The following is a 50436-nucleotide window of genomic DNA, read 5'->3' as shown; positions in this document are numbered from 1 at the left end:
CCTGAATGTCGAGCACGTCCTTCTCGGTGGCGTACAGCAGCCGCGCCTGGATCTGCGCGGGACACTCGGCGTTCACGCAGTGGTGCGCGGCCTGCGCCCGGCCGCCCTCGCTCGCCTCCTGGCGGCGCAGCAGGGGCGTGTGACAGCTCGGGCAGGCGAACGGCACCGTCACCGGCGCGCTGCCCGGTTCCCGGAGGGCCGTGATCACGCCCGTGATTTCCGGAATCACACTCCCGGCCTTGCGCAGGGTCACGGTGTCCCCCTCGTGCAGGCCGAGGGCGGTGATGAAGTCCTCGTTGTTCAGCGTGGCGCGGCTGACGGTGCTGCCGTCCACGTCCACCGGTTCGAGTTCCGCGACGGGCGTGATCTTCCCGGTCCGTCCGGTGGTGAACGTGACGCTCCGCAGCCGCGTGCTGACTTCGGGCATGTCGAACTTGTACGCGGTCGCCCAGTGCGGCGTGAGGCTGCCCAGGCCCGCCTCCTGCTGCAGGTCGAAGCGGTTGAGTTTCAGCACGGTGCCGTCCGCGTCGAAGTCCAGCTCGGCCCGGCGGTCACTGAGCGCCTGGTGCGCCTGCTGCGCCTCGTCCATGCTGCTCACCACGGTGGTGCCCGGCGCGGTGGGGAAGCCCAGGGCCCGCAGCCGCTCCAGCATCTCCGCCTGCGTGGTGACCGTGTCCAGCGCCGCCGGCCGGCGGCCGACGCCGTACGCGGCGAACTTCAGCAGGGACACGCGCTCCGGCGTGCCTTTGCGCAGGCAGCCCACCGCGGCGTTGCGGGCGTTCTTGAACTCCCGTTCGCCCTTCTCGCGGGCCGCGGCGTTGTAATGCGCGAGGTGACTGCGCGGCATGTAGATCTCCCCCCGCACTTCCAGGTCGCCCTGCACCGGCACGCGCTCGGGCAGGCCCAGCATCCGGATCTGCGCGGTGATGTCGTCCCCCTCCACGCCGTTCCCGCGCGGCGCGGCCCAGAGCAGCGCCCCGTCGCGGTAGACGATGTTGCAGCTGAGCCCGTCGATCTTCAGCTCCATGGTGTACTGCCGCGCGCCGCTGCTGCCGAGGTGGTTGGACAGCTTCGCTTCGAACTTCTGCAGGTCCTCCAGCGCGTACGCGTTCCCCAGAGACAGCATGGGTGTCAGGTGCGTCCGGGACATGACCTGAATGTCCGCAGGGGCGCCGACGACATCCAGGCCGCTGTTTAGGGTCGGATGCGCGGCTTCGAGCGCGCGCAGTTCCTGCCTCAGCGTGTCGTACTCGTGGTCGCTCAGCTCACTTTCCCCGGTGTTGTGGTACGCGAGGTTGGCGGCGCTGAGGCGCTGGGTGAGGTGCTCGTGGCGTTCGGTGGGTGTGTTCACGTGGTCTCCTTGACGGCGAGGTGGCGCCGGAGTGCACCGCCACCCGGACTGAAAGGACGGGTGAGGCGCCCCGCGCGGATCCTGCAGTGGACTCTAGCGGCCGGCCGGGCCGGGCCAGCCCAGCTGCAGCGCCTCTCGGGCCGTGGCGGCCGCCTGCCTGGACGGCCGGGGCAGCCGGACGGCGCTGCGCGCCGCGGGCACCGGGTGGCGCCGCCAGCTGTCCGGGGCGGGGTCGAAGTGGACGGCCGCGGCGATCGGCGGTGTCCAGACGGGCAGGCCGGTCCCGGCCTCCACCGTCCAGCGGGCCGGCGGGCGCGGCGGAACCTGAACGTCCGGGTGCTGCTGCTGCCACGCCGCGGCCTGCGCCTGCTCGTCGAGCCCCGTGCGAATGGCCGCGCCCAGGCGCTGCCCCACGTCCAGGTGCACGAGCGCCGCCGCGCCGCGCGGGCGGCGGGACCCGGCCGGTGCGGCGCGGACCTGCACGTCCGGCGCGCTGGTCTGGAGGTAGAGCAGCAGCTTGAGCACCGGCACGCACATGCCCCGGACGATGCTCCGCGCCAGGCGCGCGGCGTCCTGCCCGTCCGGGGTGTCGGGCGGTTCCAGGGCGCTCAGCGTCTCCCCGAGCGTCGCTTTCAACGGCATGCGCAGCGGCAGGAGGTGACTGGGCGAGCCGCCGTCGAGCACGAAGTGCAGCGCCGGCGCCTCGTCCGCGCCCTGCTCGCCCAGCCACAGGTAGGCCCCGCACAGGGGCAGGCCCGGCACGGGCGGGACACTTCCTTCCGGCAGGTCGATGTACAGCGCCGACTGCGGCAGCGCCCACAACGCGTCCATGGGCAGGTCGTCCGGCAGCGCCGTGTCCTCCAGGGCGCCGTGCAGGTCCGCGTCGAAGTGGTACACCACCCGCTCTCCGCGCCAGAGGCCGACAGCCACGACGGTCTGCAGCATCAGGTTGTAGCGCTGTTCCAGGACGTCCTGCTCGGCGTAGCGGGCCACGACCGTCTCGCGGTCCCGGCGCTGAATGCCGGCCAGGGCGATGTCCGCGAGCGTCTCGGTGGAGGCCGCGAACGCCGGCGGGAGCGTGGCCGGTCGGCGGTGGCGGGCCTGCTCCATCAGGCGGAACTCCGGCAGGAACGCGCGCTCATACGCCTGGAGCGTGCGGGTCAGGCGCTCCGGGGTCGGCAGCGGCCCGGTCGGCAGGGGCCGGTCCTCGCGGTGAAGCCCCAGCAGGTACCCGGCCAGGTGCTCACTCAGGTGAGGGCGGGCATGCACCTGAACGAAGTCCTGGAGCTGCCGCTCGAAGTCGTACATGGTCGTGCCACGCACCCGCTGGTGGGCCTCCAGCGCCTTGCGGGTCGCGTGGTTCATCTCGATGGTGCACGAATCGGTCGCCCGGCGGCTGTCGAAGCGCAGGTACAGCGGCGGGTTCAGCGCCGTTTCTTCCAGGGGAAGGTGCAGGCCGAGCGGGTCAAGGCTGAGGCGAAGAATCATGAAACGCTCCAGGGGGCAGGGCGCCACACCAGGCGGGGAAAGTCAGCAGGCCGGCCCGCGCCGCGCGGGCCGCAGGTCAAGGGGGTGGTCATCCCCTCCACGGTAGGAAACAGGTGGGTGGTGGCCGTCGGCGCCGGCCTCCCGGCCCGGTGCGGGTCAGGTGGGGGTGGCCGCCGGACCGTCCACGGTCAGGAGGCGCGGCGGGGCGTGCCGCCGGGCGTTCTCCCACGCCGCCGCGCGCCACGCCCGGTGCGCATGAAAGGGGTCCGCGTCGTTCAGCACCCGCGTCCAGTGATCGCGGGTGGTTAGGCGCGGCGCCTGGTCCGCAGGCGGTTCAGGCCGCTGAGCGGCCCGGGCGGTAAGCAGCGCCTCGTTGTGGGCATTCATGGCGTCATCCCAGGCCTGCAGCTGCGCGCGTGCCTCCCCGGCAGCGGCGGCGTCCACCTCGGGCGGGAGGGGGCTGAGTCGGTCCAGCAGCGCTTCCGGGCAGTGCTGGTACGGAATGCCGTGCGCTTCACCCCAGGGGTCGCGCCAGCCGAAGTTGTGCGGGTCATGCGCGTACGCTGGACCGGTGGAGTACTCGCAGGCGTACACGGTCACGAAGCCCTGCGGGTTGCGCACGAGGAAGTACGCTTCCTGCCGTGCGCCGGTCTCGACCGTGGTCACGGTCAGGACCGTGGAGTCCGGGTGGAACTGCACGCGCTGGTGGAGAAACTGCGCGTCACTCAGGTCGTCGGGTTTGAAGGTGCTGTATCCGCCCATGGGGGCCTCCTAGAACAAGTGTGGGGAATGGAGCGCGGCGGCCTACTCCCAGCCGCCGCGGTGCCAGCCCTGCCGCTTGCCGATCAGGCCACGCTAGCGGCGTTGCGGCAGGACTGGCGGGTGGGCCCGTCCGGGTCCGTGCGGAACGTGAGGCCGCCCGGGCGGAAGATGACGCGCCCGCACAGGGTCTTGACGGTCTGCGTGCTCGACGTGACCCGCACCAGGTGCGTGCGGGTGGCGTGCGTCCGGGCTTCGGGCGTGAAGTACGCCCAGTCGCCGTCCAGGGCGTTGGCCTGCCCGGTCAGCGCGGAGGTGCGTTCCGGCGGGGGCAGGTCAGGGGCAGGGAGCAGCCGGTCGGTCGTCATGGCGCTCCTGGGGGAATGCGTCCGAGCCCGACCTGGGTGAGGTCGAGCGTCCAGGCCAGCTGACTGCGCCGCTCCCAGTCCGCGAAGGCCTGCTTGATGTGGGCGTTGGTGGCGTCCGGCGTCCAGCCGTTGACCTGCATCAGCCAGCGCGCCGCGTCCCGGCCCCGGCCGGTCTGAAGGGCGCGGCCGAGGTGCTTGACCTCGTGACAGCGCGGGCAGAGCGCGACCAGGGCAGTGAGGACCTGCAGCGCGCGGGCCTCGTCATACGCCCAGCGTTCGTGCGCTTCGAGCCGGTCCTGCCGGCCGCAGCACTCGCAGCGGCCCTGCGCCCGGGCGTAACACGCCCGCCGGAGGCTGTTCCAGCCGGCGCTGCTCAGGACGCTGCGGAGGTTGTGCCCCCAGCTGCTCGCCGGAACGAGTTCGCAACTGAGGCGCGGTGCCGGGCCGGGCGTGGGGTGGGCTGAGGTCATCCGGCCTCCATCGTCACGCGCGCAGGGGTGGACGGGGCTGCAAGGTCAAGCTCGCGATCGCCGCGGCGAGGCGGTGGCGTTCCTGCGGGTCCGTGACCGTGCGCGTGTCCAGCACGGCATCCAGGAACGCCGCGAGGTACGTCTGGGCGTGGCGGGTGAGGGCCTCGGCGTCGACGGCCCGAAGTTCCCGGTCCTGCTGCACCCCCTGCAGCGCCCGGACGAGCAGCGCGTCCCAGGCCGGCGTGCGCCAGCGGGTCAGCACCGGTTCCAGGTTGAAGTACAGCGGGACGGTCCCGTGCAGGGCCCAGCCGGGCAGGCCGTCATGCACGTGCCGCTGGTGGGCGACGTGTTCCAGGCGCTGCTCGGTAAGGTCGAAGCACAACCGCGTGAGCTGCGCGCCCAGCGTCTGCAGTTCAAGTTCCAGCCACGGATCGTGAGGAAAGTGTTTCAGGACGTGCCAGTCGGCGTCCTTCCAGTGGTGGACGCGCCGGGTCACGGCCGCGTCCCAGGCGCGGCCGTTCCCAGCCTGGAGGGGCGCTGAAGGCGCCGGAGGCGCCGGGCGGGATGGAGGAAGGGTCGGCAACAGTCTCCCTTGGAATGGAGGCCAGGGCGGGCCCGGCACAGGAGGAAGGGGCAGACGGCGTTCCCAGGTCCGGGAACGCCTCTCTGCACCCCGCGTGCGGGGTGAAACGGGGTCCTGGGGGCGGTGAACCGGCCCGCAGGTGAATGAAAAAAGCCCCGCCCGGCGGGTGGGCCGGGCGGGCGCGGGCTTCAGTGGGCGGCGTGCGCGGCCGCGGCGAGGTCGTCCTCGTCCATCCAGGCCGCCTGGATGAACTGCAGCAGCACCTGCTCCAGGTCCTGGGGTGCCTGGCCGCTCACGGCACGCAGCGCGGCCGGCGGTGGGCGGTGATTCAGGCTCACCACCTCACTCACGGCCTCCTCCGGCCCGCCCGGGCGCGGCCGGACTTCGATGCACAGTTCCAGCGCCCCGAGCACCGCCTCGTCCTTCACCGCCCGGCACCGCAGGCTCACGACGACCCGCAGGGGTCCGCTGCGGGCCCCGGTGACGCTGAGCGTCCCTTCAAGGCCCGCGCCCGGCAACTGGGCCTCCAGGTGCTGCGCGGCCGTCATCAGGGCTGGGTGCAGCGCTGCCCGCTCCTGCTGCCGGACCGTCCGGGAGTCGCGCAGGGTCTGAATGACGCTGGACAGCGTGAAGCAGGCCGGGCCGGCCTGGACGTCGGTGGGGTGGACGGGAGGCGCAGAGGTCATACCTCCAGCGTAGGGACGTTCGGCTGGCCGAGGCCCCCCTGGTCTCCCCGGTCAGGCGAAGGTGAGCGACACCGAGTTGGCGTAGTTGGCTTTCAGGCCGGCGTGGAAGAACAGCTTGGCCTCGCCCCGGGCGTCGAACACGAACTCCACGGTGGCCGTGCTGTCCTTGAACAGGATCGGCTTGCCGTGCTTGCCGTCGCTGGCCACGTCGACCATCGCCTTGACCGTCGCGATCACCTGCTCCAGCGACTCCTGGAGCGCTGGCTTCTTCAGCATCAGGTCCATCTCCCGCTCAGGGAGCGTGAACGACAGCCGGATCGTCTGCGTGGTGGTCTCGGTGGCGCCGGCGCTGAGCTCGACGTCACTGAGGAACGGCACTTTCAGGGCGAACCCCGCGCCGGCCTCCTTCTGGGTCTTGAGGGTCAGGTCCACCTGCGTGATGGTCACCCGGTCATTGTCCTGAACGGTCCAGAGGGCGCGCTTCACGGCGATGAGGACGTCTTTCGGGGCGTAGCCATTCTGCGGTTCTCCAGTCATCACGTTCCTCCTGGTGCCCGGTCCAGGGGCACGGTCGCAGCGTACAGGGCGGTCCCGGCGGCCGGCCATGCACAACAGTTGCGCCCGCCGGCGTGCGGACTCCGGCGGGCGGCGTAGCATTCAGGGCGGTTACATCGCGACGACTTCACCGTCAGGCTCGACGGCGACCACCATCGGCAGGCGCTCGACGTCGTGCAGGTGCTTGCGGTCGACGTGTCCGGTCAGCAGCGAGTACCGTTTCAGGAACTTCGTGTCGATCTCGCGCAGACCCGCCCGGTGCAGCGCTTCCAGCACCGACTCGCGCCGGGCGTCGACTTCGTCTTCCTTCAGGTTCAGGGTGATGTGCACCAGCATGGGCGGGCCTCCTGCCTGAAGTGTACGCATCCTGACCAGAAAGAAAGTAACGTCACCCTTAGGGGGCCTGCACGATGCCCGCGCCCGCGTCCGCCTGGCTGAGGCCCGCGACCGGCCGCGCGCGGTCCGTCAGCCGCCGCCACAGGGCCGCGCCCGTGCAGGTGGCGTCCACCTGCAGGTACAGCGCCGCCACGCCCGCCACGTGCGGCGTGGCCATGCTCGTTCCGCTCAGGCGCTGCACCCCGCCGCCCGGCCAGGCGCTCAGCACGCCCACGCCCGGCGCGGCGAGGTCCACCAGGCCGATCCCGTCCACGTCCGCGCCGCCGAAGGTGGAGATGCGGTCCCGATGGTCGACGGCCGTGACGGCCAGCACCGACGGGCACGCGGCAGGGTTGCCCACGGCGCTGATGTGGTCCGGCCGCGCGCTGTCGTTGCCGGTGGCCGCCACGAGCAGCACGCCGCGGTCGAGCAGGCGGCTGGCCAGCGCCTCGTACCGCGCGCTGAACGAACTGCCCTTGCTGCGCGGGGAGCCCAGGCTCAGGGAGATCACCTCGGCCCCCTGCGCCGCCGCCCAGTCGATGGCGTCGAGAATTCCGGAGTCGCGGCCCCGGCCTTCTTTGTTCAGGACCTTCGCGACGAACAGCGTCACGTCCGGGGCCACGCCATACCGCACGCCGCCCACCGGCGCGGCGCTCCCGGCGATGACCCCGGCGCAGTGCGTGCCGTGCCCGTGGTGGTCGTCGATCTCCGGTTCCTCGGCGATGAAACTCCGGGTGTTCTCCACCTGCACGTTCAGGTCCGGGTGGGTCAGGTCCACCCCAGTGTCAAGCACCGCCACCCGCACATTCCGGCCGGTGAGGGTCAGGTCCGCGGGGTCCAGGCCGATCTGCCGGAAGGTCCCCTCGGCCCGCGCGACCGGCACCACGTCCGACTGCGGGTCCGCGAGCAGCTCCGCCGGGTGCAGGGTGATCTGCAGGGCGGTGCTTTCCTCGTCCGTCACGGGCACCGGCCGCACCTCCGGCAGGCGGCGCTCCTCGTCCGGCGTGATGGTCAGAATGTCGCCGAGCTGGCGCAGTTCGTAGATCTGCTCAGGGGTCAGCGTGGCCACGGCGATGCCGAGCTGGTTGTACACGCGCGCATGCACGCCGTTGCGCAGACTCAGGACGGTGCGGGTGACGCTCTGCACGTCCGCGTCGGCCGGTTGCGGCGTGGCGTCCAGCACCCGGGCGAGCAGCTGGACGTTCTCCGGCGTGACCTTCCGGAAGACGATGATGTGGGCGGGAGCTTCCGACGAGAGAAAGGAAGTGTTCATGCGGCTCCTTGTGCGGGACTCATCCCGTTGACGCTCAGCGCTGGCGGGAGTCAGGGCAGTATTGCGCGTCATGGACACGCGGACACCCGCACGGCGCCTTGCCGTGCGGGTGAAAGGTGTGCTACTGCCGGACCTCCGGCTGGGTTCATACGGCCGCGACCACCCCTGAGGGACAGTGCGGCTCCGGGTTCCACGTGGCGCTCGGCGGGGCGAAGTGGTACCCCTGCAACAGGGTGACGCCGAGATCCCGCAGCAGCTGGTGCTCCTCGGCGTGCTCGACCCCCTCAGCGACGGTGTCCAGGCCCAGCGCCTCGCTGAGCTGCACGATCGCGCGGATCATCGCCTGCGCGCTCGCGTTCTCCCCGCGTTCGAGGGCGGTGACGAAGGACCGGTCGATCTTCAGGCCGCTGACGGGGATGTTCCGCAGCAGGCTGAGGTTCGAGTACCCGGTGCCGAAGTCGTCGAGCATGACCTGCACGCCCATCTGCCGCAGGCCCAGCAGGATCTCCTGCACGCGCTCGGGGGACTGGATCATCAGCGACTCGGTGATCTCCAGCTTGAGGCACTCCGGCGGCAGTCCACTGCCCTGCAGGGCTGAGCGGACGGTGCCGAGCAGGTCCCCCTGCTGGAACTGCCGGGCGGAGAGATTCACGGCGACCGGCACGCCGCCCCAGGTGCTCGCACGGCGGCAGGCTTCATGCAGCACCCACGCGCCGACCGGGACGATCAGGCCGGTGCGTTCCAGCACCGGGATGAACTCGGCCGGACTCCGGAAGCCCAGCTCGGGGTTGTGCCACCGCAGCAGCGCCTCCGCGCCCCGGACCAGTCCTGAAGCGGCGTCAGTGATCGGCTGGTAGTGCAGGTCGAACTCCCCCTGATTCAGCGCGTCCGCAAGTGCGGCCTCGAAATGCAAGGTCGCCTGGCGTTCCTCCCCACCGCCCTGGTACCGGGCGAGCGCGTGGCCCTGCTCGCGGGCGTCGTCCAGCGCGATGTGCGCCGCGCGGAGCAGCTCGTCCGGGTCGGTGCCGTCGTGCGGGTGGTGCGCGATTCCGAGGCTGCCCTGCACGCTGACCGGCAGGCCGTGCACCCGGAAGTTCTCCCGCAGGGCCGCCAGGAGCGTTGCGGCGCGCCTCTCGCGCATCTCCAGCGTCTCGCCGAGCAGCAGCACGACGAACTCGTTGCTCCCCGTCCGGGCCAGGACTTCCCCTTTGGTCAGGCCCGCCTTGAGCCGCCCGGCGACCGCGCGCAGCAGTTCATCCCCACCGGCCGGTCCGAGGGCGTCGTTGACCTGCTTGAAGCGGTGAATGTCGAGGATGGCGACGCTGACGCCCTGCCCGCCCCGGGTGGTCTGCTCGGCCACCTGAGACAGCAGCACCCGCATCAAGAGGCGGTTCGGCAGGCCCGTGAGGTCGTCGTAGAAGCGTTCCCGGTCCAGCGCGGCAATGGCGTCCGTGCGGGCCTGCTCGCTCGCCAGGCGCAGCTGCCGTTCATGCCACACCGCCCGCCTCGCGCTGCTCAGTTCCGCCTGCGTGGTCAGCTCCCGGGCCTGCTGCGCGAGCACCACGTCCCGCAACTGGTCGCTCAGGTGCGCCGCGCTCTTCAGGTGGGCGATCGCCTCCCGGGGGGCGTCGTCCTCGTACAACTGGGCGAGCAGCTCATGGGCCTGCAGCATCTCCCGCGTGCGTTCGGCCTGCTCCGCGAGCATCAATGCGCGTTTCAGCGGCGCCCCGGCGAGCGTCGGCTGCTGGTGGTCGAGGTGGTGCGTGGCGCGACCGAGCAGAATCTCCAGTTGCCGGTCCACGTCCCCACTGGCCTCCGCGAGCGACTCGGCCTCCTGGAACGCCTCTGCGGCCTCCGGTCCCCGCCCCTGCGCGGCCAGGATCATCCCGAGGGTCTGCAGGGCCGTGGACTGCTCGTTGGTGGAGCCCATCTCCCGCGCGCCTTCCAGCGCCACGGTCAGGAGCTCCGCAGCCTCGTCCAAATGCCCGAGTTTGTGCGCCATGCCCCCGGCCTTCAGCGCCATGGTGATGCTCTCCGGCTGGTTCCCGGCGCGCTGGGCGACGTCCAGCGCCTGCGTGAACTGCGCGTGGGCAGCCCCGTACTGCCCCGCCTGCTCGTGCAGCACCCCCAGGTTCGCATGCACGAGCAGCGCACTCTCCAGTGGGTCCGTGCAGTCCGGGAGGCGCCGCTGCGCGGCGTCCAGCAACTCCAGCGACTCCCGCAACCTTCCCTGACTGTTGAGGATGACCACCTGGTCACACAGGGCCCGGATCTCCGCGTCCACGTTCCCATCCGCCTGGCGCAGCGTCAGCACCCGGGCAAGCAGGTGCAGGGCCTCATTGCTCTTTCCCGCCCGGTGCTGCATCTGCGCGAGCAGGCTCAACGCGTCGCCTTCCTCCCCGCGCAGGCCGGCGTCCCGCGCGGCCTGCGCGGCCCGCTGCACGTACACGGCGGCCTGCGTGACCTGCCCGGACCCCTGCGCAAGCTGGGCGCGCAGCAGCAGGGACCGGACGTGCCCCCCGGCCGTGGTGGGCGTGACCTGTTCCAGGAAGGCGCTGCTGAGGTCCCGCTCCCCGCAGCGCAGCGCCGCGTCCGCGGCCAGCAGGCACAGGTCCGCCGCGCAGTCGGGTGCCCCGCACGGCAGGTCTTCGAGCAGCGCCTGGGTGAGGGCCAGACAGTCGGCCGGGTCGGTTTTGAGGATCTGCCCGGCGTGCTGCCGGGCGTCAGTGTGGGCACAGGTCATGGCAGGAACGTCCATCAGGGAGGACTCAGCGCGCATACAGCGGCCCGCCGAGGGAGAGGGCGGTCAGGGTCGGGTGAGGGCGGCATGACGGCGCCGCCAGGCCCCGCCTCACCCACGCACCTCCGGGAACAGGCAGGCCCGGTCCCGTCCGGCTTCTTTGGCGGCGTACAGGGCCTGATCGGCCTCGCCGACCAGGGTGTCCAGGTCGTGACTGGCCTGCCGGCTCACGCCGAAACTCGCGGTGACGGGCCGCCCGGTCGCCCACGCGAACGTCCGGAACCGGACCCGCAGCCGCTCACAGGTCCCCACGGCCTGCGCCGGGGTGGTGTGCGGCAGCAGGAGGATGAACTCCTCCCCGCCCCAGCGGCACAGCAGGTCCCCGTCGCGGATGCAGCCGGTGATGACCTGCACCACCTGCCGGAGCACCTCGTCCCCGGTCTGGTGACCGAACGTATCGTTGATCCCTTTGAAGTGGTCGATGTCGATCAGGACGACGCTGTGATGCCCGCGCTCGGCGAGGCGGGGGCGGCTGGCCTGAAGGAACGCGCGGCGGTTGAGGCTCCCGGTCAGGCTGTCGTGGTTGGCGGCGTGGGTGAGGTGCGCGTTCGCGGCGGTGAGCTCCTCGTTGCGCCGGCGGTGCTCGCGGATCTCGTGCGTGAGCAGCAGCGCCTGAGTACGCTGGTTGTGCCGGCGTTCCGTGGCCTTCCGGTCCAGCACGTGAAAGCGTTTGAAGGTCCGCAGGGCCAGCGCGTGGTCCCCGGCGCGTTCCTCCAGCCGGGCCCGGACGTCCAGCACCGCCTGCAGGCCCGCGTCGTCCTGGTGCTCCTGTGCAAACCGCTCCGCCTGCGCCAGCCAGTCCCGGGCGCGGCGCCACTCGCCCATGCGCACGTGCAGCGTCCCGAGCAGCGTGAGCACCTCGAGTTCCAGCGCCGGGTCAGGGCACCCCTCGGTCAGGCGCCGCGCGTCCAGTAGCGTCTGCGCGCTCGCCTGGTGCATGCCGAGCTCCATCTGCACCAGCCCGATCTGGGTGGTGGCGCACGCCACTCCGATGCCGTTCCCGAGTGACTGCTCGATCTCCAGACTCTCCTGCGCCGCTGCCAGCGCCGTCTGGTACCGCCCGTCCCTGTGCAGGGCGACACTCAGGTTGTTCAGGGTCGTCGCCAGCGTCGCCGGCCGCTGCAGGGCCCGGGCGGCCCGCACGCCGTCCTCGGCCGCCTGCCGCGCCGCGTCGATGTGCCCCACTTCGAGGTAGAGGTTCGCGCGGTTGATCAACGTCAGCGTGTACGTCTCCCAGTTGCCCTGCGCCTCAGCGAACGTCAGGCTCTGCAGGCTCCAGTCCAGCGCGGCGTCGAGATCCCCCATGCCCTGCGCGGCCAGGGACAGGTTGTTCAGGGCCTTGCCGTACATCTCGTTCAGGCCCGCCTCGCGGCTGCCGAGCAGCACGTGGTGGAAGTGCCCGTACGCCTGCCGGAACTGCGCGCGTTCCTGCGCGAGGATGCCGCGCAGGTTCTCCGCACTCAGCAGGCCGGGCCGGTCGTCCTGCGCCGTGAAGCGCTCCGTCGCCTCGCGGTTGAGGCGTTCTGCCAGGCCGTACCGTTGCAGCCGCGCGGCGCAGACACTCGCGTGCTGGCACGCCCAGGCCGCCAGCGCCTCCACGCCCTGCTGGAGCGCCTCCCGGCGCAGGTGCAGGCCACGCTGGAGGCCCTGGCGGGGGTTGCGGTACTGCAGGGCGCTGAGCGCGTCGATCTCAGTCTGAAGGGAAACACCGGGGGGTGGCGCGGCAGGAACAGTCATCGGCAGGGTCTTCCTTGAAAGGGGCGGGAGGCGTGCACCGGGAGTCACGGACAGAAGCAGGCAGGGCGCCTGCTTCTGAGCATCAGCGACAGGTGGGTGGTTGCGGCCTCCGCCGCACCCCCGGCGCGCTAGAACACCCCTGTGAGCGAAGTCGAGTGGGAACGCGGGTACCCGGACGCCCTGGCCCTCCTGGCGGAGGACGAGCGCGTGCGGGATGAAACCGTGTGGGTCAACTTCACCCACCCCGCCGAACCGCGGTACCTGCTGCACGCCGTGGCGTACCGGGACGCCGGGTCCTATGCCGCCGCACTCGAGCCCTACCGGAAGCGTGGCTTTGTGCCCGCCATGCCCTACGGCGAACTCGCCTATGACGCGAAGACCGTCCGGCCCGGCATGACCGCAGCTGAAGTGGACTCGGTCGTGCAGGCCTCCCTGGATTCCGATGCCTGGCCCGAATGACGCCCGAATCGCACGATGGCGGAGACCGCCTCTCGATTCAGGAAACCCATGACTGAACCGCCCCAGCCGATCATTTCCAGTGCCGAAGACGCCGCCGTGTACGACGTCCTGTGCCGCACCTTCGGGCTTCGCGCCCCGCCCTGGACGCCGTTCGAGTCGGACCTCATCCACTACGACCGCGCGGAGTACGACCAGTTGAAGGCCGAGCTGGCCGCCCTGGACCCGGGCGCGGTGCAGCTCGTCCTCGACACCTTCGGGCACGGCAAGGACGGGCTGGAATGGCAGCTGGACCTGAGCCTGCCGTCCGGGCCGCACCCGAGCGTGCTGCGCGTGCACGACCGGGGCGTGACCGCATGGTACGACCAGTACTGGAAGATCGACTGGGACGGGGAGGTGGACTGGCTCCTGGCGTGGGTCTGGGCCCCGGACGAACGCACGGCCCGTCAGACGCTGGAGGAGGCGCTGCGGCGCAGGGACCCGGGTGCCCTGCAGTACCTGGAGTCCGTGCAGGTGCACCTCGGGAACGTCCTGCCGGCCGCCCTGCACCCGCGCCGGGTGCCGTACCTGGACCGGCAGCTTTACGGCAAGTGGATCGCGATGCTCGAACGCGCGCAGTACGCCGGCCTGGACGGGGACGACACGGTGGTCGCCTTCCAGCTGCCCTGAGCGGCCCGGCCTCAGGCGTCGTTCAGCGGTTTTCAGGCGAGGTGCACTGGACCGGCGGCCACACTCCTGAGTTGCGCCAGGGCGTTCAGGCGGGTTGCGCAATCAGGCGGGCGAGGGCCTCGGCGGGCAATGGCCGTGCGGCCGTACGGGCCAGCAGGTGCTGACGCTGCTTCCCGGGGACGAACTCGGCCAGTTCCGGCCGGACGCGCAGCAGCACCTCCCAGGTCGAGGACGCCAGGGGCGGAATCCTGGTCCCGCCGAGCAGCGTCTGCATCAGGAGGTGGGCGCGGTGGCTCGCGGCGTGCTCCCGCGTCATCCACGGCGGCCGCTGCGTGCGCCCGTCATCGGCGCCGCTCACGCGGGAGTTGGGCTGCGCTGCACGGTCGGCCGGGTCACTCATGCCGCCAGTGTAGGGGCCGTGCACGAAAACCGATTTAGCGCGGCATGCGGGACCAGGAGCGCCTACCATGCAGCCATGCGCGCCGTCTTCCTGCTTCTTGCCCTCGCCACGTCGGCCAGCGCCGCCCCTCTGATCGGCAGCACGGCCGATCTGCGCAGCACGCCGCTGTGCCGGACGTACACCTGTACGCTCCTGAAAACGCACACCGTTAGCAGCGCCGCGGAGAACGTCATCGTCGCCCCGGGCGGCAGCGTCGTGCAGTACCGCCTCACGGCCGGCACAGTGGTCTTCGACGTGTGGGTGGGCCGCGGTAAGGCGAAGACGGTCACCGACGTCTGGGCCCGGCCGCGCGCGCCTATGAACCGCGCCGCCCTGCCTCCAGCCGCGGAACTCATCCGGGTCACGGCGGACATCTCCGCTTCAGGCGCCATGAAGGCCGCCGAGCACTGGCTGAAGGAGGCCACCAACCCCGGGACCGGGGCGGAGCGCCTGTACGTCACCCCGACCATCTACGTGAACGCGGCCGGGAAGGACGGGAACTTCCTGATCATCCTCAAGAACGACTGACTGAACGCGACCCCCGAGTCGTCCCGAGACGCTCCAGCCGTCCGGCCCTGACCCCAGCCGTGACCCCCCGCCTCACGCGGTGGTCTTCGTTAGGGTGCGGGGCGGGACCAGACCCTTGCCCGGAACGTACTCCCCGCCGAGCAGACTCGCGGCCACCTTCACCTTGCGGCTGAGCACGGCGTCGGCCGCGAACAGCACCACTCCGGCGAGTGCCAGAGTGACCACCCACTCCCACGCGGTGCCCGGCTGCGTCAGGACCGGCACGAGCAGCGTGAACGGGTAGGCCATCACGGGGAAGCCCGCGAACAGCTGCGGCCGGGCCTTCAGAGCGGTGAAGGCCTCCTGCTGCCACTGGGGCAACGCCTTGAGGTTCTCCTCCCATTCACTGGTGCGCAGGGGGACGGTGGTGAACAGGTACGCCCAGGCACGCTGGTAGGCGGGGGTGAGCTTGATGGTCATGGTCCGAGCGTAAGCGGCGCGTGGGTGACGCCAGGTTCTGCGCAGGATTCCGACTTGCACTCACCCGGGCGCTTCCTATCCTGAGGGGGATGACTGACTCCCCCAAGCCGCGGTCCCGTCCCCTGCGCCGTCTCTGGAAGGAGTGGCTCGAACCCGTCGCGCTCGCCGTGGTCCTCACGCAGTTCGGGGCGACCGCCGTCGGCGTGGACGGGGTGAGCATGATGCCGGGCCTGCGCGACCACGAGCGGCTGATCGTGCCGAAGTACGAGACGTGGCTGCATAGGGCCGGGATCGGGGAGTTCCAGCGGGGCGACATCCTGGTCTTCAAGCCGTCCCGCGCGGTGGCCGCGCAGGTGCCGCACCTGAACCGCGAGGTCCTGGGCGGCGCGTGGACGTACCGGCCGTTCCTGATCAAACGCCTGATCGGCCTCCCCGGGGACCGGGTACGCGTCACCGCCGGCGAGGTGTACGTGAACGGCGCCCACCTGGATTCCGCGTGGACGACCGGATACTGGCAGGAGCAGGGCTGCTGGGACACGGAAAGCGACCTCGCCAATCGGGCCGCATCTGCCCGGGACGGCGTGCTGACCGACGCCCCGGAGATCACCGTGCCCGAAGGTCACTACTTCGTGATGGGCGACAACCGCACCGCGCGCGGCAGCGAGGACTCCCGCGCGTTCGGGCCGGTCCCGCGGGCGGACGTCGCGGGGCGCGCGGCGGTCGTGATCTGGCCACCCCTGCGGTCTGAGAACGTCCGGTTCGACTGCGCGGGCCTGAAGGTCCAGGACTTCAGTGGGGCGAAAGTCCGCAACGTCCGCATGCTGGACCGCCCAACCGGCTTCTCGGCCGTGCCCGCGCCGCGCTGAGCCCGGTCGGGACGACTCAGAGCCAGACCCGCGCCACAAAGGGCTGCCAGGACAAAAAGGTCTGCCATGACAGCAGTGACAACACCAGGTCCGCGAACGGGACCAGATCCGGAAAGATGATGAGCACCCACGTCACGCCCGGCAGCGTCAGCAGCCGCCGGCCTTGCCTTGGGGGCGCGGCACCGCCTTTCAGTCCCGACCTGGGCGCCCGTGCCAGTCCATTCAGGTGATGGCGTCCAGGTGCACTGCCCACTGCGCCATCACGCCGGCAAGCACCTCCCGTGGAAGGACCCCACGGAACGCCCCGTATTTCGCGGTGATCACGATGTCGCCGTCTTGGGCGGACAGCCAGTACCCGGCTGTGTCGAAGACGTACCCGTGGGCCGTGGTGAGGGCGGCCGCGCGGAGATTCCTCGCATCGTCGCCGAGCGGCAGATCGCCGCACATGGCGGCCAGGTGCGCGAGCAGGTCGGGGTCGAGATCCCCGGTCTGCTCGAAGGCTGGTTCGTGCCGGTCGGTGATTCCCACGATGTTCATCCGCGGTCAGCGTACCCCCTGCCCGGTCAACCCACGTCCCACCCTGCTGAGCCCCGCCCGCTGGCCTTTCGCCGGGCCACATCCTTAGACTGGAGGGGTGACTGGCCTGCATCCGACCGATGAACGCGCGGTGACGGCATTGCGCGTGCTGCGTCACCCGGACCTGAGCGCCAGTGAGCAGCTCGACGCCCTGCTGCCGCTGCTCGACATTCCCGGCGTGCAGAAGGTGCTGCGCAGCAACCTCAAGCCGGTGTTCGAGGACGCCCGCACGGACGGCATCGACCTGAGCCGCCCGCCGGCGGACATGCACGTGTGGCTGCAAAAACCCCTGGGGCGCATCGGGGATGATCTCGGCGCCGCGAAACCCAACACGTACAACGCCCGCGCGACTGCCCTGTCGCGGATGTACGAGCGGCTGCGTGAACTCGGTGCCGTGACGGCCAATCCGGTGGCCGACCTGCCTCGGCACGCCCGGGAGCGCGCCACCGATCCCCTCCCGTCCCGCGTGGAACTGCAGCGGCTGCACGTGCACGCCACGGACCCGCACGTCCGCGCGGCACTGCACCTGATCGATGACCTGGCGTTTACCATGACGGACCTGCTGACCCTCCGCTGGGCGCAGGTGGATCTCAGCCGCGAACGGCTGCTGCGGCGCACCGAGTGCCGCCTGCCGCAGGCGAGCCTGCAGGCGCTGCACGCCCTGGCCCGCCTGGACGCGGCGCCCCTGAACCCGGACGCGGCGGATCAGCGAGTGTTTCCGTTCGACGATCAGCAATTGCGCGCCCGGTTGTGGCAGGCGTTCCAGGCGGCGGACGTGGCGTGGGTGCCGCCGAGCCAGCTGCGGATGGCGGCCTTGCGGGACCATGGGCTGGTGGTGACGGCGTCCCCGCACCTGGCGGCGCATCAGTTCGGGTTCACGGACGTGCGGGCCTACCAGCAGGCCGTGGACCTCGCCCGCGCCCTGAGCGTACGGGACCCGGACGACACGGCAGCCTCACGGGGGGACTGATGGCTGGCGCAGGTGTCACACCGACAGGCTTCTCTTCTGGCCGGTTCCTCTCGGGCACCGCTGACGGGCCTTACCCCTGGCGTCTTAGCCACCGCTACCGCTGATAGAGGAACAGAGGCAGGCCGCATGACGCGCCCACCAGGAAGCAGGCCAGGACGGGCAGACACGGGGGAGGCATGTGCAGGCGCCGGGACTCCGCCGTGGACCATACGAGGATCGTCACCACGCTGAGCACCACGTCCAGCCAGGCGAAGGTGGACAGGCGGGAAGCGGCGATCTCCTGCCACAGCCGGGCGAGGTTCAGGCCGTGTTCCCCCAGCCACGGCACGAACGCCAAATAAGGGACGACCGCGCCAAGAATCGCCAGTAGAAGGTAGACGCCGGGCATCGACATGCCCTGACTGTACCGGCGCGGAACGTGCCGGGCATGCCTGCCCTGCCACGCCAGCCGGCGCGTTCATCCGGGCGTGAAGGCGTACCGCCCGGTGACCTGCACACGCCGGTCATCCCAGACGACCAGGCTCCCATGCGCGCCGCACGTGTTGTCCCTGAGCAGGAGTCCCGGGTAATCGCGCTGGGCAGCCTGGCAGATCGCCGCCTGGTGCGTGAGGTACAGCGTGCCCCGCTCGTGGTCCCGCCTCACCTCACGGGGATCGAGGTCCGCCTTCTCGCACAGAAAGCGCAGCACGGCCGGGTCGCGCAGGGCCGGGAAGGGCCCGGTGGCCCGCACCCCGAGCAGTTCCCCGGTGCCACTGGCCGGATGCGTGGCGTACCAGAGCGCGGCCTGGACGCGGTCGGCCAGCCACAGCCCTTCCAGGCCGGGCGTCGGATCATGGAATGCGGCCGCCTGGGTGGGATTGCCGTGCCACCAGGCGGCCCCCTGCGCGCGCTGGTCACGCACGAAGCGCCGCAACTCAGGCGTGAACTCGGGTGGGGGATAGGGCGTGGAGACGAGCGTCATGGCCCGGCCCGGACCCAGCAGGGGTGAACGCCTCGAATCGGGAGCTCAAGGGGGGTCAGCGGGCCTGGGTCGCCACCACCAGCGTGGACGCCCGGTCGGCGGACACCAGGTCGTAGAAGCAGACTTCGGCCGCCTGCACGTAGCACGTGTACTGCGGCTGCACGTCGCCGTTGGCGCCGGTCAGCGTCCGTTCAACGCGTGACGCGCCGCGGTTCGTGAGCTCCCGGACGACGGCCCGCCTCTCGTCGGGGCTGAGGGCCGCCTCGCACCTGGGCCGGGCCCACAGGGTGGCGCTGCACCGGACGGCTGGCGCGCGCAGGCTGGTCAACTGCTGCTGGAGCGCCGCCCGGGTGGTGGTGGCCTGCCAGGCCCAGGCGCCCAGCCCGGTCAGGAAGAGGAGAACGGCAATGATCGGTGCGGTCTTCATGGGCGTGTCACGTCAGTATCGGGGGTCACGTCCGCCCTGAACGCTGGAGGTGCGCCTCGCCCAGGGCAGTGACCACGGACCGGGCCTCGAACCAGCCCTCAGTCCAGCTCTCCGGCGGGAAGTCCCGTGCGATGACCGGCTGGATGAGCGCGCACGCCTCGTACAGGCGTTCCCGGGCATCCTCCTGGAGAAGTGGCTGCTGGGCCCGCGCCGCACCCTTGACCTGCCCGTGGGTACGCATGGCGGCCGCGTATGCCGTCAGCACGGAATCGGCCAGGAGCCCAGACTGGCGAAGATCGGCCAGCGCCTGGTCCCGCGCTGCCCATGCACTGAATCCAGGCGGAAGGGACCGGCGGGGGAGAGGAACCGGGAACTGCTCGGCCCAGCGCCGCGCGAGGTCGGGAGAGGCCGCAGTCACGACTGAGCCTGACCGCCGCGCGACCGCTCCTGGTGCCGTTCGATGCGGGCGGCGCGCAGGACGTCCGTGGTCAGGGTGTCGAGCAGGCGGACGAGTGCGGTGACGTCCCCACCGAAGTGCGTGTCGGCGAGTGCCGTCAGGGTTGGGCGGGCGGTGGTGTCAGGCGTGGTGTTCATGGGGACTCCTGAAGGTCGGGATGCAGGCGAAGCGCCGCCTGGCGAGGGCGGCGCGGTGGAGGGTGGAGAGGCTCAGCTTCTGGTCGGTGGTCAGACCTGCGGAGTCAGGAGCATGACCCGGACGGTCTGTACCTGCCACGTGGTTCCTTCACCAGGTCCGGGTCACGAAGATGAGCAGGCTGGTCAGCAGCAGCAGGCCGAGCGGGAGGGTCAGGGGCCAGTATCCCCGGTCGGTTCTGCTCTGCCAGGCGCTGAGCAGCGTGGACACACCGAGCAGGACGAGGCTCACCAGATGGGAGGTTCCGGTCCACTCCGGCATCCAGAACCGGACGGTGACACTGACGAGGAAGAGGACCAGGAGGACGATCTGCGCGCCTTTGATGACCCGGCGGGCGGTCGGGGACATGCCCCCAGTGTGGCAGGGCCGCGCCGCAGCCGTGCCCGCAGTTCGCGCCCGCACGCTACTTGAGGATGAACGTCTGGGCCGGGACGCTGTTCTCTACGGCGGCGCACAGGGTGTAGGCGGTGGCGCGGGCCGTGTGGATCTTGAAGCAGCTGGTCGTCCCGGGCAGCGTGCCGGCCCTGACGCCGACGTGCAGAGTGTTGCCGGTGCGGGTGAAGGTGAACGCCGCGTGCCGGTCGAGGCGCTCGACGCGCGTGAACCCCCGCCGGACATCCACGTTCAAAACCTTCCCGGCCTTCACGGGCACTTCGAGGGACCAGCCGTCCGTCTCGCGCAGGGGAAGCGTCAGGGCAGGGGCAGCACTGGCCAGACCGGCTACCAGGAACAGGAGAATTGCAGACAACTTTGGCATGCCGCTTGTGAACCCCGCCGGGCGGGGTGAAGGGTCATGCGGGGCGGACGGGGCGAGGGACATGGTTCACTGTCCGGCGCAGGTGGGTGAACGCAGCACGCACAGGCCTCTCGGCGACCGGCCCATTCGCTGGGACGGGCGCAGGGTGAGGGGCCGCCGGGGAGGTGGGTCCAGGTGCTCCAGGAGCTGAGCCTGCAGGTGCGCGTACGCCGAAGGACCGCGCAGCCCGGCACGGTACGCGCGAATCACGGCCGCGAGCAGCGGCGGGGCGGGGTAGCCGCGCACGAGGTACCGGGCGTTCTTCCAGCCGACGCCCAGCGCCCGTAGGCCGTTGTACGCCCGCAGGAAGTCCGGGACCGGCTCGCCCCACTCCTCGTACAGGTCGACGCTGATGCGCAGCAGGGCGGGCCGGTCACTGACCAGCACGCCGAGCAGCCGGGTGTCCACGCCGCCCAGGGTGTGGTGGAGTTCGATGGTTCGGCCGACGAGGTCCGCCGGGGCCTGTTCAGGAAGCCGCAGGGGCAGGATGCCGGGCGCCGGGCCCGGGGCGGGCGTGACGGGCGGCGCCGCGCGGGGCGGGGGGATGAGGGGGGCGACGGCCATCCAGGCCGGGTCGAGGGGGGAGATCAGGGTGCCGCCGCGGCCGGTCATGACGTTGAGCACGCTGGTCGTCAACTTGCCGCGCAGGCGGGGTTCCGGCGCGCTCGTGCAGGCCACCAGGGGTCGGAACAGTTCTTCTGCGGTGATCATCTGGCCTCCTGGTCGGTCCGCCGACCTGTTCACTGTGCGGCGCAGGTGGGTGAATGCAGAGGTGTCTTCGGTGCGTCCGGTCGGCGCATGGGGAGGTCCGCAGGGAGTTCGCCGGGAATCCACCCATGTGCAGTGAACAGTGAAGGGGTGAAACGCACTCTCCTGTCCGCCAGCGCCTTGCTTACGACCCTCCTGGGCAGCGCCGCTCACGCCGAAGTCATCAAGGTGGTGTCCGTCTCCCCGCTGACGGGCACCCGCGCCACGCTGGGCGTGGAGTTCCGCCGGGGCGCGGAGATGGCCCTGCGCCTGCACACCCCGGCCTTCAACAAGCTGGGGCACAGCCTGAAGCTCCTGCCGCTGGACGATCAGGGCAACCCCACGCGGGCGGGCCTGCTGTCGGGCGTGCTGCAGGGGGACAACCACATCCTGGGCATCGTCGGTCCGCAGAACTCCGGGGTGGTGAACGCCCTGGCCGCCGCGCTGAAACCGTCGCCGATCGCGATGGTGGCGCCGTCGAGTACGAACGATGACCTCACGCAGCAGGGCTGGAACTACTTCAACCGCCTGCCGTCCCCCGACCTCGCGCAGGCGGGTGTCGCGGCGGCATTCCTGAAGGCGAAGTTCCGTCCCCGGCGCGTGTATGTCGTGTCCGACAACACGACCTACGGCAACGGCCTGACCGAGGTGATGCAGGCCCGCCTTGCGGCCGAGGGCGTCAAGGTCGTCGGCTTCCTCGGGGCGTCCACCCCGGAGCAGATCGAGGACGTCCTGCGGCGCATCAAGGGCCTGGACGCGGACCTGGTGTACTTCGGCGGCACGGACCTCGCCGCGGCCGCGGTACTGAAGGCCATGCGCAAGGGCGGCGTCACCGTGCCGTTCGCGGCCGGGCATGGGGTGTTCTCGGCGGCGTTCGTGGAAGCCGCCGGGGACGCGGCGGAGGGCGTGGTGTTCTCCTCACCGATGGCGCCGCTGGAGAAACTCCCCGCTGCGCAGGCCTTCCTTCGGGAGTACCGCGCGCGATACCGGGCGGAACCCAACCCCCGCGCCCTGGCGGCGTTCGAGTCCATGAACGTGCTGCTCCTGGCGACCCTGAACGAGATCGGCGGGGTGAAGGGCAAGGTGCCCACCCGCGCCCAGGTGATGGCGGCCGTGCGCAAGGTCAACCTCCCGGCCTGCACGGGCACCGGGGTGTGCATGAACCCGAGTGGGCCGTTGTCGTTCGACGCGTCAGGGGAGCGGCGCACGTCGCGGGTGTACATGCTGGAGTACGGCAAGGGCGGCGTGCCGGAACTGCTAAGCACCGAAACCACCAGCCGCTGAAGCTCAATCGAGATCAGGCCACCTCTTGCGGGGTGGCCTGATCTCATTGGAAGCTCACTGGATCTACAAGGCCGGGTTCTGCACGCGCCAGATGTCGACGCACTTGAAGTGCAGGTCCTCTGCGTCCAGCCAGACCTCCACGGTATCCCCGACGAACCGCCACCACCAGCGGTTGCCCCCGACGTGTCGCCGGGAGATGCCTTCCTCTCCGGACAGCACGTCATCCATCCGCCCGGCTCGTTTGCGGACCGCGACATCCCACACCACGGCCTGTTCCGTTTCGAGCACCAGAGCCCGGATGGCCGTCAGGGCTTCGAAGTGGTCGCCTGCAGCGGTGTCCCCGGCGTGTGCCGCCCAGCGGAAGGTGCCGTCGGGGGACACCGCCACCCCCACCAGGGGCGAGTCGTGCGGGACCACCGCCGGGAACGTCAGCCTGACCTGCACATCGCCGTCCTGCTCTTCAATCCGGCAGACCAACCCGGAGCCGGACATGCTCAGGAACCACCCTGGCTCGTACGCCTCGAACGCCTTCACGTCATCCCACACGGGTTCAGTGTCGCGCGTCAGCCGCGCAGGCGCTGCCACCAGGACCGTTTGGTGGCGGGGGCGGCATTCACGCGGTCCGGGGTGAGCAGCTCGTTCACGCCCGCTTCGTTCAGCCGGTTCAGGAGGGCGTCCAGGCCGTGCGTGAGTTTCAGGTCCATCTCCTCGGTGGTGAGGGGAACGACGGCGTAGAAGCGCAGTTCCGGCACCTTCTCCGGGTCGCTCAATTCCTGCAGGTCATCCAGCACCGGGGGGAGCAGCACAATCCCGCTTAGCTCGGTGCCGGGGGCGTATGGCCGGGCGGGGTCGCCGTTCGGGACGGTGTGCCCGATGCCCAGCCACGTGCGGTACTGGTGTGGAAGCCGGGCGGTGCCCTTCAGAAGCCGCACCGGCCAGTAGTGGCGCTCGTCCTCAAACGCCTCTTGCGTGAGTGGCCACTCGGGCGGGAGGGCGAGCAGGAGTTCCGCCCGTTCCAGGGAGCCCGTCCCTTCCATCAGACTCTGTTCCTGCGCGACTTCAGGCACGGTCATGGGCAGGTCGCTCATGCCGGAGGTGGCCAGGACGGTGTATGGCCGCGCCACGGTCGGCGGGTACATGTAGATGTCGAGGTGCACGACGTCACTGATCAGCTCGTGGAACACCATCGGCTCAGCGCCGAGCACGCGGCCCAGGTGCCGTTCGAACGCTTCCCGGACGCCTGCGCTCGTGTCCGCGACGGGCCGGGTGTCGTCCTGGGCGTCGTGGCGGTAGATGCGGGTGCCGTCCGGCGCAAACTCACTCATGCCCGGCATCGTACTGAGCCTCTGCGCGCTTCCGGAGCGAAGTTGACCGGGTCACATCCTGCAGAGCGGCCCCCCAGGCTCGACCTACCATGGAGTCAGGACGCCTGTACCACCCGGCGTTCCAGGGAGGGAACATGGACGACCAGACCGACACGAACCGCCACCCGGAAGCGCCGCGGTCCTCCCTGCGGGAGCGCCTGACCGGCAACCGTTTCCTGCGTGGCGTCGGGAATGCCGGCGGCGCCGTGAACGGGCTGCTGGGGCAGGGCAGCGTGGCCCCGCCGCTTCTTCCGCCCGCGGTGGAATGCCTGGCTCCGCCCGTCCCGGAGAACGACGAGTTTGCCGCCGCGTTCCGGAAGGTGCAGGAGGACCGCCAGCGCTGAGAACGCCGCCCGGGATTTACCCGCACTTGCCGTAGCTGACGCGTTTCCCGGCGACGAACAGTTCGCTGTGGACCTTGTGCAGGCCGTTGAACACGTAGGCCGCCCGGACGATCTTGCGAGTTCCGGTGATCTTGAGTGTCAGGCTGGAGACGCAATTGCCGCCGGTCGCGCGAATCTCGAGCTGGCCTTTGGGAACCTCGCCCTTCCACCCGCCCCATCCGGTGGCGGGGAGGGAGGCCGTGCGCTGGATCACCGGGCCGCCCCCGTCCGGCCGGAGGGTCAGCGTCAGCATGAGTGGCATGCTCCGGCCGCCGGTGGGCCTCACGTTGTACACGATTTCCAGCGGTGAGGTCGGGCCCGTGTAGGTGGAGGGCACCAGGGGAGCGAAATACCCCAGCCGGACCCGCTTTTCCGTGACCGGGAGGGCAGAACCCTGGGCCAGCAGGCCACAGGCAAGGAAAGCCGTCAGGACCGGGCGCATGCCCTCACTGTAGGGAAGATCGTGCGTGCCCGCTTCCTCAGGGAGAGCGAGACAAAGCCACGCGCCGCCCTGACAGGGAGGCATCCGGGAGAGGGGCCGCGCCCCTCCCCTCGTTCAAGCCCTGCCTTCCGGCGTGGGACGACTACCATGGTGACCAGGAACGCGATGCGATTTGCCCGAGACCCCATCATGCCCGGCGCCCAGAGGCCGCATGCCTGACCTGGACGCCCTCCTGGCCGTGCGTGACCGGATGGACCGCTGGCTCGGGCCACCCACGACCCTCGTCACGTCCACGGTCTCGATTCACCCGGAGGCGACGCCGTTCGCCTGCGCCACCTACGTTCAGGACTCCGCGTTCAGCGTGTCTGTCGGGGCGTCCGTCGGCCGCATCCCGCACAGCGAGCACCGCTACCGGGATGCCCGGGGCATGCGGCACGAGTACCTCATCGCGCACCCGCCAGATCACCCTGGGATTCCCGACACGCTCAGACGCCTGGCGCTGTACCCCTTCGTCGAGCAGGCGTTCGTGTTTTCCGGCGCTCACCTGCACATTCCTGGCGCCCCGGGACTGCTGGAGGCGGAACCGGCCTGCCTGTTCTATCTGACCGATCCGTTCGAGCATGATGACCGGCTGTACACCGCTCAGCCTCATGGTCAGATCGACCATCCGAACTTCAAGATTCAGGTTCTGTGGGCCATGCCGATCTACCGGAGTGAGTTTCGTTACCTGCAGCGGCATGGCTACGAACAGTTTGAAGAGGAGTATCTGAACCCCGCCGCGGATTACGCCTCGCCGACGCGGGCGCCGCTGGTGTAGCGCAGGGAGATTTGACAGCCACGGGTCACCGCCGGTGGGTGGGAAGGAGCACAGCCGCCTGGTGCGTACCGTCACAGCAATCGGAACGAACCGCATGGGTCGGTGAGCGCGGTGCTGAGGACCGTCCTGGCCCGCGCTCCCCTCCTCAGTAGGGTTTCAGCCGGCCGTGCTTGAGGTGCCCGCTGTCGCTGGCCCACCCGGCGTGGGCCTGGTCGGGGTCGAGTTCGTAGGCGCGGATGCGCAGGGCGCGGCTGTGCTCGGAGAGGCGGGCGGTGAGGGCGCCGAGGGCGTCACCGTACAGGCGGATTTCGGCTTCCTCGCTGAGGAGCTGTGAGGCGGCGCGGGCGAGGTCGTGCGCCGTGGTGGGGAGTTCCCGTTCGCCTTCGCCGGTGACGGTGAAGCAGCCCTCGTCGAGCAGGTTCGCCAACGGCGCGTGCACCAGATCGGCGGTGAGGCCCGGGAGCCGGTTCAGAGGCAGGGTGAGGGTGAGCGTCACCCCGTTATGAAGGTGCGTCGGTTCGCAGGGGTCCTGGTCGTGTCCAAGCACGGCCGCTCTGACCGCCTGGGCAGCGGTTTGCATGGCCTGGAGCGCGTCGTGGTGCGTGAAGCTCGCTCCGTGCCCGTCCTTCACAGCCTGCTCGACGGTGCGCAGGCGCGTCCAGGCGTCCCCGAAGGCTTCCAAGGCGGCCTGTTCCACGGGGGTCAGGAGGGTGGGCGTGGTCGTGGGGTCGCTGGAGTCGGTCATAGGTGAACTTCCGGATCCCGGCCGGCAGGGCCGGGTGAAAGCTGGTCTGGACCGGCCGGCAGGGAAAGGCGGGTGATGGCCACTTCCACGATGAGCAAGTGCAGTGTCAGAGTGCGTCCGTCGACGATGGCGGTGTGCCGCGGCATGTACTGGATGGGGTGCGCGGTGAGGGCGGGCCACCACCGGCCGGCGATCATCCAGCGGCCGCGGTGGATCCCGAATGTGCGGGGCACCTCGGCCCAGCGGGCGAGGAACCACTCCGGGGAGCGGTGCGTGCGCGTCTGGCCGCGCTGGTGGGTGCGGTTGCGGTGAAGGGTGCTGATCACGATCACCAGCGGCCAGAAGGCGAGCATGGTGAGCAGCAAGGCCAGCGTCAATAGACCGGTGGCCAGTCCCAGCAGCGCCTCCTTGACCTCCGTGCCGGCGTCGGAGGTGGCGGCGAGCAGCACCAGGAGCCCCGCACCCCAGTACCACAGGGGGATGAAGCCGAGGGCGTCCACGAGGCCGCTCACGACCGGCCCGGCAGCCCTGAGGGTGTGAGGGCGGTCCCCGCGGCCGCGAGGTGTCTCGCGCGGTCCATGGCCTTCACCTCCACGGCGCCGGCCCGGACGGCCGCGGCGCGCTTTCCGGGCGTCAGGTCGTAGTGGCAGTGGTGCAGCAGGTGACTGGATTGGAACCAGGAGCGTTTCAGGCCGATCTTGGCGGCCATCGCGTGCAGCTCGTCGAGCGTGTCGGCGGTCAGGTGGCACCACCGCTGATTGACGCGGCCGACGTGCCCGCCGACCGCGCCCTGGTAATCCTTAATTTCGTCGACGTAGACGGTCATGGCGTTCCTTTCAGGGCGGTGCGGGCGGTCTGAAGGACAGGCAGCAGGCGCAGGGGACGCCAGGTGCGTCTCAGCTGGTGCTCCACGGCGTCGAGTTCGCCCTGGAGGGGGTGGCGGCCGCTCATGTCCGGCTGGGTCATGCGGTCGAGGATCTGCCCGCGTTCGAAGACGAGTTCGAGAACCGGAAGGGCGTCGTCCAGGGCGACGCGGTGGGCGTCACGCTCGGTGAGGAGCACGCCCATTTCCGTGTGGTAGCTGCGCAGGCTGTGGTGCAACACCTCGATGATCTCCAGCAGGTCGGCCTGGTCCCCGCCAGCGGCCCGGGCCTTCAATGCCTTGTCGCTGTTGAGGAGGCGCTCGACGTTGGGGAGGGCGCCGCCGGGCCGCTTGGCCTCGATGGCCTTCCATTCGGTTTCGATCTGCTCGGCGGATTTGGAAGTGAGCGCGGGGGTCGTCATGACCGGCCCTTGTGCGGGTCGTTCAGGAGGGGGAGGACGCCGCGGGTGGTGTCGTCGAGGGTGGTGATGAGGAGGCCGAGGATCCCCGAAGCGGCATTGCGGTTGCGCAGGGTGGACCCTTCGATCTGGTCGCGGGCGTTCCGGGCTTCGAGGCTCAGGCGGGCCAAGGCGCCGTCATTCAACAGCCCGTCCCGCAACTCGAACTGGGTGCGGTAGTTCTCGCCGTGGGCGAACGGGCACCCCAGTTCGTTGTGTTCGTCCTCGCAGGCCTTGCTGCAGACCCATTCGCCGTCGTACATCTGCGCGGTGCGGTGCTCGTTGGCCTGGGACCAGGGTTTGCCGCAGTTGGCGCAGGGGGTCATGGTCTGGTCGCTGGGTTCGCCGGCTTGCGCGTCGGTCACCTCCACGGGCAGGAGGGGGCGGCCTTCGAGCAGGGTGAAGGCGTGGGCTTTGAGGGTGGCGAAGCGTGTGAGTTCCTGGGCGTGGTCGGGGGCGTCGTCGGCCTCGTTGGCGAGCAGGGCCTCCAGGCGTGCTCCGGAGTGTTGGAGGCGGGCGGCAAGGTCGGTCTGGCCGAGGGTGTGGAGGGCGGTGAGGAGGCCGGGCAGGTCGTGCCAGGCGGGCAGGGGGGTGGTGGTCATGGGGGGTCCTCCGGGGTGGTGCTGGGGCCTTCGGGGACCACGGGAGGGGTGAGGGGTTCTCTGTCCCTCAGGACTGCTCCTTCATGAATTTCTGGACTTGTTTGATGAAGCTGGGGGGCTTGGGTGTGATGGGGGGGTGGCTGTAGGTCTGGGGGTGGCAGGTGCCGCCGGTAAGTTGTTTGCTGAGGGGGGCGCGGCGGGCTTCGAGTTTGCCGGGGTAGTGGACGTTGAGGTGGAGGTGGCCTTTGGCGTCGGCGGGGCCGATGAGGGTGGCGGGGTGTTCGGTGTGGGTGTCGGGGTCGATGTAGTGGAGACTCTCGCCGAGGGTCATGCCGGTGGGGTAGGGGGTGGGGTACATGCGGGGCTCCTGGGGTGGGGTGGTGGGGGCTGGCCTGTGGCCAGCGTAGGGGGCGCGTGGGTGGTTGCGGGTGGTGGGTTTTGGGGTGGTCTGCGGCCTATGCTTTTCTATTCACGCAGGAATGTACCTACCATCAATCCATCCATCCCCCTTCCACCGCCTCTCCCTTCCTCTGCGCCACTGATTCCCTGGTGCGAGATTCCAGGTGCGACTGTCCCTGGTGACCCACCACGCTCCAGCCCGAGCAGCAGCATGAGGGGAATGGCTGGTGCCTCATTTCCTCGGTGGATGCGCAGCCAGCTCCCATCAGGTGACAGTGACGCCGGGACGCCCACGTTCCGCTCCTCAGCGATTTGCCCGCCGGCTCCTGTCACTTCTTCGGGGCTGCACTCTGAGGGACAGGTGATCGTGTCCTGGTCTTCCCCACGCCCCGGCCCATGCTTTGGGTCACGGCACGCCTCCAGCTCAAGCCCCTACTGCTGAACTCCGGCAACCCAGCTGAACCGGGTCTCGTACCGTGGAGTATGTTCCTCTCCGCTTACCAGTCCCGGGTGGAAAGCCGCGGTGCGGCTTTCGGCCTCATGATCCTGCAGGGCATCGGGACCGGCCTGGCCGGTGCGGCGGTGGGAGCCGGGTATGGCCTGTGGCGGCACGGTCCGGAGATGAGTGATCTTCTGAAGGGTGTGGATCTGGTGGGCATGATCCTGTGCCTGCTCTCCGCATATTTGATGTACGGCGCGTACCTGACGAACAAGGTTGAGGTCGGCGCGTACGCCCGACTGGGCCAGCATCAGCACGTCCGCATGACGAGCATGCCGATTCGCCTGCCGGTAACGGTGCTCCTGGGTGGGATGATCTGCCAGGGCATCGTCCTGGCGCTGTACGGACTGAAGTAGGACCCTGATTGAATCTGGGGATTCCGATGACTTCTGCTCCGTTTCACCGGCTTGGGCTCCTGCCAGCGCACGGGGAAAGGCCCTTGAGGACGTTCACACGCCCGAATACATCACTGGACTGACTCGCAAGGAAAATGACATGGCACCTTCCCAACCCAGTCCACGAACCAAGCTTGTCCTCATGGCCACCCTCCTCCTCGGCATTCCCGCACTGATCCTGACGACGCGCCCATCCCCGCCAGCCAGAACTGCCGCGCAGAGCCCGGCTGCATCGAACTACCCGAGGTCCGCTCTGCCGGGGTACGAGGTGCTCGAACACCAGCCTGGTCTCGGGGCGGGCCGGGTCGGGATGCGCATCGCCATCCTCACTCCGGACGCCGATCAGGCAGGCGTCCGGGACCTGTTGCGTGCACTCCTTGGCGAGCAGACGGGCTTCGTGTACGTCTACGAGGACGCCGATGCACTGGAACGCGACGAGTGGATGGCGCGGATCGTCCGGACGGCCGCTGGTGAGGGAGCGGAGGCTGAGTTCACCGGTTGGCCTGAGGGGCGCAGCTGAATGAAGGAAATGGAGTGCTGCGGCTGGTGCCTGGTCGGAGGAACGCGGAGGTGGGGTGGTTTCCCGTGCTGAAGCGCCGGCATAAGCAGGGGAAAAGAGGGGATGCAGAGGAGGAAGATGGGGAGGAGGAGCATGGTGAAGGAGCGGGAAAGGCCAGGAGAGGGGAAGAGGGACAGGTGGGGGGACAGGGGAAGGCAGGAGGAAGGGGAGGGAAGAAGAGAGGGTAGGTACATTCCCGCGTGAATAGAGAGACCTTCCCCGCTGAATGACACACACGCACTCCAAGACCTCCAAGGAGTTAGCGCTCGAGCACCTGGATCATGGCCTTCAACACCCCAACCAGGGCGCCGGTGGAGTTGGGCTTCACAAAGTACCCGTCAGCGCCGACAGCCGCGGCGCGCACCCGGTCCTCCTCGGCGCCTGAAGTGGTGAACACCAGCACCGGCAACGTCCCCCAGGCAGGGCAGGCGCGCACGGCGAGGATCAGGTCGAACCCGTCCCGGCCCGGCATGTTCAGGTCCGTGATCACCGCGTCCGGAGTCACCTCACCCCGCCTCAGCGCCCCCAGGAACGCATCCGCATCCAGGAAGTGCCGACCATCCGCCGAGAGCCCCAGCTCGTCCAGTGCCTCCTCGAGAAGGACATGGTCCGCCTCGTTGTCATCCACAAACGAGAGTCTGAGGGCCGCCATCGTCCAACCCTAGTCCACGGCCATACCCAGGCGTCCGTCAATCACTGGCAAACGCCCCCATTCGGGGGAGCAGGGCATGGGGGACGACCCCTCCCCATGCGCCGTAGCAGTGGACCATGCCAGGGGCAGGTGCCGCCTGATTCCCGTGCCTCTTGAGGCACACTGGCCCGGATGCCCACCCTCACCCTCCGCCCCCGCCAGCCTGACGACCTTGCCGTCCTCTGGCAGTGGACCCGCGCCACCCCCAGCCCGGAATGGCAACAGTGGGACGGCCCGTACTTCACGAACAAACCCAGTCCCATCCCCTTCAATGACTACGTGCAGGAAGTGCAGGCCCGTCCCCCGCAACCTCACAGCCGCATCATTGCCCTGGACGGCCAGTGCATCGGGCAGGTCACGCGCTCCGAGGAAGCCCCCGCTGGAGGCGGCTGGTGGGAACTGGGCATCGTGATCTACGACCCGGCCCACTGGGGCGGCGGCCTCGGCCGTGAAGCCCTGAGGCAGTGGACCGACACGACCTTCGCGGAAACGGACGCCCACGTCCTCACACTGACCACCTGGAGTGGCAACGAGCGCATGATCCGCGCTGCCGAGAGGGTGGGGTACCGGGAATGCGGCCGCGTCCCCGAAGCTCGCGCGTGGCAGGGCCAGCGGTGGGACAGCGTCCGCCTCGCCCGGCTCCGTCACGGGGAGCCGTGACCAGATCGATGCCGAAGGAAGCGCCGCTCGCTCCCCGTTTCGTTCGGCGGGCCACGTCAGCCGATGGTGCGGTGATCGCCAGGCACCGGTACCCGGAACTGGACGCCGACCATGAGGCCGGGACTGCGTACGCCGCCTGGGTGACCCGGGCGATGGACCAGGACCTGTACCTGGGGTGGGTGGCTGAATCGGCAGGGGAGGTGGTCGGCGGGGCGGGGCTGATGCTGCTCGAGTGGGGCCCCACCCGCAACGACCCGAGCCCGTGGCGGGGCCGGATCGTCAACGTCTACACGGCCCCGGCCGTCCGGCGGCAGGGCATCGCCCGCCTGCTCCTGGCACACGCGCTCCAGGAGGCCCGGCAGCGCGGCCTGCACACCCTGAGCCTGGGGACGACGGAGCAGGCCCGCGGCCTGTACGAGCAGGCGGGCTTCCGGCCATCTGGAAGTGAACTGGTAAGGCGCACCCCGGCACTCACCTCGGATTAGAAAAAGCCGCACTCGGCGGCTTTGATAGGAAACAGGATACCGCCCTATGCAGGATCCGCCCAGGACATGCACCACAGTTGAGGGCGGCGTGCGGGGCCGGGCATTCCACCTGAGTCACTCGGAGGAGCCGGACGGTCCGCGCAGGCCCATCAGGTCCAGTTCCCACAGAAACTGCTCGCAGAGCGCGTCGTCCAGGACATGAATCGATGCCAGCGGGCCGGCCTCCTCCAGAGTGTCACAGGTCCACGCCTGCACGCTCCCTTCCGGCGACACCACCTGCAGGCGCACCAGGCCGTTCATCAGAATGTCGAGGCGCACCCCAGCCCCCTCACCCGCCGGCGAGGGCACGTTCACGAGGGCCCGCCGAACGTCCCTGCGGTCGCTGAGGTCAGTCATGTATGGTCCCAGCCTACCGCCGCCCTGGCCCGCGCCCACCACGGCTTCGTCAACCCTGACCACCTTGCACGCCACGCCCGGCACAGGCCATCCTGAAGCGGGAGGCTGCCGTGACCCAACTGCTCCGTGACCTGCTCACCGACCCAGAACTCCTCCAGCTCACCCTCCAGCCCCGCCCCGCCACCGAACACGAAACGCAGGAATGGTGCCCGGAATGCGAGCAGTACGTCCCGGAACTGATCTACGACATCTGCCTGAACTGCCTCGACGACCAGGACTCCGACGACCCCGAAACCCTGTAACGCTCACCAGGCGCAAGGCCGTCCCCTCGGAGGCCAGGGCAACCAGGAACGAGCTGCAGGGGCGCACCGCGCCCCGTCCGCAGGAACGAACAAGGCCGCACTCGGCGGCCTGGTGAGGTCAGGAGGGGCCGGGACGGTGCGGTCCGACGTACCCCGTCTCAGGCGGGGCGTGCTCCATCTCCGTCATGGCCCGGTTGATGCGGTCCTGTCTCCGGGCGAAGAAAAAACCAATCAGCAGAATCGGGCCGAACACGCCGAGCATCATCCAGAACATGGGTGGCCTCCTGAAGGCAGGGGACGTCGGGCCGGTCACGCCCGCTTCAGCCCTGAGGGGACGCGCCGCCCACCACCGGGCGCGGTGGGCGCGAAACGCGCCCCGGACCCCGGCGGTAGAACCACACCAGGCCCGCGATCGTCGCTACAGCCATCGCCACGGATGCCCCCAGCTGACCGTACCGGTGCCCCGCGGTCGCCGGACGGCACGTGGGTTGCGCCTCCCGCGTGCACCGCACCGTCACCTGCTCCCCTACCTGAGGCAGTCTGGCTTTGTCGCCGCTGTACGTCTTCGTCACCTCAATCCGTCCAGACGGGCCGTCGACCAGCAGCAGGGGGGAGCCCCGGCCCTTCTTGCCCGGCACGATACGCGTCACCGTTGCCTGAGCCTCATACGACGGCAGGGACAACAGGCGAATCTCCTGCACCAGGGTCAGGACCGCTGCCAGCAGGAAGAAGGGCAGGACCAGCGGAAGAAACGACCAGTTCCATGCCGACCCGGCCGGCGCCCGGGCACCGGGCCGCACGGGTTCAGGCCCGGGCAAAGTCGTCCGCCGCCAGTTGCAGGTGATGCGTGTACGAGCAGGACAACACGAACAGGATCGGCGTGACGTACGCGACGATTGCGCTCAGCGGCAGCGTCCCCACCATGCCGTACACCAGACCGGTCAGGAACAGCGGCGTGATCCACGCGGTCAGGCGCCGGGCCCGCAGGAGGCCGGCCTCCGGTCCGCGCTCGGCGACCTTCCGCCGCGCATGGGACCGGGCGAGGTTCATGCCCAGGCCGAGCAGCACCATCGCCAGCGTCACAAGATCCATGGCCGTGTTGAGCGTCGAGCCCCCGTGACCGGCCACCGCCTGCGCCGTATCAGGCAATGAATAACGCAGCAGGACGACGGCAAGCACCAGCGCAGCGACCGGGTGCGGCACCGCGGCCCGCCACCTGGGCACGGCCGGGTCGATGATCGGAGAAGGGGAGGTCATGCTGCTCCCTGATATGCATGGACGTCCCGGAAAGTTGCCGGCAGGAATGGTGAAGCGCCTCCGGGGTGAGCGTCAGGGACGCTTGCGTTCCCAGCCGGCCGGCCACTGACCGGTGGCGTTCGCCACCTTCAGGTCCGCCAGGGCGCGGTCGAGCAGGGTGTCCACGCCCGTGCTCCCCAGGGTGACGAGGTCGTCGGTGAGCGGCACGTCGGGCGTCACGAACGCTGGGAAAAGCTGCCCGGCGGGCGTCCACACCTGCATGGCGGCGACCTGCACGCCCTGCTGCGGCAGGGCGTGCACCCCGGAGTTCCCGGCGCCGCGGGTGCGTTCGCCGTACACCCGCACCCGCTTCCCGGCCTGGCGGGCGAGGGTGGTGAACATCTCCGCGCAGGAGGCAGAGCGGGCGTTGACGAGCACGGCCACGTGGCCGGTGTACGTCAGGTCCGGCAGGACGCGCACGGTGTTCCAGCCGCCTCCGGTGAGGAAGGGGGTGCGCAGTTCACCCCGGACGGCCTTCAGGCGTTCATCCAGTACGCCGGGGCCGCGCATGACCACCTCGACCTCGCCGGCGATCAGGCTCGCGGCGAGCATGCAGTGTTCGAGTCGCCCGCCGCGGTTTTCCCGCAGGTCGATCACGAGACCCGGCGCGCCCTGGCCGGTCAGGTCGCCGATCAGCCGGCCGTATTCCTTGACGCCTGCTTGGAAGGACGGGTAGGTGACGACCGGGACGTCCTGCTCCCAGCGGAGGGTGGGGCTGGAGATGGGGGCCGCCTCCGGCCGGGGCTGAACGGTCACGTCCGTGACGCCCCCGTCCCGGCGCACCGTCAGCGTCACCGGGCCGGACGCCGCCTGGAAGGCGCTCCGGGCGTCCTTGACGATGGTGCCGTTCACGCGCAGCACTTCGTCGCCGCGCAGCAGGACCGTCCCGACCCGGGGGAAGGCGCCGCGGGCGTCACTGACCCGCACGGTGAGGCGCGGCCCTTCCTGGACGTCCACCAGTCTCAGGCCGTACAAGGCGGTGTGGTCGTCCTCGATGATCCTGGTGTGGCCCTCTTGCAGGCTGGACACCAGCGGCCGGAGCAGGTTCAGGGTGAGGCTTTCCGGGCAGGTGCCGCTGCGCTTCAGTTCGTCCTGGCACTGCGTGATCATCTGGAGGCGCAGGGCGCTCAGGCGCGCTTCGAGGTCCGGCGGGCGGGGCCCGGCGTAGGTGCCGAGAAGTTGCGCTTCAGTGGCGATCCAGGCCAGTCCGGCGGGCGTCATCAGCACCTCGCTGGGGATGTCCTGCGCCGCGGCGGGCATGGTCAGTGCGAGCGCGGCGCTCAACGCGAGCAGTGGCCGGGACAGGGTCGTCCAGTGGAGCGGGTGCCGCATCCGGTCTCCTTCGGGGCCAGTGGAGGGGGAACGCGGAGTGAGGCCGGCCGGGAGGGTCATGCCCCCGGGTACGGTCTCGGCGCGGCGCGGGTTCCAGGGCACGCCCAGACACGGGGCTGACCGGCCCGCACTGCCCAGGCAGCCGGCGTGCCGCGAACGTCAGGCCTGAACGCGCGCTTCACCGATCACGTCGACGTTCAGTTCCTCCAGCCCATACAGGGCACCCAGGCGCCGCTGGGCCTCGCGCTCCACGCTGCGCCGGCTGCCGAACCGCCCTTCCGCTTCCACGTCCAGGAGCAGCACCGGGAGGTGCGCCAGGGCCTTGAGCAGCGTGGCGAATGGCGCTTCTTGCAAGAGCACGTCACTCAGCCGCGCGTACACCCCAGGCGTGCCGTCCTGGCTCACGAGCGGCAGGTTCTTGAGCTCCCGAACGAGCGCGGCCGTCTCCGCCCGGGGGTGCTGCAGGTCCCCTTCGTACATCACCTGACGCCACATGTTCACGAGGTTCAGGCGGGTGGTCGTGGGCACCTGGCGGCGCTTCAGGCACAACCAGACGCTGCCGTCCTCACGGGACTCCACCGTCAGGTCGTAGCGACCCTGCGCGAAGTCGGCGACGTGCTTTTGCACCACCACGGTCGAAGCCATGCCCAGCGCCACCAGCAGGTCACGCATGGTCCCTGGGGTGACCTCCGGCAGGTGACCCTGGACATCCGGCGCACTTCGCCCTGCCAGTCGCGTCATCAGGTTCAGCACGAGGTGATCCATGCTCCAGCGTAGGCGGATGGTGGGTGCTCCATTGGAGTTTCCCCCTCAGATCAGGAGGAACGCGGACGCTTGCCGTGGTGTACTGACGCATGCTCACCCCGTACGTTCGTCACGTTGGAGGCTTCGCTCTGGGCTGGACGCTCGTGAGCGTGTTGTGCGCCGCCGTCACCGGCACCCTGTCCCCGGACCGGCCCTTCGACTGGGCCCTGCTGGCGGTCGGCACGGCCGTGGCCTCGCTGGTCTTCGCCGTCCGCCCGCCGGCCGGTCGTCCCTGAACGACCGGCCCCAGCGCGGCCTCCGCCCTCACGGCCGTGCACCTCTCAGTGATCCCCCTGAGCGCTAAGGCTTTTCATCAGGCCTTTGATCACCGCGCGCCCAGGCCGGCTCTCGGTGGTGTACGAGTACGTGTGGTATGGCTCCTCCGGCGAGATCGTCAGGTGCGCGTGCGCCTTGAAGCACTCCCCGCCGCGCGTGAACACCACGTCGCACGTCACGATCGTGCAGTCCCCCAGCGTCGACTGGTGCGTACTCGTGTTCGCCGTCCACCAGCCGAGGCCCTTGTCGCCGTCCTCGTGGTACTGCGGGGTGAGCATCGGCGCGGCGTCCAGGTCCCCCTCGATCCGCGGCGCGCGCAGCCGCAGGGGGTGCAGGGCGTGGATGGCCAGGTGCACCGCTCCGCTCGACAGCGTCGCCCACTGCCCCTGCAGCTCGACTTCCAGTTCGCCCAGGTGCTGGCGGACGTTCAGGATGGTGTGGTACCGGTCCGACCAGGTCGACCCCAGCGTCACCAGGCGGCCCACCCCATCCTTCATGGCCACGGCCGCGTTCAGGCCCGGCACGCGGTACACCTGGCCGTCCTGGGGGTCTTCCGGCAGCAGGTTCAGAGGCGCGAGCAGGGTGGGGTTGAAGTTCTCGAAAATGGTCATGGCACTCTCCTGCAAACAGTACACGCCCGTCTGGGCGTCCACGCATTCTGCGGTGCGTCCGGGTGGACGGCAGAGGGCATGGAGGTTCAGGCAGGTGGAGCGCGGGCTACCCGTGGGTGGGGTCCGGGCGCGTCCAGCGGACGGTCAGCGTCGTCACGCCGTTGTGCTCGTCGAGCTGGACTCCAGGATGGTCCCGGCCGGAAAGGTCGAGCGCTGCCCGGCCGGCACGCAGGTCACGGGCGAGCGCTTCCAGCAGGGCGGGGAGGTCAACGTCCGCGGTGGCAGATCCCGGAAGGGCACCTGCCGGACCGGCCTGCGCCGGCGCGGCCTCAGGGGGGGCCGGGGTCTCCGGGGTGGGTGCCAGGGCTCCCCTGGAGGGCGCAGGGGCGTCCAGCGCGGACGCGATCGCCTTCAGGATGTGGTCCCCGTACGCCTGGATGCGCTTCGGGCCCAGGCCCGGGGTGCCCTCCAGGTCGGCCGCGGTGCGGGGCCGGCGCTGGGCGAGGGCTTCCAGGGTCGCGTTCGGGAAGATCAGGTACGCGGCGTACCCGGTCTCCCGTGCCAGGGCCCGCCGGACTTCCGACAGTGCCGTGGTGACCGCCGCAGAGGTGAGGGCGTCGTTGCTGGCCTCTGGCAGGGGCGCCGGGTCTGGCCGTGGCGCAGCTGGAAGGGCAGGCGCGGGGCGTCCTTCGTCCTCCATAGGCAGGGATACCGCGCTCACCCGTGCAGGCCCGGCGTCCGCCTGGAGGGGCCCTGAGTCAGACCCCATCACCATGGTGTCTGGTTCAGATGCGGGCGTCTCCCTCGGTTCACGGGCCTCGGGTGACCGCTGCTCGTCCCCGCGGTCCACTGGCCCCTGACCGGGCGGGTCGGCGGGCGGAACGGCGCCGGGTCCCGGCACGCCCACACTCACTGGAGGCACAGGGCTCTGCAACCCCGAGGTGGCCAGGGGCCCTGACCCCAAGCTGGTACGACTCCCGACTGGCCCTCTGCTCACCGTCAAACCGAGGTCCTGCGCGGTGACCGTGCCCCGGGGGCGCGTCTTGTCCTCGTGCACGCCGGAGCGGACCACCTGCAGGACGGCCGTGCCGTACTCCGCGAGGCGGCGCTCCCCGATCCCACTGATCTTCCCGAGGGCCGGGAGTGTAGTGGGCCTCTGCTCGGCAATCGCCTTCAGGGTCGCATCCCCGAAGATCGTGTACGGCGGAACGTTCAATTGCGTGGCCCGCTCAGCCCGCCACAGGCGCAGGGCGAGGAACAGCGAGCGATCCTCAGGCGTCAGGGTGTGCTGCTGGGCCTGCGCCTTCTCCCGGGCGCGCTTGGACACGCGGGGAATGAGGGTGTCCTCCCGCAGCAGGAGCGGCCGTTCGCCTTTCAGCACGTACTTGGCCTTGGCGGTCACCATCAGGCCCTGGTACGGCCCGGCCGTCAGGTACCCCAGGCTCACCAGCTGCCGCAGCACGCTCCGCCACACCCTCGCGTCATGGTCCTTTCCGATCCCGAAGGTGGGCAGGGTGCGGTGCCGCCGGTTCTTGTCATTCTCCTTGCCCAGGAGGATGTCGACCAGGTACGCCCCGCCGTACCGGCCTCCCGTCCGGACGGCTGCTGAGAGGGCCATCTGCGCCTCCCGCGTCATGTCCCGCACGACCGGGGGGTTCAGACACACGTCGCAGTTCCCGCACGGCCCGGCCGTCGTCTCCCCGAAGTACGCGAGGAGGACCTCGCGGCGGCAGGTCGCCGTCTCGCAGTACGTGAGCAGGGCGTCGAGTTTCGCGGCTTCGATGCGTTTGATGTCCGGGGGCGCGTCACTGTCTGCGAGCATGCGCCGGACGTTCACCACGTCCGCCAGGCCGTACACCATCCACGCGGTGCTGGGCAGCCCGTCCCGGCCGGCGCGGCCGGTTTCCTGGTAGTACCCTTCCATGCTCTTGGGCAGGTCCAGGTGCGCCACGAACCGCACGTTCGGCTTGTCGATCCCCATCCCGAACGCCACCGTCGCCACGACGATGATGCCCTCTTCCTTCAGAAACCGCTCCTGCGCGCGGCTGCGCTCCTGCTGCGAGAGGCCCGCATGGTACGCCACCACCTCCAGGCCCTCCATCTTCAGCCACTGGGCAGTGTCCTCCACGCTCTTACGGCTCAGGCAGTACACCACCCCCGCGTCCCCCGGATGCTCGGACCGGATGAAGTCCAGCAGCTGCTGGCGGGGTTGTTCCTTCGTCGTGACGCGGTACTGGATGTTCGGCCGGTCGAAGCTCGACAGGAACTCCGGCGCCCCGGTCAGCCCCAGGACGCGGCGGATGTCGGCGCGGGTGCGGTCGTCCGCAGTGGCGGTCAGCGCCATGCGGGGCACCTGCGGGAACTGCTGTTCGAGGACGCTCAGCTGCTGGTACTCCGGGCGGAAGTCGTGGCCCCACTGAGACACGCAATGCGCTTCGTCCACCGCGAACAGGGCGATCTCCGACTGGCGCAGCAGGTCGAGCGTCCGGGGCAGGAGGAGGCGTTCCGGGGCGATGTACAGCAGGTCCAGGCGGCCGTCCTGCAGGGCCTGCTCGACGGCGCGGGCGGCAGAAGCAGTCAGGGTGGAGTTCAGGTAGGCCGCGCGGACGCCGAGCTGGCGGAGGGTGTCCACCTGGTCTTTCATCAGGGCGATCAGGGGGGAGACGACGATGCCGGTCCCGGGCCTGAGGAGGCTGGGAACCTGGTAGCACAGGCTCTTTCCGCCACCGGTGGGCATGAGCACGAGGGCGTGGCTGCCCCCGGCGACCGTCTGGACGATGTCACCCTGATTGCCGCGGAATTGAGGGTACCCCCAGACGCGCTGGAGGACCGTCAACGCTTGGGGAAGGACGCCGGCCGTCATCTCATTCAGTGTAGTGCGTTCTGCCCTGGGCAGAATCCCTAACGGCGCCACGGTCAGCGGGATCGCCGGTCCGGCCGGAAGGGGGCGAGCGGAAACGGCAGCAGCGGCATCGGTGCATGCCGGGTCTCCAGGCGAGGCGACGACATGATGGAGGTGCTCGGGGACGGGGTGGGCGATGCGCACCGCTGAGCCATCGCCTGCAACCGCTTCCAGAGCCACGCCTCGTACACCGCGTGCAGGCTCACCTGTGCCGGGCAGTCGGGCGAGCACGTCACCTGGTAGTGCCCGCCGCACTTCTGCCGCGCGAGCAGCGGCAGCCCGTGGGGGGTGTGGCTGACCAGCGCCGGGGCGCGGCGCCCGTCCGGGACGTTGTGCGGCCGCAGAGTGAACACTTCGGGCACGCCGCTCCCGAAGAACTGCAGGACGAGGGTACAGCCCGGGTGACCGCGCGCCCAGCCGATCACCTCCCCATCCCCCGTCACCGCGAGGTACGCGGCGTGCGGGTACGGATCGTCCGGCAGGGTGGGGGGCAGGGGGGGCATAGCGGCACCTGGGACCCGGGATACCGGGTGAGCGGGGTGAAAGGCCGCGCACTGGCGCGCGGTTCTCCGGATTCTCCAGCACGCTTCCCTCCTGCACGGTGGCGGGCCTTCCACTACGCCAGGAGCGTCACACGAGGCTGAACAGGGGCACCGGGACGTCCCGGCCCTCCGGGTCGAGCAGGCCGCTGACACTGATGCCCAACAACCGCACGGGCCGACCGGCCACCAGTTCCGGGGTCAGGAGGTGCCGGGCCACCCGCTCGATCTCCTCCGGGCGGTGCACGGGACTGGGCAGGCGCAGCTGACGGGTGACCACCTCGAAGTTGGCGAACTTGACCTTCACGGCGACCACCCGGCCAGCCAGGCCATGCCGGGCAAGCCGGCGACTCGTGCGCTCACTCAGATCCGGCAGCTTCGCCAGCATCTCCGGCAGGGTCCGCAGGTCCTGGTCGTACGTGTCCTCCGTGCCGACGCTCTTCCGGTCGTCGCTGGGGTCCACCGGCCGGTCGTCGACCCCGCGGGCGATCGCGTGCATGTGCGCGCCGTGGCTGCCGAACGCGGCGGTGAGTTCCGCCAGTGGCCGGGCGCGCAGGTCCGCCCCGGTCCTGATGCCCAGGCGCTCGAGCTTGGCGGCCGTCACCGGACCGATGCCGAAGAATGCGTCCACGGGCAGGCGGGCGAGCAGGGCGTCGGCCTGGTGGGGCAGGATCACGGTCAGGCCGTCGGGCTTGTTCATGCCGCTGCCGAGTTTGGCGAGGAGCTTGTTGTACGACACGCCCGCGGAGACCGTCAGGCCCCCGGTCCGTTCCCGGACCAGCCGGCGGATCTCCTGCGCGATCAGCGTCGCGCTGGGCGGCCCCTGCTTGGGTGTGGTGAGGTCCAGGTAGGCCTCATCGAGGCTGAGCGGCTCCACCAGATCCGTGAACTCGTGGAACACCCCCTGAATGATCTCACTGGCCTCGCGGTAGGCGTCCATGCGCGGCTCGATGACGATCAGGTGCGGGCAGCGGGCCAGGGCGGTCCGGAGGGGCAGGGCGCTGCGCACGCCGTACTGCCGGGCCTCGTAGGTGGCGGTCGTGACGACACTGCGCGGCCCGTGGTACGCCACCGCGACCGCCTTGCCGCGCAGGGCGGGGTTGTCCCGCAACTCCACACTCGCGAAGAAGGCGTCGGCGTCCACGTGCACGACCTTGCGCATCTCCCCCCAGAGTACGGACGCGCCGCCGGACCGATCGTGAGATCTGGGGCCTGTGCCACTGAACAGCCGGTGTCACGCAGCCGACTGACGCTTATTCAGGTTTCCTGGCGTCCACGATGATCGAAACATTTCCCAGTTTGCCGTCGCGGTTGCGGTGGTCGAGCATGAGCGAACGATAGATCGGCCCGGTCGCGACATCCCACCCGTGATAGTGGAAACGCCCCTGCTCATCGCAGTATTCCAGCAGCTCCACTTCGAAGCCGACCTGCTCAAAGACGTCCTTGAACAGGGGCGCGTCATACACGATCTGATGATCGGCGGCCGGGTGGTCGGCTGGCCCCGGTCCGCCGATCTGCACGATCCGTTGATACTCCTCGTCCGGGAAATTCGCGTCGGGAACCGCGCAGCGAAGGAATCCACCCGGCTTGAGGAAGTCAAAGCACAGCAGCGCGGCCGCCCGGCCCTGTTCAAGGGTCAGGTGTTCCCAGACGTGCTCGCACAGGAACGCATCGGCCCGGCGGTCACCGAAATAGTCTTCAAAGCTGGCGCGGTTGGTGAGGTCGAGTTGTTCGCGTTGCGTGGGCAGCCAACCCGCCCAGGCCTGACTCCCTGCACCAAGAATGACCTTCAGAGGTGACGTCATGCGCGCAAGTATGCCCGCAGAGCCCGAACGGTCAGGCGCACGAGGTCAACTCCTCAGTCGCCCAGCCCCGAGCGGCGCGTTCTCAGGCCAGGCTTCACGACCGGCCGGCCTCCAGTTGCGCCTGCAGGTGGGCGATGCTCTGCCGGTAGTACGTCTCGTCGGCCTCCTCGAGGGAGTGCGCCGTGCGGGGTTCGGCCAGCAGGGCGAGGACCTGGGTGACCTTCGCTTCCGCAGGTGAAGCCTCTTCAGCGTCCAGGCGCTCGTGCGCTTCGGCGAGCAGGCCGTGCAGGTCACTGAGCAGGCCCAGGTCCCGGTCGAGTTCCCCGCTGCCGCCGGCGGCGTGCAGCTGGAGCAGACGCTCGCTGCTCTGCCGGTGCCCGTCGGCGCTGCACTCCGCGTCCAGGTGGTAGCGCACGGCCTCCCCGTCCGCGCGGTACTGCACGAACGGCAGGGAAATGAAGTTCTGCGCCTCGCCCTGCAGGTGGTCGGTGAGCACCTCGTGGGTGTCGCACAGCTGGCCGATGGTGCCGGGGAACACCCCGCCGCCCCGGGCGAGGGTCGCCGCGGCGTCCAGGTACAGGGCCAGCACGTCCCGCACGGCCGGGTTCAGCGCGAGGTGCAGGACGTTGGGGAGGCTGAGGGTGTGGTCGAGGTGCAGGGCGTCTTCGGTGGGCGCGGCAGTCTTGGCAAGGGTGTCAGTCATGGGAACCTCGGGTGGGGGTCTTCAGGTCCGGCGCTTGGTCTTTCCGGCCTGGGATTTGTCCTGGGGGTCGGGTTCGGCCTGGACGTGCACGTGGTACGTCCGCAGGGGCGTGTGCAGCACGTAGTGCCCGTCGCGGGTGCTGCTGATGGTCCCCTCGAACTCCTGCCCGGCGCGGTAGCTGCTGGGCGCGCCGTGCTCGGTGACCTGCGCGATGCGGCCGCGGAGGATCACCTTGTGGTCGCGGGGGCGCAATGTCGCGCCGTGCAGGACGAGTTCGGTCACGGGGTTGTCCGGGCGGCTGCCGACCGACTGCTGGTAGTGGTCATCAAGGTCGGACAGCACCTGCTCGAGCACGTGATCGGTGGGGTACCCGAGCGTCACGGCGATCGTGAACAGCAGCAGCGTCGTGCGGCTCGGATCGCCTTCCTGCAGCAGTGTGCGGTACAGGTGGGCGACGGCGGGGTTGTGGTTGAGGTACGCGTGAATCGCGGTGCGGATCTGCTCGGGGTGTTCGAGGTTGGCGGTGATCTCGCCAGGGTGCGCGGTCAGGGTCATTCAGGGCTCCGGGGAAGGGGACGCGGCAATTCCAGGGCTGCCCAGCCGCCTGGGGGTGCAGTGCAGCGCAGGAACGGGCCGTACGGGTCGGCGGCATGGAAGACCAGCGCGTCGCTGTGCGCGCACGGCGCGGCCACCCACCAGCCGGGCACGGACCACTCGGGCCAGTGGCCGCGCATGACCTGCCAGGTGCGGGCGCGGGCTTCGGTACCGCGCCGGTCCCACTGGGCGTCCGGGGTGTGCAGGAGCGTGTCCAGGCTCACCGGGGCGCTGGTGAGCAGGGCGTACCCGGGGCCGGGCAGGACGCGCGTCTCACCCCCGGCGCGCAGGACCATCTGGCCGTACAGGTCGCAGATCATCAGGTCCGCGTGGTCGGCGAGCAGGCAGACGGTCGCGTCGCGCTGCACCAGGCCGCTGACGGTGTCGGCCACGCCCATCTGGCGCAGGACCTCGCGGGCGTCATCCACGGACGCTTCCTGAACAGGTTCCGCGAAGAGGCTGCAGCCGCCGCCCCAGGGTTCGTTGTGCCGGCGCAGGAACGCCGCTCGGTCCGCCAGCGCGTGCAGGTGCGCGGCCCAGGCCGCCACGGCTGTGTCAGGTGATTCGGTCTGGGTAGTCCAGTGCCCGAGGTCCAGACCGAGCGCCGATTGGCCGAACGTGCGCACGCGGGCGGTGCGGATGCGGTCCTGCGCGTGGTCGTGCGCGGCGAGGAGAGCGTCCTCCCAGGTGGGCGCCTGGTCCATCACTGGATCGGGGTCCGTCCAGGACAGGCCCCAGGACCGCAGCGCGGCGGCGCGGCCGGCCACGACCGGCACGCCGTGACGCGCCAGGGCCTGCACCAGCTCGACATCTGGAGTGGGCAGGGGGGCATGCACGGGAGCGGGGCAGGTCAGGGCAGGAGGCCAGGGCATAGGTCAGTGTCCGGGCGGGTGGGTGAACGCGCCGATCAGGCGAGCGCGGCCGCCGTCCAGTCCACGTGGTGGTTGCCGCGGTTCACGGACTGGTCCTCCTGCAAGGCAGTGAGCAGGCCGGCCGGGACGGGCACGTTGCGTTCGGCGAGGCGCGCCTCGATCTGCGCGAGGGTCAGGCCACCCGTGGCGGACTGGTGGTCGTCGAGGTTGCAGTACACCAGCGTGCGGCCCAACGCGGGATCGTGGCGTTCGATGACGAGGTAGAAGTACTGCAGGGGCCGGTCCCAGCCGGTCTGAACGCGCAGGTCGCCGTGCGTGAAGGTGTGGGTGCTCATGACCCTTCCAGCGTAGGAGGGAGGTGGGTGGCGGCGCGGCGTGGCGCGGGATTGAGAGGGTTCACGCGAACGCATTCACCCCGCGCGTGGCGGGGTGAAAGGAGTGAAGGGAACCGGCCGTGGCCGATTCCCTTCCCAGGGTGGTACGGGGGAAGTCACTCCATCGTCTGACCGTTGACCTTCACGCCCTGGTCGTCGAACTGCACGTCCGAGACCAGGCGCGTGCCCTTCTGGACGAGCATGCCCTGCTCGGTGGCCATGTCGAGCATGGTCGTGACGGTGTCCGCGTCCGGAGCGAAGAGGGCTGCCAGACGCTCGACGGCCTGGCGTTCCCCTTCGGCGTGGGCGTTGACCTTCACGGCGGACATCAGGGTGGCCGGGGCGAGCAGAGCCATGCTCCAGTCCGTGTCGGGGCTCGCCTTGAGGGCGGCGGCGCCGGTGATCACGACTTCGTCCTTGCCGCTTCCGACGGACAGGCGGTCCAGGGACAGGGTGGGGGACGCCGCCATCAGCGCTTTGAGGATGGGTTCCATGGCCTGGGGGTCGAAGTCCTTCGCGTCGGTGTCGAGGGAGCTCAGCTGCGTCAGGGCTTTACGGTCCAGGTTCTTGAAGGAGAGGTTGAGCTGCACGTTGTCCAGCGTCGTGTCCTGGAAGGTGGCCTTGGCGAGGTGGTACTTCACGCTGCTGGTCACGAGCTTCGCGTCGCTCTTCACGTCGCTCTCCACGGTGAGCGGTCCCATGGCGAAGACGGGTTTTCCGTCCATCGTCGCGGCGACGTTGCCGAGGGTCATCGAGGACCTGGCGTTGCCGAGGCCGTCGCTGGCGTTGTCGCCGGACATGGTCCAGCGGGCCGCGCCGACGGTGACGAGGTTCCCCTCGCCTTCCATGGTCAGGCCGGGCCACTGGCCGCTGCCGGTGATCTTCTCGCCCAGGGTGCTCACGGTCCCGCTCGCGGCCTTCCAGCTGGCCTTCATGCCGTCATCGGTGAACTGCCCGGCGGGCACGTGGTAGGTGGTGACGCTGTTCCCGCCGAACTTCACCAGGGTGCGCAGCTGGATCTTCTGGCCGCCGAACGCCTTGTCGAGGGGCTTCTGGATCTCGGGGGGGAAGCTGACGTCCGTCACGACCGTCGCCGCGCCGAACGCCTTGCCCTGCGGGAAGGGGCCGTTGTACACGCGGCTGGTCAGGGTGACCTCGAGGGGGTCGGCGCTGGTGGGCATCAGGGTGATCTTGGTGACCTGGGTGCCGCCCAGGGCGTTGCCCTGGAAGGGACCGGATTCCATCTTGGCGATGCCGGAGTCGTTCAGGGCCTTCTGGGTGCGGCCGAGCTGGGCCTGCACGTCCCGTTGGGTCTGCTGGCCGGCGACGACGGCGAGGCCAGCCCCACCGAGGAGGAGGGCGGCGGTGGCGATGAGGGCGGTTTTGGCGTTCGGTTTCATCTCACGTTCATGGTGGGGGGCAGGTGGGTGGTTCCGGTGCTGGATGTGACCAGTTCAGTCCGCGATGCGGGCCACCGCGAAGTACTGCGGCTCTGGAGAGAGCGTCGTGGTCTCGAACACGGCCACTCCGCCCTGCACGCGCGCCTGGGAGTCCGACACCCACATGGCCTTCAGCGGGACGGACGCACCCGGGGCGCGGTCCGCGGTGTCCGAGTTCAGGCGCAGAGGCACCAGGGCGCCGCCGGTGACCGGCAGGCGGATCTCGAAGCGGCCCGCGTCCGCCGTCTGCACGGCCGGTCGGGCCTGCACCCGGTAGACGGGCGTGGCCAGGGTCACCCCGGAAGGGAGAGGCACAGGTAACGCCGCCTCAGGCACGCTTTGTACGGTCACCTGTACGCGCTGAACCCCAGCCGGTCGCCAGCGGAGCGGCGCGGTGACCGTGACGCCCGCCAAGGCACTGACCCGCGCGCCAGGGCGGAGGGACAGAGCCGGGCGGGCGCTCAGGGCCGTGCACACCAGCGCGGCCATCAGGCTGCTGGTCACGACAGCTTTGGTCCAGTGGGGCATCAGCCACCCTCCTTGGAAAACGCGCTCCAGAACGATGAGTTCACCAGATCGCTCTGGGAAACCACGCAAAGGTGTCGTGGGTGCTTACTCGCCGAACTTGTCCATGCCGCCGGTCAGGGCGGACGCGAACGGGTCGTTGGACTCCATCGGCACCCACTCGCCGCCCTCCTGCTGGAGTTCCACGTCCACCCGGTTGACGCTGCGGGGCGCGTCCTTGCTCGTCAGCCCGGCGATCAGCTTGGCGACCAGGGCGTCCTGAAGGGCCTGGTCGCGGTCCAGTCCCCCAGCAGCGGCTGTGAGGGCCATGCCCATCGCGTCGGCCATCACGGTGGTCGCCACGGCCTGCCCGTTGACGGTGTCCATCTCCAGGGTGACGGTGTGGTCCTTGGCCGCGACGACCTTGCATTTCGCGGTGCCGAGCATGGCGTTCATCAGCTGCCTGGCCTGCGGGTCTTTCAGGGTGTCCTGGAGGTCGCCCTCCGCGCCGAGGCGGGTGACGGCCTGCTCCCACCGGCCGGCGCTGAGGTCCGAGCAGAAGCCCTTCATGGCCGACTCTGCGCTCTTGCCGCAGGAGGCGAGGAGAAGGGGGGCGGCGGCGGTGAGGGTCAGGAGGCGCTTCATGTCCGGGGATGCTGGCATGCGCGGGGGTGGTCGGCCCGCCTGACCTGACCACCCGGGGCTCAGACCCTCAGGGTGACGAGGACCGCCTGGTAGTCGCCGCTCTGGAAGATCGCGGGCGTGGTGCTGCCGGACAGGCTGACCTGCACGTCCCCTTCGATGGGGGCGAGGGCGTCGAGGACGTGCCGGGCGTTGAAGGCGAGGCTCATGGCGGGCTGGGAACCACTCTGCTCGACCGCCAGGGTGTCGTGACCGCGGCCGTAGTCGCCTTCGGCCGTGAGGCGCACGGTCCCGCCGGACACCAGGAACTCCACGCGGTTGTTGGCGTTCTTGTCGGCGAGGACCGCGACGCGGCTGACGGCGTCCTGCAGGACGCTGGCGGGCACCGTGAACTGGAGTTTGATCTCGCGGGGAATGACGCGTTCGTAGTCGGGGAAGTCCCCGTCGAGGAGTTTGACGTTCATGCGGACGCGGTCGGTGGTGACGGTCAGCAGGCCGGGGCCGTACGTGAGCCGGGCCTGGCCGTCTTTTAGGACGCGGACGAGTTCGTCGGCGCTGCGGGCGGGAATGATCAGGGTGCGGCCGTCCCCGCTGCCGGGGAAGTCACGGAGGGCGACGCGGTACCCGTCGGACGCCACGGCGCGCACCAGGTCGCCGCGGTGTTCGAGTTTGATGCCGCGGAACACTGCCTGGAAGGCTTCGTTGCTCGCGGCGTACCGCACGCTGCCGAGCGCCCGGGCGAGTTCGGCCGCGTCGAGGCTCAGGTGCGTCTCGTCCGGGAAGCGCAGGGGCGGGAAGGCGCCCAGGTCCCCGGTCTGGAGTTTGAAGTCCGAGCCGCTGGCGCGCACGGTGATCTCCTGGCCGGTGCGTTCGAGTTCGACGAGTTCCCCGCCGAGGTTGCGCACCACCTGCGCGAACAGGTGCGCGGGCACGATGAACGGCTGCGGGTTGCGCACCTCGGCCGGCACGAAGCAGGACAGGTCAAGTTCGAGGTTGGTGCCGCTCAGGGTCAGGCCGGCGTCGGTCACGTCGACTTTCAAGGTGGTCAGGAGCGGGTTGCTGCTGCGAGAGGGGATCACGCGTTCCATCAGGGCGAGGCCTTCACTCAGGGCCTTGCGGGTCACGCGGATCTGCAGGGCGTGACCGTTCATGGGAATGGGCAGCGGCGCCGCGGGCGGTGCTTTGGCGGTCGTGGCCTTTTTGGCCGGGGCTTTCGGGGCGCTGTTGGTGGGGGCGGTCGGGGTGGCGCTGGGCATGGGGGCCTCCGGAGGCGTGAACAGGGGACGGGGCGACGACAGGGAATAGAGCCCGCCCCCGAGGTGGAGGCGGGCCTTGGTCAGGCGGCGGGGTGGTGGCGGATGTACGGCGCGGCGTTGGCGGCCTCGTCCTGCGTCAGGGCGGCGCGGACGGTCTCGGGGAGGGCCAGGCCGAGGCCGCTGAGGACGTTGGTGACGTCGGGGAGGCGCATGCCGTGCGGGAAGTAGCGGGCGTCGGTGTCGCTGTCGTAGCGGACGTCCTCCCCGGCGAAGACGGTGAGGAAGAAGCACTGGCGGCCGCGTTCCCAGCCGGTGTCGACAGTGAAGGCTTCGCCGGTGGCGGTGGTGGCGTCGAACAGGTGTTTCGTCATGCCGCGTCTCCCACCCGGTCACGGGTGAAGGGCTGTTCAGAAGATCTGCTCAGGGGCGGGGGGCTCAGAAGGCCAGGCCGCCCGCGTCGGTCCAGCTGTGCCGGCGGGCCTGGCGCTGGTCGTGCTGGCGCCTTGCCTGGAGGGCGGCGCGGGTGACGGTGAGTGAGGGGTCCTCGTACGCCTCGGGGCGCTGGTGGAAGTCCGCAGGGACCAGGTGCTCTCGGGCGGGAGCGTCACCGCGCAGCAGGGCGAGGAGGGCCTCGGGATGCACGCGGACGCGGGCGGGCGTGACGTGGTCCGGGACCGGACAGGGGGCGGCACCGAGGTCCTCGGCGTTCTCCTCGTCGGTGCAGGCCATCAGCACGCGCAGTTCCTCGTCCAGGGGACTGAGGTACGCGGCGAGCCAGTGGGCTCCAGCGGTGAGGGACAACCCGCCGCGCTCGTAGTCGGCGCGGAACAGGGCCAGCCAGGCCGTGTGCCCGTCCGGGGTGTGGAGGTGGACGGGGGTCATCCAGCAGGCGGACTTCCAGCGGAGGGTAGGCGCCAGGCGCACCGTGGCGCCGAGGTCCAGTGCGGCGGCGTCCAGGCCGAGCAGGGTCAGGTCGTGGTCGGTGGTGACGTCGGTGGGCTGGACGGTGAGGACTGCCTGGTGCGCCTGGGCGGGGTCAAGGATGTTGAAGGTGCCGCCCCGGCCCTGCAGCTGGTGGCCATGCAGGGTGAAGGTCTCGTGGACGCCGTCGCGGGCGAGGTGTACCTCGTCGCCGTGAGTGCGCAGGGTGATGGCCGGGCCGCCAGGGTTGAGCAGGGCGTTGCAGGTGTCCGCGGCGCGGTGCAGGGCGTTCAGGTGAGGGGACATGCCCGGCCCGGCACCCCGGGAGGGGTGAGGGCCGTGGAGCCACAGGGCGCACCCCCCGTCTCCGGGGGGTGGAAGAAGGTCAGCGGCGGGCGTGGACCTTGATGGGAACGGGGCGGGGCGCTCGGGGGGCAGTGGCGTACAGGGCGGCGGCGAGGGCGAGCAGCAGTGCGGTCAGGATCATTCAGGCCTCCTGGGGTCAGTGTGGGGCGCGGGTGGGTGGCGGCCCGGTCAGGGCACGGGCCGAGTTACTCGGCATGTTCGGGCAGGAAGCGCGGCAGGTGCTCGGTTGGGTGGTCCGGGGTGACGTAGTACAGCTGACCGGCGCGGCGCAGGACGAGCGCCTGTGCGGGGCGGGCGGTGGTGGCCAGGGCGTGCACCGTAGCGCGGTCCAGGGCGAACCGGCCGGTCACGGTGCCCGGCGCCTGCGTGCCCCACAACCGGGCCCCGAGGGGCTGCGCGGTCAGGCGGGCGTGGGTGGCGGCGTAGGGGAAGCGGGCGCGCCGCAGGCCGGCCTGGACCACCAGGGCGTCGTCGGTCCAGCGGTACCGCACGCCGGAGCGTCCGGCGAGAAACAGGAGGACAGGAAGCGCGAGCAGCAGGACCAGGACGGCGGATTCCATGCCTTCAGCCTACTGGGGGCGGTCAGGATCGCCGCTGCCGCAGGAAGCCGACGATCCAGGCGACCGCGGCGATGCTCCACACGGCGGCGTGCACGCCGAGGCCCATGGACCCGTACATCCCGCCGGTCACGGCGAACAGCAGGGCGGCGGCCGCGTACAGGGCCAGGGTGATGGTCTTTCGCCGCTCCGGGGGCATGAGGGCAGTCTGGCACGGCCCCACCGGGTCAGGAGTTCGGGCGGCGCACGGACCAGGCGGTCACGAACGCGGCCATGACCATCAGGTCGCCCGCGAGAATCAGCGGCCAG

70 protein-coding genes (2 of these 70 running past the window's edge) are annotated in these 50436 nt (G+C 70.1%); 14 read left to right on the top strand and 56 right to left on the bottom strand.

The features are described 5' to 3' along the window. From ligA to DFI_RS19650, 12 genes are all read right to left on the bottom strand, one after another. Positions 1 to 1351: the 5' portion of an NAD-dependent DNA ligase LigA gene (ligA, locus tag DFI_RS19705; protein ID WP_027462858.1), read on the bottom strand. The gene continues 692 nt to the left of window position 1, outside the view; the window shows 1351 of its 2043 coding nt (coding positions 1–1351); it begins with the start codon at positions 1349 to 1351; its stop codon lies off the left edge, out of view. A gap of 93 nt (positions 1352 to 1444) precedes the next feature. Beyond that, the gene (locus DFI_RS19700) at positions 1445 to 2839 is read right to left on the bottom strand and encodes an AcrVA2 family anti-CRISPR protein (RefSeq protein WP_118376063.1); all 1395 of its coding nucleotides are present in this window, start codon (positions 2837 to 2839) and stop codon (positions 1445 to 1447) included. A 156-nt stretch (positions 2840 to 2995) separates the two neighbouring features. Then, a complete protein-coding gene (locus DFI_RS19695; RefSeq protein ID WP_027462856.1) occupies positions 2996 to 3601 on the bottom strand; it encodes a hypothetical protein in 606 nt (201 codons plus the stop codon). 83 nt (positions 3602 to 3684) lie between these two features. Next, complete coding sequence (locus DFI_RS19690) at positions 3685 to 3966, bottom strand: hypothetical protein (RefSeq protein ID WP_027462855.1); 282 nt, start codon at positions 3964 to 3966, stop codon at positions 3685 to 3687. Then, positions 3963 to 4436 (bottom strand): HNH endonuclease, encoded by a 474-nt coding sequence (locus DFI_RS19685; RefSeq protein ID WP_051307725.1) that lies wholly within the window; start codon positions 4434 to 4436, stop codon positions 3963 to 3965. The genes DFI_RS19690 and DFI_RS19685 overlap by 4 nt, the downstream gene beginning before the upstream one ends. A gap of 13 nt (positions 4437 to 4449) precedes the next feature. After that, positions 4450 to 4932 carry a hypothetical protein gene (locus tag DFI_RS19680; protein WP_027462854.1) on the bottom strand — a complete coding sequence of 161 codons (483 nt, stop codon included), beginning with the start codon at positions 4930 to 4932 and terminating at the stop codon, positions 4450 to 4452. Positions 4933 to 5207: 275 nt separating this feature from the next. Next, positions 5208 to 5705, bottom strand: a complete 498-nt coding sequence (locus tag DFI_RS19675; protein WP_027462853.1) for a hypothetical protein — start codon at positions 5703 to 5705, stop codon at positions 5208 to 5210. 51 nt (positions 5706 to 5756) lie between these two features. Next, on the bottom strand, positions 5757 to 6242 hold the full coding sequence (locus tag DFI_RS19670; protein WP_027462852.1) for a hypothetical protein: 486 nt from the start codon (positions 6240 to 6242) through the stop codon (positions 5757 to 5759). Between the two features lie 129 nt (positions 6243 to 6371). After that, the gene (locus DFI_RS19665; RefSeq protein WP_027462851.1) at positions 6372 to 6596 is read right to left on the bottom strand and encodes a hypothetical protein; all 225 of its coding nucleotides are present in this window, start codon (positions 6594 to 6596) and stop codon (positions 6372 to 6374) included. A gap of 58 nt (positions 6597 to 6654) precedes the next feature. Continuing rightward, complete coding sequence (locus tag DFI_RS19660; protein WP_027462850.1) at positions 6655 to 7908, bottom strand: S8 family serine peptidase; 1254 nt, start codon at positions 7906 to 7908, stop codon at positions 6655 to 6657. 145 nt (positions 7909 to 8053) lie between these two features. After that, entirely contained in the window at positions 8054 to 10651 is a 2598-nt protein-coding gene (locus tag DFI_RS19655) for an EAL domain-containing protein (RefSeq protein WP_155864545.1), read from the bottom strand. Between the two features lie 108 nt (positions 10652 to 10759). Next, a complete protein-coding gene (locus tag DFI_RS19650) occupies positions 10760 to 12445 on the bottom strand; it encodes a GGDEF domain-containing protein (protein WP_027462849.1) in 1686 nt (561 codons plus the stop codon). A 141-nt stretch (positions 12446 to 12586) separates the two neighbouring features. Between DFI_RS19650 and DFI_RS19645 the strand changes: the two genes are divergently transcribed. Continuing rightward, entirely contained in the window at positions 12587 to 12904 is a 318-nt protein-coding gene (locus DFI_RS19645) for a hypothetical protein (RefSeq protein ID WP_027462848.1), read from the top strand. 48 nt (positions 12905 to 12952) lie between these two features. Further along, positions 12953 to 13570, top strand: a complete 618-nt coding sequence (locus DFI_RS19640; protein WP_027462847.1) for a hypothetical protein — start codon at positions 12953 to 12955, stop codon at positions 13568 to 13570. An 85-nt stretch (positions 13571 to 13655) separates the two neighbouring features. Here DFI_RS19640 and DFI_RS19635 read toward each other — a convergent pair whose 3' ends face one another. Beyond that, positions 13656 to 13970 (bottom strand): hypothetical protein, encoded by a 315-nt coding sequence (locus tag DFI_RS19635; RefSeq protein WP_027462846.1) that lies wholly within the window; start codon positions 13968 to 13970, stop codon positions 13656 to 13658. 75 nt (positions 13971 to 14045) lie between these two features. On the opposite strand from DFI_RS19635, the gene DFI_RS19630 reads away from it, so the two are divergent. Then, positions 14046 to 14537 (top strand): hypothetical protein, encoded by a 492-nt coding sequence (locus tag DFI_RS19630; protein ID WP_027462845.1) that lies wholly within the window; start codon positions 14046 to 14048, stop codon positions 14535 to 14537. Between the two features lie 72 nt (positions 14538 to 14609). Here DFI_RS19630 and DFI_RS19625 read toward each other — a convergent pair whose 3' ends face one another. Then, positions 14610 to 14996, bottom strand: a complete 387-nt coding sequence (locus DFI_RS19625; protein WP_027462844.1) for a hypothetical protein — start codon at positions 14994 to 14996, stop codon at positions 14610 to 14612. Positions 14997 to 15085: 89 nt separating this feature from the next. Between DFI_RS19625 and lepB the strand changes: the two genes are divergently transcribed. Beyond that, positions 15086 to 15862 carry a signal peptidase I gene (gene lepB, locus DFI_RS19620; protein WP_027462843.1) on the top strand — a complete coding sequence of 259 codons (777 nt, stop codon included), beginning with the start codon at positions 15086 to 15088 and terminating at the stop codon, positions 15860 to 15862. A 222-nt stretch (positions 15863 to 16084) separates the two neighbouring features. Here the strand turns inward: lepB and DFI_RS19615 are convergent, their stop codons facing one another. Then, the gene (locus DFI_RS19615) at positions 16085 to 16399 is read right to left on the bottom strand and encodes a hypothetical protein (RefSeq protein WP_027462842.1); all 315 of its coding nucleotides are present in this window, start codon (positions 16397 to 16399) and stop codon (positions 16085 to 16087) included. Positions 16400 to 16496: 97 nt separating this feature from the next. Between DFI_RS19615 and DFI_RS19610 the strand changes: the two genes are divergently transcribed. After that, the gene (locus DFI_RS19610; protein WP_051307722.1) at positions 16497 to 17408 is read left to right on the top strand and encodes a hypothetical protein; all 912 of its coding nucleotides are present in this window, start codon (positions 16497 to 16499) and stop codon (positions 17406 to 17408) included. 94 nt (positions 17409 to 17502) lie between these two features. Here the strand turns inward: DFI_RS19610 and DFI_RS19605 are convergent, their stop codons facing one another. The 8 genes from DFI_RS19605 to DFI_RS19570 form a co-directional block, all read right to left on the bottom strand. Continuing rightward, positions 17503 to 17802 (bottom strand): DUF2834 domain-containing protein, encoded by a 300-nt coding sequence (locus DFI_RS19605; protein WP_081425818.1) that lies wholly within the window; start codon positions 17800 to 17802, stop codon positions 17503 to 17505. 63 nt (positions 17803 to 17865) lie between these two features. Further along, a complete protein-coding gene (locus tag DFI_RS19600; protein ID WP_155864544.1) occupies positions 17866 to 18369 on the bottom strand; it encodes a hypothetical protein in 504 nt (167 codons plus the stop codon). Positions 18370 to 18424: 55 nt separating this feature from the next. Then, entirely contained in the window at positions 18425 to 18796 is a 372-nt protein-coding gene (locus tag DFI_RS19595; RefSeq protein WP_027462839.1) for a hypothetical protein, read from the bottom strand. Between the two features lie 25 nt (positions 18797 to 18821). After that, complete coding sequence (locus DFI_RS20480) at positions 18822 to 19037, bottom strand: hypothetical protein (RefSeq protein ID WP_155864543.1); 216 nt, start codon at positions 19035 to 19037, stop codon at positions 18822 to 18824. Positions 19038 to 19210: 173 nt separating this feature from the next. Continuing rightward, positions 19211 to 19390, bottom strand: coding sequence for a hypothetical protein (locus tag DFI_RS19585; protein ID WP_027462837.1), 180 nt, complete (start codon positions 19388 to 19390; stop codon positions 19211 to 19213). 148 nt (positions 19391 to 19538) lie between these two features. After that, a complete protein-coding gene (locus DFI_RS19580) occupies positions 19539 to 19796 on the bottom strand; it encodes a hypothetical protein (RefSeq protein ID WP_027462836.1) in 258 nt (85 codons plus the stop codon). Positions 19797 to 19851: 55 nt separating this feature from the next. Further along, on the bottom strand, positions 19852 to 20205 hold the full coding sequence (locus DFI_RS19575) for a hypothetical protein (RefSeq protein ID WP_027462835.1): 354 nt from the start codon (positions 20203 to 20205) through the stop codon (positions 19852 to 19854). 66 nt (positions 20206 to 20271) lie between these two features. Then, positions 20272 to 20955, bottom strand: a complete 684-nt coding sequence (locus DFI_RS19570) for a hypothetical protein (protein WP_027462834.1) — start codon at positions 20953 to 20955, stop codon at positions 20272 to 20274. Positions 20956 to 21102: 147 nt separating this feature from the next. Here DFI_RS19570 and DFI_RS19565 point away from each other — a divergent pair, with 147 nt between their 5' ends. Beyond that, positions 21103 to 22275, top strand: coding sequence for a branched-chain amino acid ABC transporter substrate-binding protein (locus tag DFI_RS19565; RefSeq protein WP_162145416.1), 1173 nt, complete (start codon positions 21103 to 21105; stop codon positions 22273 to 22275). Positions 22276 to 22338: 63 nt separating this feature from the next. Here DFI_RS19565 and DFI_RS19560 read toward each other — a convergent pair whose 3' ends face one another. Beyond that, on the bottom strand, positions 22339 to 22821 hold the full coding sequence (locus DFI_RS19560) for a hypothetical protein (protein WP_027462833.1): 483 nt from the start codon (positions 22819 to 22821) through the stop codon (positions 22339 to 22341). Between the two features lie 17 nt (positions 22822 to 22838). After that, a complete protein-coding gene (locus DFI_RS19555; RefSeq protein WP_027462832.1) occupies positions 22839 to 23600 on the bottom strand; it encodes a suppressor of fused domain protein in 762 nt (253 codons plus the stop codon). Between the two features lie 89 nt (positions 23601 to 23689). Here DFI_RS19555 and DFI_RS19550 point away from each other — a divergent pair, with 89 nt between their 5' ends. Beyond that, positions 23690 to 23983: a hypothetical protein gene (locus DFI_RS19550; RefSeq protein ID WP_027462831.1), complete on the top strand. Its 294-nt coding sequence runs from the start codon at positions 23690 to 23692 to the stop codon at positions 23981 to 23983. A gap of 16 nt (positions 23984 to 23999) precedes the next feature. On the opposite strand, the gene DFI_RS19545 is transcribed toward DFI_RS19550, so the two are convergent. Continuing rightward, a complete protein-coding gene (locus DFI_RS19545; RefSeq protein WP_027462830.1) occupies positions 24000 to 24464 on the bottom strand; it encodes a hypothetical protein in 465 nt (154 codons plus the stop codon). Positions 24465 to 24675: 211 nt separating this feature from the next. On the opposite strand from DFI_RS19545, the gene DFI_RS19540 reads away from it, so the two are divergent. Then, positions 24676 to 25281, top strand: a complete 606-nt coding sequence (locus tag DFI_RS19540; RefSeq protein ID WP_027462829.1) for a suppressor of fused domain protein — start codon at positions 24676 to 24678, stop codon at positions 25279 to 25281. Positions 25282 to 25426: 145 nt separating this feature from the next. Here the strand turns inward: DFI_RS19540 and DFI_RS19535 are convergent, their stop codons facing one another. The 6 genes from DFI_RS19535 to DFI_RS19510 all read right to left on the bottom strand — a co-directional run bounded on the left by DFI_RS19535 (position 25427) and on the right by DFI_RS19510 (position 28306). After that, entirely contained in the window at positions 25427 to 26026 is a 600-nt protein-coding gene (locus DFI_RS19535) for a hypothetical protein (protein ID WP_027462828.1), read from the bottom strand. Continuing rightward, positions 26023 to 26538: a hypothetical protein gene (locus DFI_RS19530; RefSeq protein ID WP_027462827.1), complete on the bottom strand. Its 516-nt coding sequence runs from the start codon at positions 26536 to 26538 to the stop codon at positions 26023 to 26025. Before DFI_RS19530 ends, DFI_RS19535 begins: the two co-directional genes overlap by 4 nt. Further along, positions 26535 to 26852 carry a DUF4031 domain-containing protein gene (locus tag DFI_RS19525; protein WP_051307721.1) on the bottom strand — a complete coding sequence of 106 codons (318 nt, stop codon included), beginning with the start codon at positions 26850 to 26852 and terminating at the stop codon, positions 26535 to 26537. The genes DFI_RS19530 and DFI_RS19525 overlap by 4 nt, the downstream gene beginning before the upstream one ends. Beyond that, on the bottom strand, positions 26849 to 27310 hold the full coding sequence (locus tag DFI_RS19520) for a hypothetical protein (RefSeq protein WP_027462826.1): 462 nt from the start codon (positions 27308 to 27310) through the stop codon (positions 26849 to 26851). Before DFI_RS19520 ends, DFI_RS19525 begins: the two co-directional genes overlap by 4 nt. Beyond that, positions 27307 to 27948, bottom strand: coding sequence for a hypothetical protein (locus DFI_RS19515; protein WP_027462825.1), 642 nt, complete (start codon positions 27946 to 27948; stop codon positions 27307 to 27309). The genes DFI_RS19520 and DFI_RS19515 overlap by 4 nt, the downstream gene beginning before the upstream one ends. Before the next feature lie 67 nt (positions 27949 to 28015). After that, on the bottom strand, positions 28016 to 28306 hold the full coding sequence (locus DFI_RS19510; RefSeq protein ID WP_027462824.1) for a hypothetical protein: 291 nt from the start codon (positions 28304 to 28306) through the stop codon (positions 28016 to 28018). Positions 28307 to 28830: 524 nt separating this feature from the next. On the opposite strand from DFI_RS19510, the gene DFI_RS19505 reads away from it, so the two are divergent. Further along, the gene (locus tag DFI_RS19505; protein WP_027462823.1) at positions 28831 to 29202 is read left to right on the top strand and encodes a hypothetical protein; all 372 of its coding nucleotides are present in this window, start codon (positions 28831 to 28833) and stop codon (positions 29200 to 29202) included. A gap of 181 nt (positions 29203 to 29383) precedes the next feature. Next, a complete protein-coding gene (locus DFI_RS19500) occupies positions 29384 to 29761 on the top strand; it encodes a hypothetical protein (RefSeq protein WP_027462822.1) in 378 nt (125 codons plus the stop codon). A gap of 298 nt (positions 29762 to 30059) precedes the next feature. Here DFI_RS19500 and DFI_RS19495 read toward each other — a convergent pair whose 3' ends face one another. Then, complete coding sequence (locus DFI_RS19495) at positions 30060 to 30452, bottom strand: response regulator (protein WP_051307719.1); 393 nt, start codon at positions 30450 to 30452, stop codon at positions 30060 to 30062. 171 nt (positions 30453 to 30623) lie between these two features. Here DFI_RS19495 and DFI_RS19490 point away from each other — a divergent pair, with 171 nt between their 5' ends. Then, positions 30624 to 31151: a GNAT family N-acetyltransferase gene (locus DFI_RS19490; protein ID WP_043777903.1), complete on the top strand. Its 528-nt coding sequence runs from the start codon at positions 30624 to 30626 to the stop codon at positions 31149 to 31151. 71 nt (positions 31152 to 31222) lie between these two features. Beyond that, positions 31223 to 31636: a GNAT family N-acetyltransferase gene (locus DFI_RS19485; protein ID WP_244940418.1), complete on the top strand. Its 414-nt coding sequence runs from the start codon at positions 31223 to 31225 to the stop codon at positions 31634 to 31636. A gap of 114 nt (positions 31637 to 31750) precedes the next feature. Here DFI_RS19485 and DFI_RS19480 read toward each other — a convergent pair whose 3' ends face one another. Next, positions 31751 to 32032: a hypothetical protein gene (locus DFI_RS19480; protein ID WP_027462819.1), complete on the bottom strand. Its 282-nt coding sequence runs from the start codon at positions 32030 to 32032 to the stop codon at positions 31751 to 31753. A gap of 110 nt (positions 32033 to 32142) precedes the next feature. Here DFI_RS19480 and DFI_RS19475 point away from each other — a divergent pair, with 110 nt between their 5' ends. Next, the gene (locus DFI_RS19475; RefSeq protein ID WP_027462818.1) at positions 32143 to 32334 is read left to right on the top strand and encodes a hypothetical protein; all 192 of its coding nucleotides are present in this window, start codon (positions 32143 to 32145) and stop codon (positions 32332 to 32334) included. Between the two features lie 118 nt (positions 32335 to 32452). Here the strand turns inward: DFI_RS19475 and DFI_RS20475 are convergent, their stop codons facing one another. The 4 genes from DFI_RS20475 to DFI_RS19455 all read right to left on the bottom strand — a co-directional run bounded on the left by DFI_RS20475 (position 32453) and on the right by DFI_RS19455 (position 35727). Next, positions 32453 to 32608, bottom strand: a complete 156-nt coding sequence (locus tag DFI_RS20475; RefSeq protein WP_162899092.1) for a hypothetical protein — start codon at positions 32606 to 32608, stop codon at positions 32453 to 32455. Between the two features lie 530 nt (positions 32609 to 33138). Further along, positions 33139 to 33591: a hypothetical protein gene (locus DFI_RS19465; protein ID WP_118376059.1), complete on the bottom strand. Its 453-nt coding sequence runs from the start codon at positions 33589 to 33591 to the stop codon at positions 33139 to 33141. A gap of 72 nt (positions 33592 to 33663) precedes the next feature. Then, the gene (locus tag DFI_RS19460) at positions 33664 to 34962 is read right to left on the bottom strand and encodes a S41 family peptidase (RefSeq protein ID WP_027462815.1); all 1299 of its coding nucleotides are present in this window, start codon (positions 34960 to 34962) and stop codon (positions 33664 to 33666) included. 159 nt (positions 34963 to 35121) lie between these two features. Continuing rightward, positions 35122 to 35727 (bottom strand): hypothetical protein, encoded by a 606-nt coding sequence (locus tag DFI_RS19455; protein WP_027462814.1) that lies wholly within the window; start codon positions 35725 to 35727, stop codon positions 35122 to 35124. 89 nt (positions 35728 to 35816) lie between these two features. Between DFI_RS19455 and DFI_RS19450 the strand changes: the two genes are divergently transcribed. Continuing rightward, positions 35817 to 36002, top strand: a complete 186-nt coding sequence (locus tag DFI_RS19450) for a hypothetical protein (protein WP_027462813.1) — start codon at positions 35817 to 35819, stop codon at positions 36000 to 36002. 45 nt (positions 36003 to 36047) lie between these two features. On the opposite strand, the gene DFI_RS19445 is transcribed toward DFI_RS19450, so the two are convergent. The 18 genes from DFI_RS19445 to DFI_RS20460 form a co-directional block, all read right to left on the bottom strand. Next, positions 36048 to 36653, bottom strand: coding sequence for a hypothetical protein (locus tag DFI_RS19445; protein ID WP_118376058.1), 606 nt, complete (start codon positions 36651 to 36653; stop codon positions 36048 to 36050). A gap of 106 nt (positions 36654 to 36759) precedes the next feature. Further along, positions 36760 to 39516, bottom strand: a complete 2757-nt coding sequence (gene recQ, locus DFI_RS19440; RefSeq protein WP_027462811.1) for a DNA helicase RecQ — start codon at positions 39514 to 39516, stop codon at positions 36760 to 36762. Between the two features lie 53 nt (positions 39517 to 39569). Beyond that, a complete protein-coding gene (locus DFI_RS19435) occupies positions 39570 to 40058 on the bottom strand; it encodes a hypothetical protein (protein ID WP_027462810.1) in 489 nt (162 codons plus the stop codon). Between the two features lie 127 nt (positions 40059 to 40185). Next, a complete protein-coding gene (dinB, locus tag DFI_RS19430; RefSeq protein ID WP_027462809.1) occupies positions 40186 to 41256 on the bottom strand; it encodes a DNA polymerase IV in 1071 nt (356 codons plus the stop codon). A 91-nt stretch (positions 41257 to 41347) separates the two neighbouring features. Continuing rightward, positions 41348 to 41899: a class I SAM-dependent methyltransferase gene (locus DFI_RS19425; RefSeq protein ID WP_027462808.1), complete on the bottom strand. Its 552-nt coding sequence runs from the start codon at positions 41897 to 41899 to the stop codon at positions 41348 to 41350. A 94-nt stretch (positions 41900 to 41993) separates the two neighbouring features. Further along, complete coding sequence (locus DFI_RS19420; protein ID WP_027462807.1) at positions 41994 to 42602, bottom strand: hypothetical protein; 609 nt, start codon at positions 42600 to 42602, stop codon at positions 41994 to 41996. Between the two features lie 21 nt (positions 42603 to 42623). Next, the gene (locus DFI_RS19415; RefSeq protein ID WP_027462806.1) at positions 42624 to 43157 is read right to left on the bottom strand and encodes a hypothetical protein; all 534 of its coding nucleotides are present in this window, start codon (positions 43155 to 43157) and stop codon (positions 42624 to 42626) included. After that, a complete protein-coding gene (locus DFI_RS19410; protein WP_027462805.1) occupies positions 43154 to 44068 on the bottom strand; it encodes a hypothetical protein in 915 nt (304 codons plus the stop codon). Before DFI_RS19410 ends, DFI_RS19415 begins: the two co-directional genes overlap by 4 nt. A 35-nt stretch (positions 44069 to 44103) precedes the next feature. Then, entirely contained in the window at positions 44104 to 44403 is a 300-nt protein-coding gene (locus tag DFI_RS20890; protein WP_027462804.1) for a hypothetical protein, read from the bottom strand. A 155-nt stretch (positions 44404 to 44558) separates the two neighbouring features. After that, positions 44559 to 45842, bottom strand: coding sequence for a DUF945 family protein (locus DFI_RS19400; protein ID WP_027462803.1), 1284 nt, complete (start codon positions 45840 to 45842; stop codon positions 44559 to 44561). Between the two features lie 54 nt (positions 45843 to 45896). Further along, positions 45897 to 46409 (bottom strand): hypothetical protein, encoded by a 513-nt coding sequence (locus DFI_RS20470; RefSeq protein WP_155864542.1) that lies wholly within the window; start codon positions 46407 to 46409, stop codon positions 45897 to 45899. Between the two features lie 84 nt (positions 46410 to 46493). Then, a complete protein-coding gene (locus tag DFI_RS19390; protein ID WP_027462801.1) occupies positions 46494 to 47030 on the bottom strand; it encodes a hypothetical protein in 537 nt (178 codons plus the stop codon). A gap of 59 nt (positions 47031 to 47089) precedes the next feature. Further along, positions 47090 to 48178, bottom strand: a complete 1089-nt coding sequence (dnaN, locus tag DFI_RS19385; RefSeq protein ID WP_118376075.1) for a DNA polymerase III subunit beta — start codon at positions 48176 to 48178, stop codon at positions 47090 to 47092. A 185-nt stretch (positions 48179 to 48363) separates the two neighbouring features. After that, positions 48364 to 48654, bottom strand: a complete 291-nt coding sequence (locus DFI_RS19380) for a hypothetical protein (protein WP_027462799.1) — start codon at positions 48652 to 48654, stop codon at positions 48364 to 48366. A gap of 64 nt (positions 48655 to 48718) precedes the next feature. Next, on the bottom strand, positions 48719 to 49510 hold the full coding sequence (locus tag DFI_RS19375) for a hypothetical protein (RefSeq protein ID WP_027462798.1): 792 nt from the start codon (positions 49508 to 49510) through the stop codon (positions 48719 to 48721). 245 nt (positions 49511 to 49755) lie between these two features. After that, positions 49756 to 50130 carry a PH domain-containing protein gene (locus DFI_RS19370; protein ID WP_027462797.1) on the bottom strand — a complete coding sequence of 125 codons (375 nt, stop codon included), beginning with the start codon at positions 50128 to 50130 and terminating at the stop codon, positions 49756 to 49758. Between the two features lie 22 nt (positions 50131 to 50152). Then, positions 50153 to 50326: a hypothetical protein gene (locus DFI_RS20465; protein ID WP_155864541.1), complete on the bottom strand. Its 174-nt coding sequence runs from the start codon at positions 50324 to 50326 to the stop codon at positions 50153 to 50155. A 28-nt stretch (positions 50327 to 50354) separates the two neighbouring features. After that, positions 50355 to 50436, bottom strand: partial view of a hypothetical protein gene (locus DFI_RS20460; protein ID WP_155864540.1) — the 3' end only. Its footprint extends 89 nt past the window's final position; the window shows 82 of its 171 coding nt (coding positions 90–171); the start codon falls outside the window, past its right edge; it ends in the stop codon at positions 50355 to 50357.

This window comes from Deinococcus ficus (genome assembly GCF_003444775.1).
GTDB lineage: Bacteria > Deinococcota > Deinococci > Deinococcales > Deinococcaceae > Deinococcus > Deinococcus ficus.
This window is presented reverse-complemented; position numbering and strand designations above follow the sequence as displayed.

What these genes read in the sequence shown, in the direction of transcription:
- DFI_RS19700 (WP_118376063.1), bottom strand. Translation starts at nt 2,839, where the DNA reads ATGATTCTTCGCCTCAGCCTTGACCCGCTCGGCCTGCACCTTCCCCTG.
- DFI_RS19695 (WP_027462856.1), bottom strand. Translation starts at nt 3,601, where the DNA reads ATGGGCGGATACAGCACCTTCAAACCCGACGACCTGAGTGACGCGCAG.
- DFI_RS19690 (WP_027462855.1), bottom strand. Translation starts at nt 3,966, where the DNA reads ATGACGACCGACCGGCTGCTCCCTGCCCCTGACCTGCCCCCGCCGGAA.
- DFI_RS19685 (WP_051307725.1), bottom strand. Translation starts at nt 4,436, where the DNA reads ATGACCTCAGCCCACCCCACGCCCGGCCCGGCACCGCGCCTCAGTTGC.
- DFI_RS19675 (WP_027462853.1), bottom strand. Translation starts at nt 5,705, where the DNA reads ATGACCTCTGCGCCTCCCGTCCACCCCACCGACGTCCAGGCCGGCCCG.
- DFI_RS19670 (WP_027462852.1), bottom strand. Translation starts at nt 6,242, where the DNA reads ATGACTGGAGAACCGCAGAATGGCTACGCCCCGAAAGACGTCCTCATC.
- DFI_RS19665 (WP_027462851.1), bottom strand. Translation starts at nt 6,596, where the DNA reads ATGCTGGTGCACATCACCCTGAACCTGAAGGAAGACGAAGTCGACGCC.
- DFI_RS19660 (WP_027462850.1), bottom strand. Translation starts at nt 7,908, where the DNA reads ATGAACACTTCCTTTCTCTCGTCGGAAGCTCCCGCCCACATCATCGTC.
- DFI_RS19655 (WP_155864545.1), bottom strand. Translation starts at nt 10,651, where the DNA reads ATGACCTGTGCCCACACTGACGCCCGGCAGCACGCCGGGCAGATCCTC.
- DFI_RS19650 (WP_027462849.1), bottom strand. Translation starts at nt 12,445, where the DNA reads ATGACTGTTCCTGCCGCGCCACCCCCCGGTGTTTCCCTTCAGACTGAG.
- DFI_RS19640 (WP_027462847.1), top strand. Translation starts at nt 12,953, where the DNA reads ATGACTGAACCGCCCCAGCCGATCATTTCCAGTGCCGAAGACGCCGCC.
- DFI_RS19635 (WP_027462846.1), bottom strand. Translation starts at nt 13,970, where the DNA reads ATGAGTGACCCGGCCGACCGTGCAGCGCAGCCCAACTCCCGCGTGAGC.
- DFI_RS19630 (WP_027462845.1), top strand. Translation starts at nt 14,046, where the DNA reads ATGCGCGCCGTCTTCCTGCTTCTTGCCCTCGCCACGTCGGCCAGCGCC.
- DFI_RS19625 (WP_027462844.1), bottom strand. Translation starts at nt 14,996, where the DNA reads ATGACCATCAAGCTCACCCCCGCCTACCAGCGTGCCTGGGCGTACCTG.
- lepB (WP_027462843.1), top strand. Translation starts at nt 15,086, where the DNA reads ATGACTGACTCCCCCAAGCCGCGGTCCCGTCCCCTGCGCCGTCTCTGG.
- DFI_RS19615 (WP_027462842.1), bottom strand. Translation starts at nt 16,399, where the DNA reads ATGAACATCGTGGGAATCACCGACCGGCACGAACCAGCCTTCGAGCAG.
- DFI_RS19605 (WP_081425818.1), bottom strand. Translation starts at nt 17,802, where the DNA reads ATGTCGATGCCCGGCGTCTACCTTCTACTGGCGATTCTTGGCGCGGTC.
- DFI_RS19600 (WP_155864544.1), bottom strand. Translation starts at nt 18,369, where the DNA reads ATGACGCTCGTCTCCACGCCCTATCCCCCACCCGAGTTCACGCCTGAG.
- DFI_RS19595 (WP_027462839.1), bottom strand. Translation starts at nt 18,796, where the DNA reads ATGAAGACCGCACCGATCATTGCCGTTCTCCTCTTCCTGACCGGGCTG.
- DFI_RS20480 (WP_155864543.1), bottom strand. Translation starts at nt 19,037, where the DNA reads ATGCGTACCCACGGGCAGGTCAAGGGTGCGGCGCGGGCCCAGCAGCCA.
- DFI_RS19585 (WP_027462837.1), bottom strand. Translation starts at nt 19,390, where the DNA reads ATGAACACCACGCCTGACACCACCGCCCGCCCAACCCTGACGGCACTC.
- DFI_RS19580 (WP_027462836.1), bottom strand. Translation starts at nt 19,796, where the DNA reads ATGTCCCCGACCGCCCGCCGGGTCATCAAAGGCGCGCAGATCGTCCTC.
- DFI_RS19575 (WP_027462835.1), bottom strand. Translation starts at nt 20,205, where the DNA reads ATGCCAAAGTTGTCTGCAATTCTCCTGTTCCTGGTAGCCGGTCTGGCC.
- DFI_RS19570 (WP_027462834.1), bottom strand. Translation starts at nt 20,955, where the DNA reads ATGATCACCGCAGAAGAACTGTTCCGACCCCTGGTGGCCTGCACGAGC.
- DFI_RS19555 (WP_027462832.1), bottom strand. Translation starts at nt 23,600, where the DNA reads ATGAGTGAGTTTGCGCCGGACGGCACCCGCATCTACCGCCACGACGCC.
- DFI_RS19550 (WP_027462831.1), top strand. Translation starts at nt 23,690, where the DNA reads ATGGAGTCAGGACGCCTGTACCACCCGGCGTTCCAGGGAGGGAACATG.
- DFI_RS19545 (WP_027462830.1), bottom strand. Translation starts at nt 24,464, where the DNA reads ATGCGCCCGGTCCTGACGGCTTTCCTTGCCTGTGGCCTGCTGGCCCAG.
- DFI_RS19540 (WP_027462829.1), top strand. Translation starts at nt 24,676, where the DNA reads ATGCCTGACCTGGACGCCCTCCTGGCCGTGCGTGACCGGATGGACCGC.
- DFI_RS19535 (WP_027462828.1), bottom strand. Translation starts at nt 26,026, where the DNA reads ATGACCGACTCCAGCGACCCCACGACCACGCCCACCCTCCTGACCCCC.
- DFI_RS19525 (WP_051307721.1), bottom strand. Translation starts at nt 26,852, where the DNA reads ATGACCGTCTACGTCGACGAAATTAAGGATTACCAGGGCGCGGTCGGC.
- DFI_RS19520 (WP_027462826.1), bottom strand. Translation starts at nt 27,310, where the DNA reads ATGACGACCCCCGCGCTCACTTCCAAATCCGCCGAGCAGATCGAAACC.
- DFI_RS19515 (WP_027462825.1), bottom strand. Translation starts at nt 27,948, where the DNA reads ATGACCACCACCCCCCTGCCCGCCTGGCACGACCTGCCCGGCCTCCTC.
- DFI_RS19510 (WP_027462824.1), bottom strand. Translation starts at nt 28,306, where the DNA reads ATGTACCCCACCCCCTACCCCACCGGCATGACCCTCGGCGAGAGTCTC.
- DFI_RS19505 (WP_027462823.1), top strand. Translation starts at nt 28,831, where the DNA reads ATGTTCCTCTCCGCTTACCAGTCCCGGGTGGAAAGCCGCGGTGCGGCT.
- DFI_RS19500 (WP_027462822.1), top strand. Translation starts at nt 29,384, where the DNA reads ATGGCCACCCTCCTCCTCGGCATTCCCGCACTGATCCTGACGACGCGC.
- DFI_RS19495 (WP_051307719.1), bottom strand. Translation starts at nt 30,452, where the DNA reads ATGGCGGCCCTCAGACTCTCGTTTGTGGATGACAACGAGGCGGACCAT.
- DFI_RS19490 (WP_043777903.1), top strand. Translation starts at nt 30,624, where the DNA reads ATGCCCACCCTCACCCTCCGCCCCCGCCAGCCTGACGACCTTGCCGTC.
- DFI_RS19480 (WP_027462819.1), bottom strand. Translation starts at nt 32,032, where the DNA reads ATGACTGACCTCAGCGACCGCAGGGACGTTCGGCGGGCCCTCGTGAAC.
- DFI_RS20475 (WP_162899092.1), bottom strand. Translation starts at nt 32,608, where the DNA reads ATGTTCTGGATGATGCTCGGCGTGTTCGGCCCGATTCTGCTGATTGGT.
- DFI_RS19465 (WP_118376059.1), bottom strand. Translation starts at nt 33,591, where the DNA reads ATGACCTCCCCTTCTCCGATCATCGACCCGGCCGTGCCCAGGTGGCGG.
- DFI_RS19460 (WP_027462815.1), bottom strand. Translation starts at nt 34,962, where the DNA reads ATGCGGCACCCGCTCCACTGGACGACCCTGTCCCGGCCACTGCTCGCG.
- DFI_RS19455 (WP_027462814.1), bottom strand. Translation starts at nt 35,727, where the DNA reads ATGGATCACCTCGTGCTGAACCTGATGACGCGACTGGCAGGGCGAAGT.
- DFI_RS19450 (WP_027462813.1), top strand. Translation starts at nt 35,817, where the DNA reads ATGCTCACCCCGTACGTTCGTCACGTTGGAGGCTTCGCTCTGGGCTGG.
- DFI_RS19445 (WP_118376058.1), bottom strand. Translation starts at nt 36,653, where the DNA reads ATGACCATTTTCGAGAACTTCAACCCCACCCTGCTCGCGCCTCTGAAC.
- recQ (WP_027462811.1), bottom strand. Translation starts at nt 39,516, where the DNA reads ATGACGGCCGGCGTCCTTCCCCAAGCGTTGACGGTCCTCCAGCGCGTC.
- DFI_RS19435 (WP_027462810.1), bottom strand. Translation starts at nt 40,058, where the DNA reads ATGCCCCCCCTGCCCCCCACCCTGCCGGACGATCCGTACCCGCACGCC.
- dinB (WP_027462809.1), bottom strand. Translation starts at nt 41,256, where the DNA reads ATGCGCAAGGTCGTGCACGTGGACGCCGACGCCTTCTTCGCGAGTGTG.
- DFI_RS19425 (WP_027462808.1), bottom strand. Translation starts at nt 41,899, where the DNA reads ATGACGTCACCTCTGAAGGTCATTCTTGGTGCAGGGAGTCAGGCCTGG.
- DFI_RS19420 (WP_027462807.1), bottom strand. Translation starts at nt 42,602, where the DNA reads ATGACTGACACCCTTGCCAAGACTGCCGCGCCCACCGAAGACGCCCTG.
- DFI_RS19415 (WP_027462806.1), bottom strand. Translation starts at nt 43,157, where the DNA reads ATGACCCTGACCGCGCACCCTGGCGAGATCACCGCCAACCTCGAACAC.
- DFI_RS19410 (WP_027462805.1), bottom strand. Translation starts at nt 44,068, where the DNA reads ATGCCCTGGCCTCCTGCCCTGACCTGCCCCGCTCCCGTGCATGCCCCC.
- DFI_RS20890 (WP_027462804.1), bottom strand. Translation starts at nt 44,403, where the DNA reads ATGAGCACCCACACCTTCACGCACGGCGACCTGCGCGTTCAGACCGGC.
- DFI_RS19400 (WP_027462803.1), bottom strand. Translation starts at nt 45,842, where the DNA reads ATGAAACCGAACGCCAAAACCGCCCTCATCGCCACCGCCGCCCTCCTC.
- DFI_RS20470 (WP_155864542.1), bottom strand. Translation starts at nt 46,409, where the DNA reads ATGCCCCACTGGACCAAAGCTGTCGTGACCAGCAGCCTGATGGCCGCG.
- DFI_RS19390 (WP_027462801.1), bottom strand. Translation starts at nt 47,030, where the DNA reads ATGAAGCGCCTCCTGACCCTCACCGCCGCCGCCCCCCTTCTCCTCGCC.
- dnaN (WP_118376075.1), bottom strand. Translation starts at nt 48,178, where the DNA reads ATGAACGGTCACGCCCTGCAGATCCGCGTGACCCGCAAGGCCCTGAGT.
- DFI_RS19380 (WP_027462799.1), bottom strand. Translation starts at nt 48,654, where the DNA reads ATGACGAAACACCTGTTCGACGCCACCACCGCCACCGGCGAAGCCTTC.
- DFI_RS19375 (WP_027462798.1), bottom strand. Translation starts at nt 49,510, where the DNA reads ATGTCCCCTCACCTGAACGCCCTGCACCGCGCCGCGGACACCTGCAAC.
- DFI_RS19370 (WP_027462797.1), bottom strand. Translation starts at nt 50,130, where the DNA reads ATGGAATCCGCCGTCCTGGTCCTGCTGCTCGCGCTTCCTGTCCTCCTG.
- DFI_RS20465 (WP_155864541.1), bottom strand. Translation starts at nt 50,326, where the DNA reads ATGCCCCCGGAGCGGCGAAAGACCATCACCCTGGCCCTGTACGCGGCC.